The 57,671-nt window shown below is 41.1% G+C and carries 59 protein-coding genes and 1 tRNA gene (2 of these 60 cut by a window edge); 40 read left to right on the plus strand and 20 right to left on the minus strand.

What is annotated here, in order from left to right:
* Positions 1–3,240: the 5' portion of a chemotaxis protein CheB gene (locus tag CK503_RS04750; protein WP_095605656.1), read on the minus strand. It extends 12 nt beyond the left edge of the window; the window shows 3,240 of its 3,252 coding nt (coding positions 1–3,240); its start codon is at positions 3,238–3,240; its stop codon lies off the left edge, out of view.
* Positions 3,241–3,665: 425 nt separating this feature from the next.
* Here CK503_RS04750 and CK503_RS04755 point away from each other — a divergent pair, with 425 nt between their 5' ends.
* The 8 genes from CK503_RS04755 (at position 3,666) to CK503_RS04790 (ending at position 10,444) form a co-directional block, all read left to right on the plus strand.
* Positions 3,666–4,301, plus strand: a complete 636-nt coding sequence (locus CK503_RS04755; protein WP_095605657.1) for a response regulator — start codon at positions 3,666–3,668, stop codon at positions 4,299–4,301.
* A 537-nt stretch (positions 4,302–4,838) separates the two neighbouring features.
* Positions 4,839–5,840 (plus strand): sigma-54 interaction domain-containing protein, encoded by a 1,002-nt coding sequence (locus CK503_RS04760; RefSeq protein ID WP_095605658.1) that lies wholly within the window; start codon positions 4,839–4,841, stop codon positions 5,838–5,840.
* 375 nt (positions 5,841–6,215) lie between these two features.
* A complete protein-coding gene (locus CK503_RS04765; RefSeq protein ID WP_095605659.1) occupies positions 6,216–6,776 on the plus strand; it encodes a helix-turn-helix domain-containing protein in 561 nt (186 codons plus the stop codon).
* 117 nt (positions 6,777–6,893) lie between these two features.
* Positions 6,894–7,331, plus strand: a complete 438-nt coding sequence (locus CK503_RS04770; RefSeq protein WP_095605660.1) for a hypothetical protein — start codon at positions 6,894–6,896, stop codon at positions 7,329–7,331.
* Between the two features lie 81 nt (positions 7,332–7,412).
* The gene (locus tag CK503_RS04775; protein ID WP_095605661.1) at positions 7,413–8,486 is read left to right on the plus strand and encodes a hypothetical protein; all 1,074 of its coding nucleotides are present in this window, start codon (positions 7,413–7,415) and stop codon (positions 8,484–8,486) included.
* 174 nt (positions 8,487–8,660) lie between these two features.
* Positions 8,661–9,011, plus strand: a complete 351-nt coding sequence (locus CK503_RS04780) for a cupin domain-containing protein (protein WP_095605662.1) — start codon at positions 8,661–8,663, stop codon at positions 9,009–9,011.
* A gap of 108 nt (positions 9,012–9,119) precedes the next feature.
* Positions 9,120–9,689: a helix-turn-helix domain-containing protein gene (locus tag CK503_RS04785; RefSeq protein ID WP_217988335.1), complete on the plus strand. Its 570-nt coding sequence runs from the start codon at positions 9,120–9,122 to the stop codon at positions 9,687–9,689.
* A gap of 281 nt (positions 9,690–9,970) precedes the next feature.
* On the plus strand, positions 9,971–10,444 hold the full coding sequence (locus CK503_RS04790; RefSeq protein ID WP_217988336.1) for a mechanosensitive ion channel: 474 nt from the start codon (positions 9,971–9,973) through the stop codon (positions 10,442–10,444).
* Positions 10,445–10,741: 297 nt separating this feature from the next.
* Here the strand turns inward: CK503_RS04790 and CK503_RS16245 are convergent, their stop codons facing one another.
* The gene (locus CK503_RS16245; RefSeq protein ID WP_350354261.1) at positions 10,742–11,149 is read right to left on the minus strand and encodes a sodium:calcium antiporter; all 408 of its coding nucleotides are present in this window, start codon (positions 11,147–11,149) and stop codon (positions 10,742–10,744) included.
* Complete coding sequence (locus CK503_RS16250; RefSeq protein ID WP_217988338.1) at positions 11,146–11,517, minus strand: sodium:calcium antiporter; 372 nt, start codon at positions 11,515–11,517, stop codon at positions 11,146–11,148. Before CK503_RS16250 ends, CK503_RS16245 begins: the two co-directional genes overlap by 4 nt.
* A gap of 119 nt (positions 11,518–11,636) precedes the next feature.
* Here CK503_RS16250 and CK503_RS04800 point away from each other — a divergent pair, with 119 nt between their 5' ends.
* Together CK503_RS04800 and CK503_RS04805 are read left to right on the plus strand one after the other, a co-directional pair.
* The gene (locus tag CK503_RS04800) at positions 11,637–12,176 is read left to right on the plus strand and encodes a YceI family protein (RefSeq protein WP_095605664.1); all 540 of its coding nucleotides are present in this window, start codon (positions 11,637–11,639) and stop codon (positions 12,174–12,176) included.
* A 153-nt stretch (positions 12,177–12,329) separates the two neighbouring features.
* The gene (locus CK503_RS04805; protein ID WP_095605665.1) at positions 12,330–12,905 is read left to right on the plus strand and encodes a Crp/Fnr family transcriptional regulator; all 576 of its coding nucleotides are present in this window, start codon (positions 12,330–12,332) and stop codon (positions 12,903–12,905) included.
* 11 nt (positions 12,906–12,916) lie between these two features.
* On the opposite strand, the gene CK503_RS04810 is transcribed toward CK503_RS04805, so the two are convergent.
* Positions 12,917–13,198, minus strand: coding sequence for a GNAT family N-acetyltransferase (locus CK503_RS04810; protein WP_095605666.1), 282 nt, complete (start codon positions 13,196–13,198; stop codon positions 12,917–12,919).
* A gap of 192 nt (positions 13,199–13,390) precedes the next feature.
* On the opposite strand from CK503_RS04810, the gene CK503_RS04815 reads away from it, so the two are divergent.
* The 4 genes from CK503_RS04815 (at position 13,391) to CK503_RS04830 (ending at position 16,214) form a co-directional block, all read left to right on the plus strand.
* Entirely contained in the window at positions 13,391–14,113 is a 723-nt protein-coding gene (locus CK503_RS04815; protein WP_095605667.1) for an NADPH-dependent F420 reductase, read from the plus strand.
* 36 nt (positions 14,114–14,149) lie between these two features.
* Positions 14,150–15,007, plus strand: a complete 858-nt coding sequence (locus CK503_RS04820; RefSeq protein ID WP_095605668.1) for an SDR family oxidoreductase — start codon at positions 14,150–14,152, stop codon at positions 15,005–15,007.
* A gap of 57 nt (positions 15,008–15,064) precedes the next feature.
* Complete coding sequence (locus CK503_RS04825) at positions 15,065–15,643, plus strand: YceI family protein (RefSeq protein ID WP_095605669.1); 579 nt, start codon at positions 15,065–15,067, stop codon at positions 15,641–15,643.
* A gap of 79 nt (positions 15,644–15,722) precedes the next feature.
* Positions 15,723–16,214 (plus strand): VOC family protein, encoded by a 492-nt coding sequence (locus CK503_RS04830; protein ID WP_095605670.1) that lies wholly within the window; start codon positions 15,723–15,725, stop codon positions 16,212–16,214.
* 154 nt (positions 16,215–16,368) lie between these two features.
* Here the strand turns inward: CK503_RS04830 and CK503_RS04835 are convergent, their stop codons facing one another.
* Positions 16,369–16,668: a hypothetical protein gene (locus tag CK503_RS04835; protein ID WP_095605671.1), complete on the minus strand. Its 300-nt coding sequence runs from the start codon at positions 16,666–16,668 to the stop codon at positions 16,369–16,371.
* A gap of 268 nt (positions 16,669–16,936) precedes the next feature.
* Between CK503_RS04835 and CK503_RS16060 the strand changes: the two genes are divergently transcribed.
* The 6 genes from CK503_RS16060 (at position 16,937) to CK503_RS04855 (ending at position 22,714) form a co-directional block, all read left to right on the plus strand.
* The gene (locus tag CK503_RS16060; RefSeq protein ID WP_176466212.1) at positions 16,937–17,089 is read left to right on the plus strand and encodes a hypothetical protein; all 153 of its coding nucleotides are present in this window, start codon (positions 16,937–16,939) and stop codon (positions 17,087–17,089) included.
* Positions 17,090–17,253: 164 nt separating this feature from the next.
* Positions 17,254–18,711 (plus strand): SLC13 family permease, encoded by a 1,458-nt coding sequence (locus CK503_RS04840; RefSeq protein WP_095605672.1) that lies wholly within the window; start codon positions 17,254–17,256, stop codon positions 18,709–18,711.
* Positions 18,712–18,743: 32 nt separating this feature from the next.
* Positions 18,744–20,372 (plus strand): Na/Pi cotransporter family protein, encoded by a 1,629-nt coding sequence (locus CK503_RS04845; RefSeq protein ID WP_095605673.1) that lies wholly within the window; start codon positions 18,744–18,746, stop codon positions 20,370–20,372.
* Positions 20,373–20,482: 110 nt separating this feature from the next.
* Positions 20,483–20,752, plus strand: coding sequence for a hypothetical protein (locus CK503_RS16400; RefSeq protein ID WP_350354262.1), 270 nt, complete (start codon positions 20,483–20,485; stop codon positions 20,750–20,752).
* On the plus strand, positions 20,749–20,943 hold the full coding sequence (locus tag CK503_RS16255; protein WP_217988339.1) for a hypothetical protein: 195 nt from the start codon (positions 20,749–20,751) through the stop codon (positions 20,941–20,943). Before CK503_RS16400 ends, CK503_RS16255 begins: the two co-directional genes overlap by 4 nt.
* Positions 20,944–21,256: 313 nt before the next feature.
* Positions 21,257–22,714, plus strand: coding sequence for a M20 family peptidase (locus CK503_RS04855; RefSeq protein ID WP_176466213.1), 1,458 nt, complete (start codon positions 21,257–21,259; stop codon positions 22,712–22,714).
* A gap of 201 nt (positions 22,715–22,915) precedes the next feature.
* Here CK503_RS04855 and CK503_RS04860 read toward each other — a convergent pair whose 3' ends face one another.
* Entirely contained in the window at positions 22,916–24,883 is a 1,968-nt protein-coding gene (locus tag CK503_RS04860) for a CASTOR/POLLUX-related putative ion channel (protein ID WP_095605675.1), read from the minus strand.
* 346 nt (positions 24,884–25,229) lie between these two features.
* Between CK503_RS04860 and CK503_RS04865 the strand changes: the two genes are divergently transcribed.
* The gene (locus tag CK503_RS04865; RefSeq protein ID WP_095605676.1) at positions 25,230–26,012 is read left to right on the plus strand and encodes a DUF481 domain-containing protein; all 783 of its coding nucleotides are present in this window, start codon (positions 25,230–25,232) and stop codon (positions 26,010–26,012) included.
* Between the two features lie 325 nt (positions 26,013–26,337).
* Here CK503_RS04865 and CK503_RS04870 read toward each other — a convergent pair whose 3' ends face one another.
* The 3 genes from CK503_RS04870 to CK503_RS04880 form a co-directional block, all read right to left on the minus strand.
* Positions 26,338–27,207, minus strand: a complete 870-nt coding sequence (locus tag CK503_RS04870) for a mechanosensitive ion channel family protein (protein WP_095605677.1) — start codon at positions 27,205–27,207, stop codon at positions 26,338–26,340.
* Between the two features lie 122 nt (positions 27,208–27,329).
* The gene (locus tag CK503_RS04875; protein ID WP_095605678.1) at positions 27,330–28,745 is read right to left on the minus strand and encodes a COG3014 family protein; all 1,416 of its coding nucleotides are present in this window, start codon (positions 28,743–28,745) and stop codon (positions 27,330–27,332) included.
* Positions 28,746–28,760: 15 nt separating this feature from the next.
* Positions 28,761–29,342 carry a penicillin-binding protein activator LpoB gene (locus CK503_RS04880; protein WP_095605870.1) on the minus strand — a complete coding sequence of 194 codons (582 nt, stop codon included), beginning with the start codon at positions 29,340–29,342 and terminating at the stop codon, positions 28,761–28,763.
* A gap of 424 nt (positions 29,343–29,766) precedes the next feature.
* Between CK503_RS04880 and CK503_RS04885 the strand changes: the two genes are divergently transcribed.
* Entirely contained in the window at positions 29,767–29,964 is a 198-nt protein-coding gene (locus CK503_RS04885) for a hypothetical protein (RefSeq protein WP_095605679.1), read from the plus strand.
* A 278-nt stretch (positions 29,965–30,242) separates the two neighbouring features.
* Here the strand turns inward: CK503_RS04885 and CK503_RS04890 are convergent.
* Positions 30,243–30,316: transfer RNA gene (locus tag CK503_RS04890), tRNA-Arg, on the minus strand.
* A 244-nt stretch (positions 30,317–30,560) separates the two neighbouring features.
* Between CK503_RS04890 and CK503_RS04895 the strand changes: the two genes are divergently transcribed.
* Positions 30,561–31,724 (plus strand): PQQ-dependent sugar dehydrogenase, encoded by a 1,164-nt coding sequence (locus tag CK503_RS04895; protein ID WP_255233333.1) that lies wholly within the window; start codon positions 30,561–30,563, stop codon positions 31,722–31,724.
* An 87-nt stretch (positions 31,725–31,811) separates the two neighbouring features.
* On the opposite strand, the gene CK503_RS04900 is transcribed toward CK503_RS04895, so the two are convergent.
* Positions 31,812–32,804 (minus strand): hypothetical protein, encoded by a 993-nt coding sequence (locus tag CK503_RS04900; RefSeq protein ID WP_095605681.1) that lies wholly within the window; start codon positions 32,802–32,804, stop codon positions 31,812–31,814.
* Between the two features lie 252 nt (positions 32,805–33,056).
* Here CK503_RS04900 and CK503_RS04905 point away from each other — a divergent pair, with 252 nt between their 5' ends.
* Positions 33,057–33,905, plus strand: coding sequence for a dienelactone hydrolase family protein (locus CK503_RS04905; protein WP_095605682.1), 849 nt, complete (start codon positions 33,057–33,059; stop codon positions 33,903–33,905).
* Between the two features lie 57 nt (positions 33,906–33,962).
* Here the strand turns inward: CK503_RS04905 and CK503_RS04910 are convergent, their stop codons facing one another.
* Entirely contained in the window at positions 33,963–34,568 is a 606-nt protein-coding gene (locus tag CK503_RS04910) for a nitroreductase family protein (RefSeq protein WP_095605683.1), read from the minus strand.
* Positions 34,569–34,706: 138 nt separating this feature from the next.
* Between CK503_RS04910 and CK503_RS04915 the strand changes: the two genes are divergently transcribed.
* Together CK503_RS04915 and CK503_RS04920 are read left to right on the plus strand one after the other, a co-directional pair.
* Entirely contained in the window at positions 34,707–35,378 is a 672-nt protein-coding gene (locus CK503_RS04915) for an FAD-binding oxidoreductase (protein ID WP_095605684.1), read from the plus strand.
* Between the two features lie 99 nt (positions 35,379–35,477).
* Positions 35,478–35,876, plus strand: a complete 399-nt coding sequence (locus CK503_RS04920; protein WP_095605685.1) for a hypothetical protein — start codon at positions 35,478–35,480, stop codon at positions 35,874–35,876.
* A 58-nt stretch (positions 35,877–35,934) separates the two neighbouring features.
* Here the strand turns inward: CK503_RS04920 and queA are convergent, their stop codons facing one another.
* Both queA and dinB read right to left on the minus strand, forming a co-directional pair.
* The gene (queA, locus tag CK503_RS04925) at positions 35,935–36,936 is read right to left on the minus strand and encodes a tRNA preQ1(34) S-adenosylmethionine ribosyltransferase-isomerase QueA (protein ID WP_095605686.1); all 1,002 of its coding nucleotides are present in this window, start codon (positions 36,934–36,936) and stop codon (positions 35,935–35,937) included.
* Positions 36,937–37,075: 139 nt separating this feature from the next.
* Complete coding sequence (gene dinB / locus CK503_RS04930) at positions 37,076–38,161, minus strand: DNA polymerase IV (protein WP_095605687.1); 1,086 nt, start codon at positions 38,159–38,161, stop codon at positions 37,076–37,078.
* 133 nt (positions 38,162–38,294) lie between these two features.
* On the opposite strand from dinB, the gene CK503_RS04935 reads away from it, so the two are divergent.
* The 13 genes from CK503_RS04935 (at position 38,295) to rho (ending at position 53,709) form a co-directional block, all read left to right on the plus strand.
* Positions 38,295–38,558, plus strand: coding sequence for a hypothetical protein (locus tag CK503_RS04935; RefSeq protein ID WP_095605688.1), 264 nt, complete (start codon positions 38,295–38,297; stop codon positions 38,556–38,558).
* Positions 38,559–38,778: 220 nt separating this feature from the next.
* Complete coding sequence (locus tag CK503_RS04940) at positions 38,779–39,513, plus strand: hypothetical protein (protein ID WP_095605689.1); 735 nt, start codon at positions 38,779–38,781, stop codon at positions 39,511–39,513.
* 101 nt (positions 39,514–39,614) lie between these two features.
* The gene (locus CK503_RS04945) at positions 39,615–40,142 is read left to right on the plus strand and encodes a 2'-5' RNA ligase family protein (RefSeq protein WP_095605690.1); all 528 of its coding nucleotides are present in this window, start codon (positions 39,615–39,617) and stop codon (positions 40,140–40,142) included.
* A 96-nt stretch (positions 40,143–40,238) separates the two neighbouring features.
* A complete protein-coding gene (locus tag CK503_RS04950) occupies positions 40,239–41,642 on the plus strand; it encodes a Glu/Leu/Phe/Val family dehydrogenase (RefSeq protein WP_095605691.1) in 1,404 nt (467 codons plus the stop codon).
* A 128-nt stretch (positions 41,643–41,770) separates the two neighbouring features.
* Positions 41,771–43,261, plus strand: coding sequence for a sodium/proline symporter (locus tag CK503_RS04955; protein WP_095605692.1), 1,491 nt, complete (start codon positions 41,771–41,773; stop codon positions 43,259–43,261).
* A 504-nt stretch (positions 43,262–43,765) separates the two neighbouring features.
* Entirely contained in the window at positions 43,766–44,356 is a 591-nt protein-coding gene (locus CK503_RS04960; protein WP_095605693.1) for an LPP20 family lipoprotein, read from the plus strand.
* 338 nt (positions 44,357–44,694) lie between these two features.
* Positions 44,695–46,560, plus strand: a complete 1,866-nt coding sequence (gene glgB, locus CK503_RS04965) for a 1,4-alpha-glucan branching protein GlgB (RefSeq protein ID WP_176466214.1) — start codon at positions 44,695–44,697, stop codon at positions 46,558–46,560.
* A gap of 131 nt (positions 46,561–46,691) precedes the next feature.
* A complete protein-coding gene (locus CK503_RS04970) occupies positions 46,692–47,510 on the plus strand; it encodes a phosphosulfolactate synthase (protein WP_095605695.1) in 819 nt (272 codons plus the stop codon).
* Positions 47,511–47,546: 36 nt separating this feature from the next.
* Positions 47,547–48,365 (plus strand): glycogen/starch synthase, encoded by an 819-nt coding sequence (locus tag CK503_RS04975; RefSeq protein ID WP_095605696.1) that lies wholly within the window; start codon positions 47,547–47,549, stop codon positions 48,363–48,365.
* Between the two features lie 90 nt (positions 48,366–48,455).
* Entirely contained in the window at positions 48,456–49,646 is a 1,191-nt protein-coding gene (locus CK503_RS04980) for a hypothetical protein (RefSeq protein WP_141239886.1), read from the plus strand.
* Positions 49,647–49,648: 2 nt separating this feature from the next.
* The gene (bamG, locus tag CK503_RS04985; protein ID WP_095605698.1) at positions 49,649–50,932 is read left to right on the plus strand and encodes a BamG family beta-barrel-assembly machinery protein; all 1,284 of its coding nucleotides are present in this window, start codon (positions 49,649–49,651) and stop codon (positions 50,930–50,932) included.
* Between the two features lie 58 nt (positions 50,933–50,990).
* Positions 50,991–52,328 carry a tetratricopeptide repeat protein gene (locus tag CK503_RS04990; RefSeq protein WP_141239887.1) on the plus strand — a complete coding sequence of 446 codons (1,338 nt, stop codon included), beginning with the start codon at positions 50,991–50,993 and terminating at the stop codon, positions 52,326–52,328.
* Between the two features lie 184 nt (positions 52,329–52,512).
* Entirely contained in the window at positions 52,513–53,709 is a 1,197-nt protein-coding gene (gene rho / locus CK503_RS04995; RefSeq protein ID WP_095605871.1) for a transcription termination factor Rho, read from the plus strand.
* 248 nt (positions 53,710–53,957) lie between these two features.
* On the opposite strand, the gene CK503_RS05000 is transcribed toward rho, so the two are convergent.
* From CK503_RS05000 to miaA, 6 genes are read right to left on the minus strand one after another with little or no spacing between them, the layout of a single operon-like run.
* Positions 53,958–54,404 carry a rhodanese-like domain-containing protein gene (locus CK503_RS05000; RefSeq protein WP_255233334.1) on the minus strand — a complete coding sequence of 149 codons (447 nt, stop codon included), beginning with the start codon at positions 54,402–54,404 and terminating at the stop codon, positions 53,958–53,960.
* Positions 54,331–55,098: an LPS export ABC transporter ATP-binding protein gene (gene lptB, locus CK503_RS05005; RefSeq protein WP_095605701.1), complete on the minus strand. Its 768-nt coding sequence runs from the start codon at positions 55,096–55,098 to the stop codon at positions 54,331–54,333. The genes CK503_RS05000 and lptB overlap by 74 nt, the downstream gene beginning before the upstream one ends.
* 17 nt (positions 55,099–55,115) lie before the next feature.
* Positions 55,116–55,817: a phosphoribosylformylglycinamidine synthase subunit PurQ gene (gene purQ, locus CK503_RS05010; protein WP_095605702.1), complete on the minus strand. Its 702-nt coding sequence runs from the start codon at positions 55,815–55,817 to the stop codon at positions 55,116–55,118.
* Positions 55,818–55,820: 3 nt separating this feature from the next.
* A complete protein-coding gene (locus CK503_RS05015; RefSeq protein ID WP_095605703.1) occupies positions 55,821–56,159 on the minus strand; it encodes an ATP-dependent Clp protease adaptor ClpS in 339 nt (112 codons plus the stop codon).
* 12 nt (positions 56,160–56,171) lie between these two features.
* The gene (purS, locus tag CK503_RS05020) at positions 56,172–56,420 is read right to left on the minus strand and encodes a phosphoribosylformylglycinamidine synthase subunit PurS (RefSeq protein ID WP_095605704.1); all 249 of its coding nucleotides are present in this window, start codon (positions 56,418–56,420) and stop codon (positions 56,172–56,174) included.
* A gap of 36 nt (positions 56,421–56,456) precedes the next feature.
* On the minus strand, positions 56,457–57,386 hold the full coding sequence (miaA, locus tag CK503_RS05025) for a tRNA (adenosine(37)-N6)-dimethylallyltransferase MiaA (RefSeq protein ID WP_095605705.1): 930 nt from the start codon (positions 57,384–57,386) through the stop codon (positions 56,457–56,459).
* A gap of 243 nt (positions 57,387–57,629) precedes the next feature.
* Here miaA and dnaN point away from each other — a divergent pair, with 243 nt between their 5' ends.
* Positions 57,630–57,671 carry the start of a DNA polymerase III subunit beta gene (gene dnaN / locus CK503_RS05030; protein WP_095605706.1) on the plus strand. Its footprint extends 1,074 nt past the window's final position, so the window shows 42 of its 1,116 coding nt (coding positions 1–42); its start codon is at positions 57,630–57,632; the stop codon falls past the right edge of the window.

Consider the following 57,671-nt stretch of genomic DNA (forward strand, 5'->3'; position numbering starts at 1 on the left):
AGATTTTATCGGGAAGGTACATTTCACACGGGTTGTAAACTCCTCCGACTCGGGCAGTCTGTCAATAGTCAAAGCGCCTCCCAGTAAATCTACGCGATGATTCATTATTTGTAATCCCATGCCCTCGCTGGTTGTTTCTTCGGGGGAAAACCCTTCACCATCGTCCCTAATCTGTAAATGGAGCTGCTCATCTTCTTTTTTGATATTTACAAGAATTCGTTCTGCTTTGCCGTGAATAGCAGCGTTTTTAATAGATTCCTGTGTAATGTGGTATAAGTTGGTAGACAATTCCCTGTTGGTAATCTGATCTAAAATTCCATCAGACTCGAGGGTACATTTCAGATCATGAACGTTTTGCGAGCGGCGCATAAGAAGGGTGAATGCATGCGAGACGCCCTCCTGCTCTACATCAATAGGTATAATATCGTGGCTCAGGTCTCGAATATTATCAATTTCGAGATCTATAAGATCTTTTATTTCATTAATAATCTCACTGAGGGGCTGAGATATGTTATCTTCCCCGTTGTCGGTGAGTTCATTTTTGAGTTCATGAATCATGATTTTTATAGTGGCAAGAATTTGCCCCAGGTTGTCATGCAGGTATTCCCCGAGTTCCCAGCGTTCGGCCAGGCTATTGCTTAATATCTGCTTTTGTAGCGTTTCACTCCGTTCAATTTCTTTCCTGAGCTGCTTTTCAGCTTTTTTGAGGGGAGTAATATCCACAAAAGTAAGTACTACACCGTCAATTTTGTCATTAACAGTGCGGTAAGGTCGCAGCCGCATAATGTGTTGGTGGCCTTCGTCATCGGCTACAATCTTTTTTGTCGTTTCAAGGTTTTCATTTACCTGCTCAATATCAGATTTTATGGAATTATAATGGAGCTGGTGGGTGATGTGTTCAAAAGGTCGTCCTGTATCGGAGGGGATTAGATTAAAAAGATCGGTTGCCGCAGAAGTAAAAAATTGTACGCAGTTATTACCATCGATAAACAGCGTTGCAATATCGGTGGATTCCATCAGGTTTTTGAGATTACTGTTCGCCTCATTGAGCTTTTCTATTTTGCTCTCAAGCTCAGTATTTACGCTCTTCAGTTCCTCATTAACCGACTGCAGTTCCTCTTTGCTGGTTTCGAGCTGTTCGGTTGTCGATCGCAGCTCTTCGTTCATCGACTGTAGCTCCTCGTTAGAAGCCTGGAGCTCTTCATTGGAGGTTTCGTACTCCTCAATGGTGATATGGAGCTGCTCCTTGGTGTATTCCAGTTCTTTTTCCAAGGCTGCAATAATATCGGCATCTTCTGCTGATACATCATCAACCTCCTCCAGGGTTTTGGGCGTTTGGCTGTTGAAGGTATCGGGATCTTTCATGAAGGTAACATGCAGTAAATCTTCCGGAGCATTGGGCTCCATTATTTTTCGGACGATGATTTTATAGTAACTCGTGGAATCCTCAATATTGAGTTTTATTTGTTTTGATGTCAGCGGGACTTCCCCCTGCTTGGCCTGGAATAGAAGACGACTGAGTACTTTTCGAAATTCGGGTACGATCATGTCCATAATATTCTGGCTCGGCTCTCCGCCAGAATATTTTAGAAACCGATCGATGTCAGAAGTTGAGTGGAGTACCTCGTTATTCTTATTAATAATGACGCTGGCAGGCTTGTACTGCTTGAATAGCAGCTTATGGTGGAGGTTTTCAATATTGGTTTTTTCCCTGTGGTTCTCTTGTCGGCTGCGTAATGCTTTGGGATTGGTACTTTCATTGGAAAGCGGATAACGCGGCAAGCGAATCTTGGATTTGGTTAATGTATTTTGCCGGTAAATCTGGTATTTCTTGTTTACGGAATTAAACAGATCGGTGGCTTCTAACGTTGAATCCGACAAGCCCAGGAACAACCATTTCTCCTGTTTTAGAGCGTAATGGAAAAGGTTAAACACCTCCGATTGTATATCGCGATTCAGGTAGATCAACAGGTTTCGACAACTGATAAGATCCAGCTTCGAGAAGGGAGGATCTTTTAAAAGGTCATGATCGGCAAACAGTAACAGGCTGCCTATATTTTGTTTTACCTGGTATTGTATTCCCTCTTTGGTAAAATATCGGGCAAGACGTTTGGTAGATATATCTGTAGCAATAGATTCCGGGTATTTGCCTCTGCGTGCCATGTCCAGTGCATCATGATCAATATCGGTGGCAAAAATCTGGATGCTTGGCGGCTTTTGAATTTTTTGGGCATATTCGTACAACAGGATGGCCAGCGAGTAGGCCTCTTCTCCCGTTGCGCAACCGGGTACCCATACGCGAATACTGTCCTCGGAATCTTTATCTTCAAAAATCTCGGGAATAACGGTTTTTCTGAGTTCTTCAAATGCCTCCGGATCACGAAAGAAGTTAGTTACGCTGATAAGTAGATCTTTGAATAGATCGTTAATCTTAGAAGGGGTATTGGTTATATAATCGAGATAGTCTTGTAGTGTATTTATATGCGTGATACGCATTCTGCGCTCAATCCGGCGAAGAATAGATGAGCGTTTGTACTGGGAAAAATCATGACCCATTTTAGTATTTAGTTTCCCAAATATTTTGTTGAGCACTTTGGAATCATCTTCCGGCAGCTTTTTGGAATCCGGAATTTTTATCTTTTTAAGGCTCTCCCGGTATTCAATTAGTTTGGCTGGAATTTCTTTGGCCGCGAGGACCAGATCTACAAGCCCTGTTTGTATAGCACTGCGAGGCATACCGTCATAGGAGGCCTCTTCAGGGTCCTGGCTGATTACGATTCCGCCGTATTCTTTTATATTCTTAAGCCCGATGCTCCCATCACTTCCGGTTCCGGATAAGATAACGCAGGCAGAATAGCTGCTGAGAGCCGTGCTCAGCGATCGAAAAAATAGGTCTATAGTCGTAAGCTTTTTATCTTTTTTGTCAGCCTCAGATAAAATAAGATCCTTATTTTCTACGGTAAGCAGTTGTCCGGGGGGGATAATATAAATGTGGTTGGCTTCCATTCGCGTTTTTCTGGAAACTTGTGTCACGGGCATGGAGGTATGCTCCTGCAGCAGATCGGCCATGCTGCTTTCATGGTCGGGTGACAGGTGAATAATGACGACAAAAGCCATTCCGGGATTCTCGGGCATGGCGTCGAAGAAAGATTCGAGGGCTTCCAACCCCCCCGCCGATGCCCCGAGCCCTACTACCATTAGATCATTATCTTGTTTTTTATTTTGGGGATGTTTAATCATTGAATGGTGCTGCTCTAAATTATTACTACGTGAGATAAAGAAGTTTATACCTTAGCACAAAGTGCTATAAGGTACAATTTTTTACTTTTCTAAGGATATAAAAAATCAATTTTGCGAGAGTTGGGAACCGTTGAAATAGCAAAGTGAATACAATAGTAAAATTGAATGTATTTGATGTAGTATGAGATATTAAATTTTTGAAATAAATGTATTTAAACGGGTGTAGAAATGCCTCTTATACAGTATGAGAGGTTTATTAAATAGAATGTGTGTTTAAAAATTAAAGAATTGTATTAAATTATTTTATCTTAATCGCAGGACAGCAAGGGAAGAAGCAGCCTCATAAAATTATAAAGGGGAAGGGAATAGGGATAAGTTGTTCTTTTCATGATGCATAATCACATTAAAAAAGTATGGTGAATTAGATGATAAAAGTAGTAATTGCAGATGATCATCCCTTTATTCGGGAGGGAGTCAAGAAGGTAGTTGATGGGAAGATAGATTTGGAAATAATCGGAGAGGCAGAGAACGGAAATGAGTTGTTAGCCATCCTCGAAGAAAAAACACCGGATATTATAGTGTTGGATATCACAATGCCGGGGAAAAGTGGACTCGAACTGTTAAAAGAGCTTCGTGATCGTTACCCCAACCTGCCAGTTCTTATTTTGAGTATTCATTCTGAAGAGCGATTTGCCATTCGTGCCCTAAAAGCCGGGGCTTTTGGCTATTTGACCAAGGCAAGTATTTCGGATGACCTGTTAAAAGCTATTCGCAAGATTGTGACCGAAAATCGAAAATATATCACGCCGGAAGTAGCCGAACAGTTGGCCTCCCAGGTAGATAGTAGCAAAGAGGGAGCCCTCCATGAGGCCCTGTCGGATCGGGAGTTTGAAGTATTGTGCATGATTGCATCGGGTAAGGATGTAAATGATATTGCCGAGGAGCTTTCGCTGAGTCCGCAGACCATCCATACTTACCGGACGCGCATAAAAGAGAAGATGAATATAAGTTCGAATGTAGAAATGACCCGCTATGCTATTGAAAATAATTTAATTGAATAGGGTTGTTTGATATTTAGAATTATATCTAATGTTTTTGTTTGGTACAGCTTTTTTGGTACAGCTTTAAAAGCTGTATCAAACAGATATATTTGGTCTTTTGCCCACCTCATTAATAGTGGTTAACAACCCTTTTAAATAGCTTAAAATACGATTGGCTGCCTTCCTCTTGGCATAATTGCTGGCTGTATATGTGCATTTAATGTGGGTAATCCAGGTAAATAACTTGATGGATGGGTACAACTTGTAACGGATGGTTCTGTAGGAATAATTAGTACAAAAAAGTAGCATTAAATTTTAGCTCATTTATTTGCTGTTATCAATAGATTTGTAACGCAGAAAGAGTTTCAAGCTAAAGCAGTTATAGAGAGAGGATGTTCGGGTTAACCGAACATATTATAAAAAGATGCGGGGTTTATCAGACCCCGCATTTTTTTTCTCGTTTTTTGAAAACTTGCAATAAAAAATAGGCCTGTCCAAAAAATATCAGGCAGCAGATAGGGTAAGACGTAGTGGTTTTTCTAATTAACAATCAAGAAAATGAAACAGAAAAAAGTTAATCAAAAGCCCGTATTCTTGACGCAAAATGATGTGATGATAGATTTAGTCAAGAAAGTTAAACAGGTGGCTCAAAGAGGCTGTACTGAGCTATTGGTTACAGGAGAGAATGGCACGGGTAAAGAAGTTATTGCTCAGCTATATCATTATTTCAGTAGCCGCCAGGATAAACCCATGGTAGCTGTTAACTGTGGAGCTATTCCCGAAGATCTTGTTGAAAGCGAACTATTTGGACACGAAAAAGGGGCGTTTACGGGGGCCCATGAACAAAAGAAAGGATGTTTTGAACTGGCTGACGGAGGCACATTATTTTTAGATGAAATTGGGGAAATGCCTCAACCCATGCAGGTAAAATTACTGCGGGTTGTTGAGCTCGGTTCATTTCGCAGGGTGGGAGGAACCGAAGAAATACAGGTGGATATTTCATTGGTTTCAGCGACAAATAAGGTGCTTATCGACCAGGTAAAATCAGGGAGTTTCAGGGAAGATCTGTTTTACCGGATAAATGTTATTGAATTATTTATCCCTCCGCTGCGGCATCGCAAAGAGGATATCCCGTTATTGGTGAATTATTATAAGGAGTGCTATAAGGAGTTGTATAGTCTTCATGAGATGGAATTTTCTGAAGAATGTATGGAAACTTTTATGGGACACGACTGGCCGGGAAATGTCCGTGAGTTAAAGAATGTAGTAGAGCGATGCATGGTTTTGTGTGAGGGGGGTAAAATAGAGTTAGAGCAACTGCCGCCCAGAATTCGGAATGAAAATGAGATTTTGCCGGTAAACGGGAACCATTATTCAAATGAAGTGATACAAATACCTATTGGAACCAGCCTGGAAAAAATTGAACAACATGTTATTGGGCGTACTTTGAACTCTGTGGATAATAATAAAACCGAAGCGGCTAAAATACTTGGCTTTACCCGAAAAACGCTTCATAACAAACTGGACAAATATAAGGATATGTCATCCAATGAAGCCTGATTCCCTACTTTCACTTAACACCGGGTCGCCCTTCTGTGGTGGATTGAATAGCATGTTTTTCAATGATCTGGTAAGATTATCAGGTGATATTGGTATCGTTAGGATTATACAAAAATGACCAAGTTTCCCCCAATATGGACTATGTTTGTGTTGGGTTAATGACTTCTAACCTCAAATAAAAATGTACAAAGCCGAGTAACGAAAATGGTACTACAAGATTTGATATCAAGAAATTGCATGATGTTATATGATTGTGATAAATAAAGTAGGGACATATTGATTCATAAAATGATCGCCAGGTTATGAGGTGAAGTAACGTAATGTATATAGGCTGGTTTCTAATTGTTTTTGCTCAAGGTTTTAAAATGGCACAGTATGAAACTGTACATTAAATATATGGTAAGCCTGCGTTGCAAGATGCTGGTTAAGGACGAGCTAAAAAAGCTGGGTATAGACTGTGTATCGGTTGACCTTGGCATGGTAGAAATACAAGATGATATTACCGACGAGCAGCTGGAAACATTTGCGAAGAACCTCAAAAAGTCTGGTTTGGAACTTCTTGATGACAAGAAGAATATCCTGGTAGAAAAAATTAAAAGTGTGATTGTGGAGATGATCCACTACGAGGATGAAGTTCCCAAAGTAAATGATTCCGATTACATCAGCGAAAAACTGGGATACGATTATACCTACCTGTCCAATACGTTCTCGGAAGTGAAGGGGATGACCATCCAGCAATACATTATCATGCACAAGATTGAACGGGTTAAAGAACTGCTTTTGTATGATGAGCTGACCCTGACCGAAATTGCTCATCAACTACACTACAGCAGCGTTGCTCATCTGTCAAACCAATTCAAAAAAATTACCGGTCTTACGCCCACCTATTTTAAAGAGCTGAAAGATAAACGAGAGAAGACTCTCGAGGAACTGTGATTTATGTAACATTCTTTCAAAAAGATATAATGGTTGTCTGTTGCAATATATCAATAATACTATTATCCACTTTTAATTATAGATGAATAGCTGCAATTATATAATGAAATCCATTTCATGATGAAAAAACTTATCACTACTATCTGTCTCGTCTTTGCCTTCCAGTCTGTTGCTTTTGCACAGTCGTTTGATCTTACAGAAAAATTTAAAAAGAGCTTTAACGAAACTGTTCAGGAAGTCCAAAGCACTGAGAATGCAGGCGAAAAACGAATGCTGTTAAATGATTCGTTTAGCAATATGATTACGGTTATAAAACGTATAGAATCAAAAGCGAATCTTTCGGAGGATGAAATTGCTCAGCTCAAAGCTTATAAGAGAGATATTCAAGAAAAGAAAGCCGAGCTAAATGGGAGAAATGATTTTGATAAGGTCCAGGATAAAGCCCTTAACGACTTCTCAGATTATTCGCAGCAGTATTTTGAGCAAGCCGACCGAACGATAACCATTGGTTTGACAGCAGCTCTTTTAATCGTTCTGATCTTAATACTCCTGTAGTAGCTACAAAAAAATACGAAGATTTGATTTAATCTCTTTCAGCGAGACGAAGATTGTTATATGTATTTATTATTCTGAACTATGATAGTGATTAGAAATCTAATCTTTTGCTTAATTATTGCAGGGATATTTTTTGCGGGATGCAGCTCTACCAATGAATTAGTGAAAAATGATGTATCCGATCAGCCTGTTAAATATTCAGTGATTTATTACATCCACGCTGATGCCGGATACCTTTATCATGATCCCGATGGGCAGCCGATCCGGGCTAATTCCCAAGTACTTGAAACGGCCCTCGAAGTTGCCGAAAATGCAGCCTCGGGCGAAGTTTTTATTTTTTACCAACGTCCTGAGAAGAAGTTTTTGGGATTGTTCCCCCGAAAGAGTAATCAGTTTTATCACTACACGAACGGACAGAAAACCACACAGGTTAAATATCGTCATTCCAACAAAAAGGAGCCTTTTCTCACTACCGAAGCTCAGCTTTATAATAAATATAAAAATGATATCACTGGTAATGATCAGGAACAGTACTTTCTTTATTTCGGCCATGAGATTCCAAGTGATAATGGAGAAGGCTACCACCGAACTCTGCCGGATATTGAAGTAAATACTGCTTCTTTTGCAGGTGGGGTACAGCAATTTTTAATGGAAGATGATCAAATCCTTGACCTGGTGGTGCTTTCTACCTGTAATAATGGAACTCCGGCCATGGCATCCCACCTCATGCCATTCGTTGATCACCTGCTTGCCTCTCCTCAAAACCTGCACTTATCGCATATCGATACCGAACAACTGGGACTGCTGGAGAGCAATCCCGGAGTTTCGCCCGATGAGGTAGCACATTCGCTGGCGAATGACACCTTTCAACGTCTTGAGGATCAAATACAAACCACCATAACACTTGCCGAGTATGATTTTGAATCTATGCGGGGATATATTGATGAACTTGATGACCGTACTGCATCCTATAAAGATACGGCTCGCATAGATCCTTACCATCAAAATACAGACTGTGGACAGTTTTCTTTTTTTGATGCTGAAAAGTACACGCAGGGAATTGAGACATGGTTTAAGCCGGCCAAGTTTGGAAGACGTGCTACTGCATCAGACACCCATTCAGGCTGGGGATGTAGGCCATTGCTGGAGGATTGAAAAGATTCTCCGCCAATCTGTGATTTATGTAAGGATTCTTTTGTAAGTGTGTAACGCATCCTCCCCATAATTTACTGATTATTGTTTGAGAGATACGAAGTGAATGGTAATAAGATGAGTGATCAGTAACCGGATGTTTTACCATTCAGAAATCCTTTAAGCAATCGTAATCAAATGAAAGAACCATTAGATCTTGAAAAATCAAAATCGATGATCATTGTCGAAATTATCGAATATGTCCCAGATTCGGTGGTGATTAAAACGATTATTAAGAAGGCGACCGGTAATATCAATGTGGTCTCTTTTGATACCGGTGAAAAACTGGATGAGAAAACGTCTCCTTTCGACAAGTTTATACAGATTATTGATGGGAAAGCGGAGATTATAATCGATGGGAAATCGAAACTCCTTGATACAGGGCAGTCAATAATCATACCGGCTCACGCACGTAATTCATATAAGGCAAACGACCGGTTTAAAATGATATCCACGGTAATAAAGAGTGGATATGAAGAGGTGAGCTGATGGATTTGGGTACACATGGGAAGACGGGTGGAAAGAGAGAGCGCCGGTCTTCCCATTTTAATTTTGAGTGTAAATGAACTAAAAACTAATGATGATCAATTGTTAAGTATGGGATCTACAAAGCGGTATGTGAAATACATGGTGAGTCTTAGGTGTAAAATGACAGTAAAAGAGGAACTTGAAAAAGCGGGCCTAAAATATGCTGTTTCGCCACACGGTGCCATAGAGTTTCTTGGAGAAACTACACCGACTCAGTTTGAGGAGCTGGATGAAGTGTTGTTGGCGTTGGGCTTAGAACTGCTTGATGAAAATGACAGTATGCTTATCGACCGCATCATAAACACTGTGATTGAAGTGGTGCATGATTCCGATGAATTGCCCAACCTGAGTTTTGATGATATTATTGACAGAAGCCTTGGATCGGGAAGTGAATCGATATTAAAGATCTTTTCAGACGTAAAGGGGATCTCAATTATGCAATTCATCATCCTCCAGAAAGTAGATCGTGTAAAGGAGCTTCTGTTGTATGATAATCTGTCCCTGTCGGAAATCTCCAAAAAACTTCGTTATAAAAATGAACATTACTTAATTGCTCAGTTCAAAAAGCATACCGGATTATCGCCCACCTACTTCAAGAAGTTGAGAAATGAGCGCATGAGTGTTTTGCAGGAAGTATAACTGCATAACTTATTCCGCGTTGTGGAGTTGAAATAATGTACCCCCTGAAAGAAGGTGTAGTGTTTCTTATCAGTGTGCAAGTACTGGCTTTATAGCATTTAAGCTTAGCTCTATACCCATTTTCAATTTTCTAACGGTAACTATTTGCAAGAAATGTTAATTATATATTAATCGGATATATTCAGTATCAAGAGAGACACATTGTAAATGGATTTGCAGTGAGCACTGCAAGAGTATATTATATGCATGAATATCAATTTTTGTTAAAGAATTAAAGATTCATGCTCGAAAATATCTCCAAGTGGCTGGAAGATTTTGCCGTATCAGGTTCGTTGCCGAATATGTTTATCAGTACGGCCATTCTTATTCTTGTAACTATAATTTTGCGGTGGCTCTTTTCGAGATATATCCGCCGGAGCGTATCTTCCACGGAGCTTTGGCGTCGGTGGCTGGTTCAGTCGCGTAATGGATTACTTCTGTTACTCTTGTTGGGACTGCTCTTTATCTGGGGTGAAGAGCTTCGAACTCTCGCATTGTCTATCGTTGCAATTGTGGTGGCTTTTGTTGTAGCTACCAAGGAGCTGATTCTTTGCGTCACCGGATCTATATTCAAAGCCGGCGCGGGCTCATTTAATATTGGCGACCGGATACAGATCAAGGATTTTCGGGGCGACGTAATCGATCAAAAACCTGCTTGCCACAACGATCCTGGAGGTAGAACCTCGGGTTACCATCCAGGTTCCGGCCGCCGGTGAGATCCATCTGATCATACGAATTCCCGTGAAGTCGGGGCAACGCAGCTTTATTGAGCAATCTATTATCTCGGAAGTATTAAGTAATAATGATTTCGCCGCAAAGAAAGAGTCTGAAGAAACCACCGATCAGACTAACCGATAGATTGTAGATTAGACAATGTTGCAAAAAGAAGTGAATGTCATTCTATAGGGGTTTTACCTTTGTTTTGATATTCCTGTACTGCAATTATAATGATGGTGATTACAGTGATGGGTATTATGAAATAGAGCATCACCGTACTAAATAATGGCAAGGTCTCATGTTCGGTTGCGGCTAAGACAAGATACAGCGTATAGGCTGCATAGTAACAGATCAACAGCCCCCCCTTCCCACCTGTTAATGGTGCCGCCGGTAAAAAATATGGGCAGACAGTCAAATGCTACGGCAATCATAATGGGAATGTCGAAATGATAAATAGCTTCAGAGACTTCGATACCCGCCGGGGCAATTACTCCGGCAATTCCAAGTACGCCCATAATATTGAAAATATTGCTCCCTACGACATTGCCTACGGCTATATCCTGCTCACCCCGAATGGCTGCAATGATAGTCAAGCCAATAATCAGCTCGCTGACGCCCAGATATTGCACAAAAGAAACCGCTCCGTCGACGAGCCAGCGCGAGCTGATAACTAATAATACAAGTCCCCCGGCAATGAACCCTATATTTTAAAGCCGATTGTTCTTGCCGGTATCTTTTTTTGGTTGAGGCTACGTTTTTCATCGGATGGGCCGTTGTGAGTACCGGTGTTTTTGCGTCCTTCGTAAATCAAAAATCCGAGGTATGCGGCAAGGCCCGCAAGCAGGATATAACCATCATACCGGCTGATATTTTGGTCCATCGCAAACAACAGGACGCCAACAGAAAGACCTATCATCAGAGGGACATCAAGCCGAATCAATTGTTTTGAGACGCGCAGTGGCACAATCAATGCCGAAATACCGAGGATAAACAATACATTAAAAATATTACTCCCCACTACATTACCCAGTGCAATATTAGCCTGATCCGAAAGCGCAGACTTTACACTCACCGCAAGTTCTGGATTGATATATGTCAAGAGTATTTCCTGTTATATATCAATGGTGTTACTGTGAGGGTTCGCTATGTTATGCATGAACAAAATAGTTTAACATCAAAATAATTTTTGCTATGACTACTACAGCGAAAACTTTATGGAAAATTGATCCGGCGCACTCGGAAGTACAGTTCAAGGTGAAGCACCTGGTAATTTCGACGGTAACCGGAAGTTTCAGTTCTTACGATGGACAAATTGAAGCCGACGGTGATAATTTTGAAAATGCTAAAGCGACATTTACTGCCGATATTGACAGTATTTCAACGAATAATGAAGATCGCGATCAGCACTTGAAGTCCGAGGATTTCTTTAATACTGAAGAATATCCAAAACTTAAGTTTGAGTCTACAAACTTTGAAAAAGTCGGAGACGGGGAATACAAAGTTACCGGAGATTTGACAATCCGTGACGTAACCAAGGAAATTAAATTAGATGTTGTGCATGGTGGAACGGTCGGTGATCAATATGGTCAGACCAAAGCAGGATTTGAAGTCGAGGGCACCATAAACCGGAAAGAGTTTGGCCTAACATGGAGTGCCGTAACAGAAGCTGGAAACGTGGTTGTGGGAGATGAAATTAAACTGCAGCTGAATGTTCAATTTATTCAGAGCTAAAGCACCGACTAACGTCCCCTACACATACCAAGCGGGTATTCTCTTCTGGAGGATATCCGCTTTTTTATTTCCTGATAATTCCCTGTACATTTTCAAATATTCTTGATGGTTCATTGTGCATAAACGACCTGACAATCCCAAAGTTGATAACGAATGTATCAGCAACTAAAAGAAAGTCTTCAGGAGCATGTCTCACTAACTGATGAGCAGTGGGAACTCTGCAAGAATAATTTTCGTCCGAAGCGAATGCTTAAACGGCAATTCCTGCTTCAAGAGGGAGACGTTTGCCGGCAATTGACCTTTGTGGAGAAAGGAGCCTTATATTCATACTCTGTGGATTCAAAGGGTAACCAGCATGTTTTGCGCTTTGCCTTTGACGGCTGGTGGATTGCAGATCTGCAAAGCTTTTTTACTGATAATCCATCTACGCTAAACATCGAGGTGCTGGAAGATAGCGAGCTGCTGGTTCTGGATAGAAAGAATCATGAAAAACTACTCGAGGAAATTCCCGCCTACGAGCGCTACCATCGTATCATCGTCGAAAATGCGTATGTAGCTCTGCAGAAGCGCGTTGAAAATGCATTGGGACTTACGGCCGAAGAAAAATATGCCCGCCTGATTAAAGACAATCCCGAATTTATGAATCGCGTGCCTCTGAACCTGGTGGCTTCCTACCTTGGGATGAGTCCCGAAACACTGAGCCGCGTTCGCGGGAATTTCAGTGGTTAGACAAAAAACGACTATTTTAATACATCTTGGAGCGACTCGTCTCTTTCTATAATTGACTTGGCAAACGGGCAGAGTGGAATTACTCTCAATTCATTTTCGCGAGCATAGTTCACCGCATGTTTAACTAACGCCTTTCCAATACTTTTGCCCCGCAGCTCATCGGAAACCTCGGTGTGATCAATGATAATCTTTGATTGTCCGGCTTCCGAGTAGGTTATTTTGGCTTTTATTTTACCGTCCTCTTCGATAAAAAAGGATCCTTTGCTTTCTCCTGTCTTGTGTTGAATATCCATAATAGTAAACCTGTAGTGTTATTATCACGATCTTAATATGGTAGGCAAAACATGTGGCAATTAACAGTCATAATCTAATGCCCATATTATTGATATATATCAAGAGTGTTTCCTACCACATATCAATGACAAGGGAGCGCCAGAGCGCTATGTTTGCAGTAACAAAATGAAACTGTAAACAGAGCAATCACTATGCCCATCACAAAACAAACAATCGCTATTATTGGAGCTGGTGGAAATATGGGCTCTGCCATTGCAAAAGGTATTGCGGGAGGAAACTATCGTCTTCTTCTTTTTGACAGAGATCCTGACCAATTGGAGTCATTAATAGAGAAGATTCAACAGGATCATCCAAACGCTGATGTAGTACCTATAGATTGTGCCCACGAGTGCAGTTGGGAGGCCGATATTATTATTCTGGCCGTTCCACACCAGGCCGAAAAAGAAATAGCTGACAAGATACGGGATGTAGCTACCCAGAAGATTGTGATTAGTATAGCCAATCCCGTGGAAGAGGATTTTAGCAAATTGACAACAACCTCGGACACAAGTGCAGCAGAAGAGCTGCAAGAATGGTTGCCACACTCCAAAGTCATCAAAGCGTTCAACACCACGTTTGCAGCTGATTTTCAGCAGCCGATCATCGATGGTAAGCAGGCCGATGCCTTTATTGCGGGCAATGAGAAGGAAGCATTACAATCCGTCATTGAACTTGTAGAAACAGTGGGATTCAACCCGATTATTGCCGGAGATTTGTCAGTAAGCGGCACGCTGGAACGTATGCAGTTGTTACTTATACAGCTTATGATCAGAAACAATGACGACTGGCTGGCCCCGTGGAATGTCACAGAGTGGGCACCCGAACTTTCGGGTGATTCCACAGGGCTGGCCGGATGGAAGATTCTACGAAACTAAATCACACTTTTAAATGAACAACAAACAATTGACACTATGATACTTGTCACTGGAGCAAACGGAAATTTAGGATCACAAACGATCGATTTTTTACTGGATAAAAATATTAATGAGGATATCGCCGGACTCGTCCGAAATGAAGAAAAGGGAGCGGAGTTAAAAGAAAAAGGCGTGGAAATAAGAATTGGCGATTATACGGATTATCCCTCTATCGAAGAGGCCGTTCAGGGAGTTAATACTCTGCTTTTGATTTCCTCGAGCACGCTGGAGGGACGAGCCCAACAGCACAATAACGTTATTGAAGCTGCGAAGAAAGGGGGTGTGCAGCAGATTTTTTATACCAGTATAGTGAAAGCGGAGGAAGAGTTGAGTCCGCTTTCACCGGATCATGCCAAAACCGAAAAGCTTATAAAGGAGTCCGGCATTCCCTATACAATTTATCGCAATGCATTCTATATGGAGTTTCTGCCTCTATTCTTGGGAGAAGCTATGGATACGGGCCAGTGGGCTTTCCCATCGGATGGGAACCCCATCAATTTGGCGCTTCGCTCAGAGATGGCCGAAGCCCTCGCTAACGGATTGGCTGATACCGAAAAACATGCAAACAGCATCTATGAAATTACATCAAATCAGGCTTACACTCTTGATGAAATTGCCAGTATGCTGAGTAAAGCGTCCGGCAAGGAAATCAACCATACCGATATCTCTGCTTCAGAATTTGAGCAAGGGTTGAACGAAGCAGGATTGCCTGAAGAGCAGGTTGCCATGAGCGTAATGACGGCGCAAACATTTGTTAACGGTGGCCTTGATTTTACTTTTGATGACATGGAAAAGCTGCTCGGGCGCAAACCGACCGGACTCAAGACCTTTATAAAGCAATTTGTCGAACAATAGTTTATACAACAATTGTACCTAAATAATCATAAATCAATACACTAATACTTAACCATCATGAAAAAGTTAACTTTCATTTTTTTCCTCTTAATTCTACCAATCAGCGTTTTTGCCCAGGATACTTGGGTAGAGGATCCTGCGCACTCAAAGCTCGGCTTTACGGTAACCCACTTGGGTATTGCTGATGTTCCCGGGTATTTTGGAGATTACGATGTTACCATTGAAGCCTCTGAAGAAGATTTCAGTGATGCCAAGGTAGAACTCACTGTGCAAACGGCTTCTATCGATACCCGCGTGAAAAAGCGCAATAATCACCTGAAAAGTCCTGACTTCTTTAACGTGGAAAAATATCCGACGATGACATTTAAGAGTACGGGTATTAAGGAAATTGCTGATGACAAATACGAGCTAACCGGCGATCTGACTCTGCTTGGGATAACCAAGCCGGTAACTGTAACCATGTTGTATCGCGGAAATATCCAAAATGATATGACGAATGGTGCTCTTAAATCAGGTATTCAAATCACCGGTACCATCGATCGGTCGGAGTTTGATCTCGGAGGAGATTTCCCGCCGCCCATGATCAGTAATCAGGTACGCATCAAAGCCGACGGTGAGTTTACGCTAAAAAAATAAGACCCCTTTTAAGGGCGATGTATAAGGCCCCGATTATTGTCGGGGTCTTGTAGATCTCCATCAAAGAAAACTGATGATTATGAACAAGGATTACAAAACACCAGCCAATACACGTATTGGACATATTCATCTTCAGGTATCAAATTTGGACCGGGCCTTGGAGTTTTACCGCGATCTGCTTGGTTTTGAACTGACGACCATGTACGGCAAAAATGCGGCTTTTCTGTCGGCCGGCGGATACCATCACCATATTGGTCTCAATACGTGGCATAGCAAAGGCGGACCGCCCGCGCCGCGCAATAGCGCCGGCTTGTATCATACCGCTTTTTTGTATCCCACGCGGAAAGACTTGGCCGAAGTTCTTCAGCGCCTCATCGATGAAGGATATCCCATCAGCGGCGCCAGTGATCACGGCGTTTCTGAAGCCATCTACCTGGAAGACCCGGATGGCAATGGAGTAGAACTATATTGCGATCGTCCCCGTGAGGAATGGGAATACACCGAAGATGGCTCAGTCAAGATGGTCAGCAAGCCGCTTGAGGTGCAGGATCTGCTCAGTGAGTTTGATTAAAACCACTTTTTAATCATAAACCCCATCCTCCTAACCTCCCAGCCTTCGCCGAAGCTCTTGTATCTATGGTAGCCTTATTTTCTAAAGGCTCTGCGCAGGCAGGCTTCTCCAAGGAAGAATTCATTTAGGGGCTAAACTGATGATAAGGCCGAAACTATTCCGAATTGTTTAATAACCGGTCAATGATAGTTGCCTTTCCCGGTTCCACATACATGCCGTAGGAAATGACCAAGAATCCCTTGTCCCCTGATTCAGTTGTGATGGCGTGTACGCTTGATTCACTCCCGGGGTCTGTTCCCTGATCAAAAGGGTGAGACTCGACGATGGTCAGTTCATCGGGGTTGAATTCTTTTTGTAATGACTTGCAAGTAATACAGTCATCTTCTAATTCAAAAATATTGGTATACCCTTGTTCCTTCAACGATTCAACGGCGTCGGCAAGATCCTTGTACATAGTGACCACCTCTCAATATTTAATCACAATCTTATTTAAGGTGTAAGTATTTACATTTAAAACAAAATGTTAGAATTAGACGTATTTTTTTGAACGGGGTTAAAGATTACAGAGCTGCCTGTTGTACACTTTTGATATTACCCCCCCCCTTTCTTACCTATCATTTAGGATGTTTAAAAGCAACAAACATACCGTCAAAATTACTACCGGACTGCTGATCTAACAGTCCCTTCTAAAACCGTAACCGGTTGGTGAGCTTTGGCTATATGTGGCTTTTGTACACCTTTTCCAGCTGATCAACTATCGGAATCTTATTAAAACGATGTGGAACTGGACGACCGCTTATTTTACGGAGGATCAGTCACCGGGCATGATTGTACGTCCCACGGTAAGAGTTTATCCCAAAATAAAGCTACAGTAAAGAGCTCCTCGAGGAATTACGCCATTGAAAAGTCCTGCCCAAAGTAAGTTGCCAAGTCGTTTAAAAAAGTAGAAGACGGTTACCATGCTAACTCTTACTTCTTTACATTGGGACTACTAAATAAGCCCTATTATATCACTTGATTGGCCAAATTCATCTAAACCATGCTGAAGCTACGTATTTTAAGTAGGTTAAAGCGGTTTTCGTTTGCGGATTCACGAACAGCTGCTAACAGATATATCAAAAAAATAAAGTGGCCGGTAACTCGTAATCTCACACTGCTTGTCTTAACAATATTAGGCAGTATTGGCATTGTTTATTTTTTAGCTCCTGCTGATCTTACTCCTTCTGCCAGACATGCTCTGTTCATTTTATTAGTTGCCTCAGCTTTGTGGATATCAGAAGCCATTCCCCCCTTTGCGGTCAGTTTTTTAATTATCGGTCTGGCCGTATTTTTTCTTGAAAGCCCGGCCCCGCTTCATATAACTGAAGACTGGGAAAAGTATGTCAATACCTGGTCAAGTCCAGTTATTTGGATATTACTCGGTGGTTTTATTCTTGCCATGGGAGCACAAATCACGAAGTTTGATAGAAAGTTTTCGACTTTTATTCTTGAGAAATTTGGGGGACAACCCAACCGGCTTTTACTGGGAATTATGCTCACTACAGGTGTCTTGAGCATGTTTATTTCGAACACCGCCACTACGGCCATGATGCTTACCATTGTTATGCCGTTTTCGAAACGATATGGCAAACAGGAGCCTATTATCAAAGCAATGATGTTGGGGATAGCTGCAGCAGCCACCACCGGTGGAATCGGTACGGTAATCGGAAGTTCGCCCAATGCCATAGCGCTTGGTATCCTTCAATCAGCAGGCTATCAATTCACTTTTATTGATTGGATGATTCCGGGTATTCCTACGGCACTTATTCTTATTGTATTTTCTTGGTATGTTCTCACAAAAATTTATAGCACTGATCTAAAGCAGATCGATGTAATTATTGAAGAGGAATCCACACCCCGTGAACTGGCTGATCGCAATACCACTGAAAACCGGGTAATTGTAGTTTGTACATTTATTTTAACTGTTGGATTGTGGATGACATCCACTGTTCATATGATCCCGGTAGCAGTCGTTTCGCTTATTCCGATTGTAATTTTTACGGCAACTGGCATCATACAATCCGAAGAAATTAAGTGGATCCCCTGGGATACCCTGATACTGGTGGCAGGCGGACTTACGCTTGGCATTGCAATTAACGACTCCGGTCTGGCAAGCTGGCTTGTAGAAAAGATACCGGTATTTACCAATCCCATTATTTCTATTTTAATGATGGTTTTTATAACAAGCCTGGTATCCAACATAATGAGCAATACAGCGGCGGCCAGCATTTTGATTCCCCTGGGTGCCATTCTGGTATCTCCGCCTTATGTGTTGGTGATGGTTGTGGCATTAGGTTTTGCGGCCTCAACTGCTTTGTTGCTGCCCATATCCACACCGCCCAATGCGCTAGTCTTTTCTACACAGTACCTTAAACAAGCCGATTTTCGATTTCTCGGTCTTTCAATCACCGCCATTAGTCCGTTTTTGATCACACTGATACTATGGCTGACAATTTAGCAATAAAATTCTGAGTTAAGTCTTATACAACAATGGAAACATTTAACTTATGGAAATTGCTGGCGGGACTGGGGATCTTTTTGTTTGGCATTTTTCTGATGGAGGAATCCATCAAGGAACTTGCCGGCAAAGCGTTCAAAACCTTAATACGCCGCTATACTGAGACCAAAATATCTTCAGTACTATCCGGTGCTCTGAGTACTTCGATATTACAGAGTAGCTCTGCTGTAAACCTCATGGTGTTAGCTTTTGTTGGGGCTGGAATTATGAGTTTAAATAATGCCATTGGTGTGATTCTTGGTGCAAATATTGGAACTACAATTACGGCATGGATTGTAGCATTTTTCGGATTTAAAATAAGCATCGAAAGCTTTGCACTTCCCTTAATAGCTATTGGTGGACTTGGATTTATAATCTTTTCCAGTGCTCCCCGCTATTTATATACCAGTAAGCTTTTAATTGGGTTTGGGTTACTGTTCCACGGGCTCGATTATATGAAAACAAGTGTAGATCAAATCACCCAAATTTTTGATATAACAATGTTGTCGGGATACAGTTTACTAATTTTCCTTTTAGTAGGAATTGTATTTACAGCTGTTATGCAGTCGAGTTCAGCAACCATTGCTCTTATCCTTTCCGGTATTTACAGTGGGCTGATAGAATTTGAAGCTGGTGCCGCCATGGTTATAGGCGCTAATGTAGGTACAACGGTCACGGTTATGCTTGGGGCTTTGGGTGGTATCCCAATAAAAAAGAGAGTTGCTATAGGTCATCTTGTTTTCAATATAGTTACTGGAATAGTGGTATTTTTATTGTTACCCGTATTGGTATGGGCTATACAAAATGGATTGGGGTGGAATCAAAATGCTATTATGGGAATCGCTATGTTCCATACTCTGTTTAATTTAATTGGGATTATTCTTTTCCTACCGTTCATTACAATATTTACGGATAAGCTGAATACACTCTTTCAGGAACCACGACAAATACTTACTCACTATATCCAAAATACATCACCAGAAGTATCAGATGCGGCCCTGGAAGCGTTTAAAAAAGAAATTCTACATCAATATGTTGAATCCCGATACTACTTAATCCGTTTATATAATTTGTCGCTGTCACTAAACCTAACCTATGTCGAGCAACCTCCATTAAAATCCTTGATTCCTGGTTCAGTAGACAAAGTGTACGAACGTTTAAAAGAACTGCATGGAAATATTTTTGAATACTATTCCATGATTGATGGGAAACAGCTTGACGATACGGAGGCCGTAAGAATAGATCAGTATCTTAGAGCCAGCAGGAACATTATGAATGCGACTAAAAACTTAAAAGAAGTGCGTGATGAGCTCGAACAGTTCGAGCTTTCGAGTAATACCTATTTGACTGAACAACTCTCCATTTTCCAACAAAGATTGGAGGAGTTATTTAATGATTTGGATCCCATTGTTGAACAAAGAAGGGGTGATATTACGGATTTTAATCATGCTATTGATAGCGTAGATGATTATGATGTTAAATGTATTAATGAAAGTTCTCAGGCTATAAAGAACCGAAAATTGAAGGATCTGGAAGCTACTTCTATGGTGATGACTAATAGACTTTTTACACAATCATGCCGCATGTTTGTGTTTGGTATCAAGGGATTATTGAGTGAGTAAAAAGCAATAAGGAGCTGATTCTTTGTGTTACCGGATCTATTCTGAAGACCGGTGCCGGCTCATTTAATATTGGAGACCGTATTCAGACTAAGGATTTCGGGGGTGATGTCATTGATCAAAACCTGCTTGCCACGACCATTCTGGAGATAGGACCGGGAAAGAAGATTACTCACCAGCGAATGGGGCGGATGATAGTTATTCCGAATTCATTATTTGTTTCAGAACCTGTTATCAATGAGAGTTGTACTAACGATTATATACTTCATGTGTTCACTATACCGCTAAAACGTGAAAATGATCGGCGTGGGGCGCAAGAGATATTTCTTGAATCCGCCAACCGTCATTGCAAGCCGTATCCTGAGGAGCGCGCAAGCATATGAAATGTCTTAGTGAGGAACGAGGGGTTGATATGCCAACGGTAGAGCCACGGGCAACGATTCAGGTTCTTGTGGCTGGTGAAGTTTATCTGATCATACGAATTCCGGGAAAGTCAGGCCAGCGTAGTTATATTGAGCAATGCATTTTATCCGATGTTTTGAGCGACAATGATTTTGCAGCCGAGAGTAACTAAAAAGAATCAGAAAATCAGAGTGGCCAATAGGAATCCGAAGTAAACTCAACGCAGGCAGGGTCCCCTATATTTTCTGATAGGCAATCGAATGTTGAGTAAGTGGCTGCCACGGCCTTTACCGGGAGAAATGCAGCGGTACTCGAACTTCTCCTGGCGACGTATGAATGTTATGGCCTATAGGCTTTCCAAAGCGTGCCTCTTTTAAAGTAGATTAATGCTTGGATAGTAGTACCACATTTGTCGTTATCTCATGCATTTGTTAAGTATATATATCGAATATTATTTCAATTTTACTACCTTACATTTATTACATATGAAATATTCCCATTGTGTTTGGTTTATAGTAGTCAGTATTCTGGTTAGTTCATGTGCTTCAACAAAAAAGCCCAGCCAAAAACATGCTGGATCAATTCATTCGTATGATCTTAGTGAAGAGGGGGTAATTAAGCGATTAAGTAAAAGTATCCGACATGAAACGGTCTCGCTGGAAGATACTTCAGAGATTAATTATAAGGCTTACGAAGATTTTATTGATTTCTTGGAGGTAGAATATCCAAGTATTCACGATAATATCGAACGTGAACGTATTGGTCAGTATAGTTTACTTTACAAATGGGAGGGAAGTAACAGCGGACTAAAGCCGGCGATGATGATAGGGCATTATGATGTAGTGCCGGTAAAATATGGTGATGATACATTATGGCAATACCCTCCATTTTCCGGTGAAGTTGAAGACGGTTTTGTATGGGGGCGTGGTGCCCTCGATGATAAGAGTGGGGTAATGTCAACAATGGAGGCGCTGGAATATTTGACAGAGCAGGGGTTCCAGCCGGAGCGTACCTTTTACATTGCGCTACATCATGATGAAGAGGTAGGCGGAGTTCGTGGAGCGCAACAAATAGCAGAACATTTAAAAGAACAGGATATAGAATTGGCGTATTTGGTTGATGAGGGGTTGCCCATTGCTGAAGAAATTCTCGAGAATGTAGAGGTTCCCCTGGCAATGATCGGAGTGGCTTCCAAAGGATCCATCAACATTGAGCTTAGATATACGCAGGATGGGGGACATTCATCGATGCCGACGCGTTCTTCGGTAATTGGAACGCTTAGCAGGGCTGTCAATCGCATTGAACGTAAGCCGATGAAAGCAAGCTATCGCGGATTAATTGTTGATACCTTTGAACCGCTTATTCCCTATATGACATATACGCAGCGGTTGGCGTTTAACAATACCTGGTTATTCAGGGGAATTATCAAAAGTAAACTGAGTAAAAATCCCGCCACGAATGCAGCGTTGCGTACTACTGCAGCCAAAACGATCTTTGAGGCGGGCTTCAAGGAAAATGTATTGCCCGTAGAGGGAAGGGTAATTATCAACTTTAGGATACATCCGAATGATAATGTTGAAGATGTGGTAGCATACGTACGTGATAGAATTAATAATGATAATATAGAGGTCCGCGTATTAGATCGGGCACGTAACCCATCTCCGGTTTCCAGTACAGGGGCGGCCCCCTACCAAATGCTGAAAAAGACCATTGAAGAATCATTCAGCCAGGTACTGGTTTCCCCATCCCTTTTTATTGCCGCCAGCGATGCCCGCCATTTCCATGATTTAACGTCTAATATTTATCGCTTTCGTCCCATTCGCGCCCGCCACGAAGACCGTTCCAGGGTCCATGGCATTGATGAACGAATAAGTGTAGATAATTATATGGAGATGATAGAGTTTCAAATACGTCTGATTAAAAATGGGGCATCAGAGCTGTAGATAGGTTTTTTGGGGAAGGGTAAGATAAAGTCACCGCACCTTACAGATAAACCCGTTGTGGGCTTTGATGTATCCGGTGCCACTATCTCAAATAAATAAGGTTTCGTTCTTTGATTTGTGAAACTGATATGAAAATGTGAGATGACTTTAATATTCCATTACCATCATTTAAACATCAGCTAAGAAGAAAAGCTATCCCCGTTAATAAGTGGTCATAACAACCAGTTTGCCATTTTTGGGGCTGAGATCTATCTTTTGATTAAGAGAGGGATTCAATTGAAGTGACGTTTGGCCGGTATGTGAATCATTTTGGAAATATACTCCAAGAGCTGTTTCACCATATTCGGCGGCAATTTTTCTAAGCTCAGAGAATTTTAGGCTTTCTTGATCTAACTCATAATCCTCGGGATCCCGGAAGATAATTTCAGCACCACCTACCGTGAATAGTTCATTATAGATGGTGTGGAGTTCTCGACGAAGGGCAACCTGTGCAAGAAGGTGACTTAAGATCATAGGACTGATGATCACTTCATTGTCATAACCGGACATAAGAACTTCATTATCGGGATCAGAAAGCTCAAGTAAAATCTGGGGATTGCTTTCTTCCTGTTTCAGAATTTCTTCCAGAAGGATATACCCTACAATCGATCGGGCATCAGCCTCTTCATTTTCCAGACGTTCACTGTTTGCTAAAATAATATTATCATATCCAGCAGGGTTAATCCACTGTAATTCTGTTTCTGTTACAAAATCGCTTTCAATTTGTGTATAAGTAACATTGGATGAAGAAAGACCAAACAATTCCATTGCTTTGTTACGTTTATCCGCAGGGGTGACCGAAACAATATCAACTTCATATTTTTCTTTTTTGTAGGTGCTAAACTCGTTAATCAAAGCAGGAATTCGGTGGTTCCATCCCAAAATAAGTACGTTTTTGTCGACTGATACCTCCCGATGTTTGAGCGGTTCTTTTTTTGAGGTTCGATGCTCAATTTGCAAATGGGAAGCAGAAATTATTTCCTTGCAGTCAGTGTCCTCAAAGGAGCGAGCCATAAATACCAGTCGGTCGTTGTTTTTAACTTCAAAATCACCAGGCATGTTTAAATAAGGAACAAGATCATTATTTTCCCGTCTGACAACTCCGATTATGATGGTATTGGGAAACGAGGGAGCCAGTTCGGCCAGTGTTTTTCCTATCGTTTCTGGATGTTCTCTTACAAAAATATTATTGCTTTTGCTGCGTGAAAGAAGCTGGTTATATACATCAGATAATTGTGGATGACGTACATTCTGGGCAATCAGACGACTGATAATAGAGTCACTGGCAATTGCTTCGAGGGGTCCAGCATAGGCGCGGTGAGCAGCTCTTCGCTTTCGTTCGTCCTGTATTTCAGCAACAACAAATGGCAGTGACGATTTTTGTTTTGTCTTTGGATGTTCATTGAGCGACAACAATGTCTTAATTGTTTCCACATCGGAATTAATTAAGTCCTGCGGCCCGGTAGAATGACTCGGTATAATGATCGCAGATGCCCGTGAGCTATCCACCCGTTCAAGATGTTCGTTGTCCAGTGGCGTGCCTGATCGAAGAATAATATCATGTGCGCGTTTGCCAATTAGCTCATCATCCTTAAGTTCTTGCAATCGATCCGGAGTGACATCGTCAGCTAAAATGATCAGTTGCAAGTTTCTGGAACCCACCCTCTTTAAGAAACGTTTGAGCCGAACAACAGACTGGAACAATTCACCGGCTATCGGAATGGTGCGATTTGTCCAGCCCAGAATCAGGATGTGATTTTCAGCTGCAATAGGTGTTAAACCTTGTTCCAGGTTTCGCATTTTACTGTGGAGCCATGTTGTTATAATTGCAACTAAGGCACCGAGAAAAACGACATATCCGGCAACGGTAATTATGGTTGATATGATGCGCCTCCATGCGCCCTCATCATCTCCCAGGTACCCGGGATCCGAAAGTCGAAGAAATGCCCACCAAATAGACTCTCCGAGATCATCAAGTGGTTCTCCGGTTGGCAGTACCAGTATGCCGCCGATTATAGATATAAGTCCTATAAGTGCAGCTACAAATAGTAGTTGGTAATGAGCTCCCTTTACAAACTGGCGCTCCAAAAAATATTTAAAGCGTTCAGTCAGGCGGAATCCTTTCTTCATTAAAACAGGTCATTTTGTTAATTATTACCTTTTGAGAATAACGTTCAACGCCCGCAACTTACTAAATAAGAATCTAACATATTTATTTACCTTGCTTTTCGTGAGTTCTATGGTATCGAATTATAAACAAATCGTAAAACACCGCTGCGTAACATTAATCACTTGAACTGGCTTGCACTCTAAAAAGTATATGATAATTTATCTCAGGCAAGAGATTTTTAAAGAATGCTGACGAGCATCATACATAGCTCTGATGAAACTAGATGCTGAATCTAATTAAGAAGATATACGAACTCAAAATATACTACCAATAAATTTTTACACCGAAGACGAAAAGTACTCCATTATGGGAAAAATTATTAACGGTATCCTGCTCTTTACGGCAATTCTACTATTGCAAACCCCCAAAGCCCAATCCCAGACTATTGTAAACGTTGAAAAGTTACAGGCTCAGGCCAAACCCGGTTGGTTCGCCGGCTTGTCGGCTGATTTTGACCTTGAGAAAGGGAATTCGGAGGTATTGGAGATTGAAGGGCAATCTATTATCGGATACGAGCAGCGCAGGCATGCCATCAAGCTTTTTACAGGGCTTAGGTTTTTAAGTGAGGATCAAAACACCATTACCTCAAGAAGTTTTTTGCAGCTTCGATATAACTATATATTCAACAACAGATATAGAACGTTTTCTTTTTATCAATATCAGCAAAATAAAGATTTGATTTTGAAAAGTCGCCAGCTTATCGGAGCGGGTCTCCGAAGAAAATTCGGTACTGCTGAAACCCTTGATCTTCACCTCGGAGCGGGGTTAATGTATGAGGACGAAAAATTGGACGAAGAGCAATTATTTCCGGATGAAGCTTCGAATACAAATGTACTCCGTTTAAATGCCATAGCATTTTTTTCTCATCAAATAGGAACGAACAGCACTCTTTTAAACTCAACCTATTATCAGCCGGCAGTCTCTGATTTCAGTGATTTCCGATTGCTGAATGAAATGAGTCTGGAAGTAGCGATAAAGGAATATTTAGATCTGACTTTTTCCTTTGTTTGGCGTTATGATAATAATCCTCCCCAAATTTTAAAGAAGTCTGATATTAATATTACCTCCGGTTTAACCATACATTTGTAAAAGGATTACCTGTATTTCTCACAAAGAGAAATTTTTAAAAGATCTACATGCTGATTTATCAATGCGTTAGTTTAATGGATAAGAAAATCTAATCTGGGTTATATCTTCTGAACTTTACCGGCAATTTCCTGTTCCAGCATAGTGTCAGATGGAATTCGATAATCATCAGTTCAAAATAACCGGAATGCTTTCCAAGCTATGAAAACTGTGAAAGATGGTTTCTCCTTTTTCGGACTGCTAGAAAATTATGTGGAATGATCATATGATAAGCCATTCCATATTAATATATAATCCAAGTCCAGATTGGCCCTGAATTATACCTTTCTTATAACCCTCCGTTTTTTTGTAGTTGTATATCCAACGGGCTCATTGTAAGTGCTGTCGATACCTCTGAACTTAATGTAAATCCTTCTTCAATAAGCTGTACCCGGCAATTGTTCATGGTTGATGTCCGTATTTTTGCCAGTCCCTTTTCTTGGTCTTTTGTATTGATCCAGAAAAATGCCTGAAGTTCTACATAGTTGTCCGTAAAGTTTTTTATGGACGCACTTGTTCCCGGAGATTGGAGCACACCGGACGTTTTCTGTACAACCTCTCGTAAAATGTTTAACGCTTTATCCACATCATCAGCGTAATCTATTCCTACCGTAAGACCGCCCCGCCGTAACCCGTCGAGAGTATAATTGGAGAGTGGTTTGGTAAAGAGTTGCGCACTTGGAACAAAAACGTCGCATCCTTCGGAGGTCCGGATATGCGTATGCCGCAGATGAATACTTTTGACCCTCCCTGTTATGCCTCCGGTTTCGATAAGATCATTCGTGTTGAAGGGCCGGCTGAATGCCATGAGGAATCCTGCCAAGAAATTCTCTCCAATATCCTTGAAGGCAAATCCCAGCATTACCGCAGTAAGACCGCCACCGGCAAGAAGGCTTGCCGAAAGCACGCTATAGCCAACCATATTTAAAAATACAATGATACAGATGAAAATGGTGATTCCTTTGATCAACGTTTTGAAATAGTGGTGGTACGCTTCCTGCATGGAACTGCGTTTTAGAATTTTGACAATTCCGGATGCAACGCCCAATCCGACAAGGTAGATAACTCCTACGACCACAAGTGCTATTGTTAGTCGTGGCAAAAATTCTACAAATGCTACGTATTCTGACATAAATCCTTCGGCAAGAGTATCGATCATATGAGGAGGGTATGGCTTAAAATTAATAATAGGCTACAATGTTGCAGTTAATAAAAATAAACTAATCCGTGTTAATGGTGGGCATTTCTTGGATCGTTAATGTAAACGTATTCCACTAATCATCAGTTTAGGCTGACAGGAATGCTTTCCAAGCTATGAAAACTGTGAAAAATTGTCTCTCCTTTTTCAGCCTGAAACTCAAAAACTTTTTCAGTATTCACATTCTTTCTGGGCGTGCGAGTATTTAATTTTATGCTATTTATTCCTTCATCCAAAGGCACACGTGCATAAGAAATAGTATGCGGTATAGTCTGCCAGTTTCTGGTGTCCGCTTTTTCAGATACGGCATTTACAACAGAGAGTAGAGCTCCAAGATTCTGGTTCAGTTTGCGAGTTTGTCTTTCTGCGGTTTGTTTTAAGGCAAGTCGCAGCAGTGAATTGGAAAACTCTCGTATCATGCGGTCTTCGAGTGTGCTAAGGGCTATTTGATTGATATTTTGGGCCATTTCCAACTTGTAGGTATTATTTCCAGAAACTAATTCTGCGCTTTGGTTATATGGTTTCCGTTCTACATACTTTGGAAATGCTACCCTTATAAATTTTAGGTCGCCGAGTCCCCCGGATCCTTCCCCCATGGCAGGCAACGGGAAAGGGAAACTTAGTCCTAATTCTTCGTTAACAAATAGGACAAAGCCCCCTTGTCCTTTAACAATGAAAAAATTAAGACTCCATTCATCTTTAATTGGCCCGAGGCCATTATGCCAGAAAAATACTAATTCTCCCCCTTTCTTTTCCTGATACTCATATTCCCTTGAGAATTTTTTCTCATATCGCTCCAGCTCTTCGGTAAAACCATTTAAATAGGCTGTTCGCAGAAGATCTTCTTTCAGTTGTGATGGAACGTCGGTATTAAAATGTTTCTTGTAGTTCTCCGTATAGGCTTCGTAGGCATTTCTGTAGGCAATAAAAGCGTTATTCACATCTCCTGATGCCTCATAAACGATGCCCATTAGGTTCATGGCAAAGGCGTCCCGCTTATACCGATTTTTTCGATTTTCGTACCGGTCGTTCAGCTGGTTGAGCCTGTTGTTAATTCTCCGACACTCTACCAAGGCTTCCTCATATTGGTTCATCCGAAGATAGTTTAAGGCCTTATAATAGTGAATCAAGACTAATTCATGGTCTTCTCCGGTATATGGTTTTGTCGTTGGGTTGGTAATGAGGCTGGCAGCTTTGTTTAGATTGCTTTGCCGATAGTCTTGCGTAAAGATATAGGCTTCTTCAAGAAACTTGTTGCTTTCCTCATGCCGACCAAGCATCTGCAGGACGACGCCTTTTTTCAGATTGTACAGCAGCTTATTCTTATCCTTGGTCGCTGCTTTTTTATTTTTATCCAGGACCTTATTGGCTTCTTCAATTTCTCCTTTGACGAAGTTTTCCTGAAAGTCCAGTGTTGTTTGATAGTATGTGGCACATCCAGCAATTGATACTATAGCGAGCAGTACAAAGCCGTAAAATAGTCTGTTATACTTCTTCATTTTAAGAGTTTCTGACTATTTCACGACTTTTCTAATCTTCTTGGTTCCTATCCAGACTTTTTCATTGTTTTCAAGATCAGTAAGCTCTAAGTCGACCTGATAAGAAATCAGTTTTTGTTTTTTGTTGGAATCCGTAATAGAATTGATGGTTCCCTGCAGGATGAAGTCAGCGCCCCTTTCCAGCCCCCATTTTTTCATTGTTGAAAGGGAAGCATAATCCTGTTGATCATCCCGTTCTTTTCTTAATTCTTCTCTGGCTTGTCCAGCCTGCACAATTCTGGCTTTATTTGAGTTCAGCATCTCACGTTCCATGTCCTTAATGAAAGTCTCGGCACTAATGTGCTCACTGGTCTTGTTTTTGACCGTTCCCACAATAATCGTGGGTTTGCGACCGTGTTCTTCGGTGTAATTTGTGAGCCAGTTGCGTGAAAGGGCATCACTTATCATCTCATCGGATACCAGCTGTGAATCAGAGTCATTCCATCGGCCACTTAAATTAATATCTTGATCGGAATCTACCCGAGAAACATTCTTTGTGTTACTACAACCCCAAATACCTATAAGGCAAAGAAGGAATACGATAGCAAATTTCTTCATAGTTTTTATCTGATTTAACATGTTCTGGATTGGCTGTTGAGAAAATGGAATTTTCTTGTTGAAAGTTAATAATAGTAAAAGGTAACGACTTTACTACTTAAATCATATAAACATTGTAATGCAGGCATAATAAGAAATTTGAATATCTGCCAAAAAGGATACGACATTGCATATGATGCTCCCCCCAACTTTAAGCCCATAAATTATTATTAACTAACATTATCACAATGAGCAGGTTATTTAGTTTCCGATGCTTAAATGCGTATAAAGCTTATTAATAATCTATTGCACATTAATTATTTAACCTAATAAACAACCAATACTATGAAAAAGCTTGGATCCTTCTTTGGAAGTTTACTTGTGAGTGTTGTTTCGTTTATTGTTATGAGATTTCTGGCGATTATTTCATTCTACATTATCATGCTTGTGGTATCTGCCCGGATCCGCTTTTGCAGGCATTCAACCCAGTGCCGACTTTTTGGTTCTCTCCGGCTCACTGATTTTGGTTGCTGCTATTATTGCCGGCGGTAATTTTTCTATTGCTTTTTTGAGTAATGTTCATGTCGATCAACGGACCAAAGACGTAAAACAGGAAGATCAACTTCCATCCGATAAATCTTAACCATTCCTTATTAAACCAATATTACGATTATTGGGATAGAACCACCACATACAGAAGATGCTTAAGGTGGGACATATGATCGTATCAAACTTTTTAAATTTGCCAAATCCTTAGGATACCGGTCATTATCAGTCTATAAGACAAACATCACGTATAGCTGACATTCCATGTATCATCATTTCTTACATCAGGATGGAAAAAATGAGTTTTCCCAGTTAGGATAAAATGAAACTAAAATAAAAAGTGCCCGTCATTTTTTGGCGGGCACTTTACTTGAGTACGCCCGGAAGGATTCGAACCCTCAGCCTTCTGATCCGAAGTCAGACGCTCTATCCAGTTGAGCTACGGGCGCATTTCGAAAGGAATCTAAATATCCCGCTTTGGCAGACAAATTACAACCCGGAATTATGACCTCTTAGGGAGTAATGGTGCCGTAATAAAAAGGGGGATTCTCAGAAAAAAGGATTTATTTGCCAGCTCAGCATAAATCTAATATTCATAACTTTTTACGTGCATTAATTGGTAATTATCGAACGAATGGTGTTAATTATTTATTCATAATTATATCACCGAGAATGGGAATAATAGTCATTATTATGAGGATCAAAATGTATAAATATCTGTCAATATTTATAGCTGTAATATTTTTAACGGCTTGTAATGCTACCTCCGAAAATGAACCGGAGGCTGGTGCTGATCAAAATCAGGAAGTTGAAAATCCGGAGCTTGCCATGGAAACTATTACCAATGAGATAGATGTGCCCTGGGGGATGGACTGGCTGCCCGATGGGGATATGCTTATTACTGCTCGCAGCGGAGACTTGTGGTTATACAGTGATGGAAGCTTGGCTGATGAACCCGTAGTCGGTGTCCCGGACGTGTGGGCACGCAGCCAGGGTGGGTTACTTGATGTGAATCTACACCCTGATTATGAAGATAATGGCTGGATTTACATGACCTACTCCAGTCCTGAAGGCGGAGGGGGAGCAAACACAGCATTAATGAGAGCTAAACTTAATGATGATCGTACCGAACTTGTAGATCGTGAGATCCTCTATAAGGCCGAACCCAATACCGAGCGTGGCCAGCATTTTGGCAGCCGTATTGTGTTTGATAATGAAGGCTATGTTTATTTCGGGATTGGGGATCGCGGCAACCGCGATGAAAATCCACAAGACATTACCCGAGATGCCGGTAAAATCTATCGTCTTCATGATGATGGACGTATTCCCGATGATAATCCTTTTGTGGGTGAGTCCGGTGCTAAAGAAGCTATTTTTGCCTATGGTATTCGCAACCCGCAGGGTATGGACCTGCATCCCGAAACCGGACAGCTCTGGGAGCATGAACACGGTCCGCGCGGCGGCGACGAAATAAATATTATTGAAGCCGGGAATAATTATGGGTGGCCTGAAATCAGCTTCGGTATAAATTATGATGGTACAGAGTTTACGGATGATACTGCTAAGGCTGGAATGGAGCAGCCCGAGTGGTATTGGGATCCGTCTATTGCTCCATCTGGAATGACGTTTGTAACCAGTGACAAATTCCCCGAATGGAAGGGCGACATCCTTGTAGGTTCGCTTAAGTTTGGATACGTGATGCATGTTGATATAGAGAACGGGGAAGTTGTTGGTGAGGAAAAGATATTCGAAGACATTGGTCGTGTAAGAGATGTTAAGCAAGGTCCGGACGGTAATATTTATGTAGCAACCGAAACGGACAAAGGTATTATACGGATATCTCCAGAGGATGAATAACAATTCATCGTCATGGACAACTTTATAAATATACTGGCGCAAGTGTTGAGGTTGCGCCAGACTTATTTTAAAAGCTTATTAATTTCTCTAATCCTCTACATTCTGCTCGTCAAGGTTATCCACTTCATCTACTTGTTTTAGTTTTAGGTAGTCAACCAACTCTTCCTGCATGTCTTCTCTGATACGTTCGGGATGAGTGATCTTTGTATAAAAAATAGTGAAATATATTACTTTGACGGAAGTAACGGTGCGCTCGAATAGATTGCTGAATAGTTTTCCTATCCATAGCGCTACAATTACAGGTACCCAGCTAAAGGCGACAGGATCTTCCCCTATGGTTATTGTAGAGGGCGGAAAAGCTGAACTGGCGAAATAACCGATTGCGGCGGAAATGACAAATAATATTACATAAGCCGGGATGGTAACATGGCGGACGACCCTACCCAGAAAGTCGATCCCGAAAATCCCGACTAAGGATTCGGGTACGCGGTCTTTAAGTTTCTTCATCTCTTTAACGGCCGGAGTAATATCCATCTTGTCGACCGCCACTGATGGCAACAGGTAATGATTTGCCAGGTCCCAGACTTCTTCAAGCCCGGCAATAAAAAGTCGAATTAGCATTTTAATAATTCCGCCACCAACAAATTTACTTTTTTTGACGAAGATCATCAGGATATCAATGCATGCAATTTTTCTTATATGCCACTTTAGTTCTTTGCTGGCCATGGTGGCTCCTCTATAGGATGGGTCATTGCCGATGACTGTTTCATAAACGATCCAGCTCAGGCGCATTTCTTGTTTGTTGTTATAAAAGTGCTTGTATAAAAAGAGCAGAAAGCCTAAAAAGAACGATAGCAATCCATATCCTATATGCTCGTATTGCCACAAAAAGAATACCCCAAAACCGAAGGTAACCATTAAGGAATGGTAAATAGCCATCCGTATCCACGGTTTTATGATATCGTCATCTTTGCCAATGATAGTGAACGTACCTTTTACCAAGTGCAAAACCGATTTAATACGCTCCTTGTAGGGAAGCGAATCGAATGATTGGCTTGCTTTACTAAAATCAAAACTCATATATACCCCCTATAATTTTATTATTTTTTTCAGATCTATTGATAAATCGACAGGAAGGAAATAGTTGAACTATTTAGGTCCCACCATTTTTTTACTCGTTTAACAGATCGTGAAACAAATCCTCAAATTCAGCCTTTTTAATGATCTACCGGATGATCCGGTTATTATTAATAGGTAGTACATACGAAACCATGCAACTTTTTGGCTCATATTTTGATTTAAATAAATGAACCTTAATTAAATGGCTAAACTATGATGCGAATTGGGAGTGTTATAACGATTGGATTGATGTTACTTTTGGTCGGATGTGGCGAAAGCCGGGAGAATGAATTTATTGATCGGATGGATAAGGAGCATGAGGGAGATAGTCCGGTTGAAAATGCTGCACAAAATTTGCAGCAGTCCGGTAATACATCAGGCGAAGAAGTAACATATGCTACCGTAAACGGTAATGAAATTACCGGGTATTTAGCTCAACCTTCTGACGGTAATTCGGAGGCACCGGGTATTATCGTAATTCATGAATGGTGGGGATTAAATGATAATATTCGAATGATGACGGATAAGCTGGCCGGTGAAGGATATACGGCCTTGGCTGTAGATTTGTATAATGGAAAAGTAGCCGAATCATCAGATAGTGCAGGAACGTATGCTCGTTCTGTTAATGATGAGGAGGCTTTGGATAACTTGACTCAGGCATACGGCTACCTCAATGAAAAACAGGGAGCAGATAATATCGGTGTAATAGGTTGGTGCTTTGGTGGAGCGTGGTCGCTGCAAACGGCTCTGGCACATCCAGAGAAAATTGATGCCACGGTTATCTACTATGGTCGACTTGTTACGGATACCGATAAATTGGAATCCTTACAGATGCCGGTATTGGGGATTTTTGGTGAAGAAGATGATGGTATTCCACCCCAAAAAGTGAAGGCGTTTGAATCAGCGCTAAATAAAGCAGATGTCGAGAATTCCATTCATATTTATGAAGGGGCGGGCCATGCGTTCGCCAATCCATCGGGTACGCGATATGTTGAAACGGCCGCTGAAGACGCCTGGCAAAAAACGGTCCGCTTTTTAGAGCAGAACTTGAAAGAAGAGTAAAAAAAGAAAAGCTGCTGACCAATGGTTGGTCAGCAGCTATCTATAAAATAGTTATTCTTACTCTTCCCATTCGCCGTCAAAGAGAATCTCGTCCAGATCTTTACGAATACGCGGCGAGGTTTCCTGCTTTTTCATTTTCTCATTTAATGATTCCGGATGTCCTTTATAGCCGATAGTAAACATGGTCATCGGTTTGTAATCCTCGGATATATTGTAGATTTCACGTGCCTTCTGGGGTAAAATTCCGGCCATCTGATGCACGTATAAATCGTGTTGGGTGGCTTCAAAAGTAAGATGGGCAATCGCCTGTCCTAAATCATGTCCGGCATGGGGATTATCTCTTCCGTCTAAATCAAAGGTGGTTTTGGTAAGGGCAAGCACCAATACGGGTGCATTTTTGGCCCAGCTTTGGTTGAAATCATTCATTACAGTAGCCAGTTGTTTATAGGCTTCCTGATCTTGCTTCCGAGCCACAATAAATCGCCATGGCTGTTCATTGTAGGAGGAGGGGGCCCAGCGCGCAGCTTCAAAAAGTTGATTTAAGAGTTCCCTGTCAACGGCCTTTTCATTAAAAGCCCGGGGACTCCATCTTTTCTGCAAAAGTTCGTGAATAGGATATTCGGTGTCTGCCAATTTTATGGGTTGTTCGTCTGTAGCTTGCATATTGTTGATTTATCGTTTCAATTAGTTTAATGTTGAATTAAATAACAAAGAAGATCTTGGGATAATTCCAAAGACTTTTGAATGGTTAATGCTCAAAAAGCATTTTTTTAGTGAATATGAATTAAGAAAATAAGAACGATGAATCACAAGGTTGAGATTTTAAATACTGAAGACATCACCCATGATGTAAGAGCGTATACTTTTGAAAAGCCCGATGGCTATTCCTTTACTCCGGGACAAGCTACAGAGGTGGCTATCGACAAAGAGGGCTGGCGTGATGAAAAGCGACCATTCACATTTACAAACCTGCAAGATGATGATCAGCTGGAGTTTGTGATCAAGAGCTATCCGGATCATAATGGCGTAACCGAACAAATCGGTCAGCTCCAAGAAGGCGATCACTTTATCATTGATGGTGCCTGGGGAACAATTGAGTATACGGGCGAAGGTGTTTTTCTGGCAGGTGGTGCAGGCGTAACGCCTTTTATTGCTATCTTACGCGATCTGTTTGAAAGGGATGAAATTGGATCCAATACGCTCATTTTTTCGAATAAGACGGAAGATGATATCATCCTGAAGGATGAGTTTGAAGAGATCTTGGGCGAACAGTTTATCAATGTGATTACGGATGAACCCACCGATGAGCATATTTATCTGGATGGATTTATTGATAAGGAATTTCTGGCCGATCAGATTAATGATTTTGATCAGCCTTTTTATGTGTGTGGTCCGCCGGCCTTTAAAGATGCGATGATTAAGTACCTTAAAGAGCTGGGTGCTAATCCCGATGCATTGGTCTTTGAGGAATAAATGGTCTGTCATACTTTTTTGAGTTCTGGAAGATAAACGATATCCTGTAAGACTGTGTTTTAAAAATGAAGTAATTCTAAACCAAAGTATTTGTAAATTATGAAGTTAGTCGATGCTGACGGTAATGAAATAACAAGTAAAGAAAATGTAGATGCTAAAGAGCTGGAAAAGCAGATGTCTCAAAAGATTGAGACCCTGCTTGAACCGGTGATGAACAAGATTAAGCTTTCCGGCGCGCAAGTGCCGCAGGAGCAATTAATGCAATTAAGTTCTGCAGCCCAGCAGATGTTGCATAACCGTATGATCTATAACCTGTTGCAAAAGGTTGGTGTTGAAGATCTGGACCAAGTACTTTCGGAAGATGATGTGGAGGAGCTTTCTACATCGCTTAAAAACCAGGTTAAAATGGTTGACGGCGACGAAGGGCAAAATGCCCAGCAACAGATGAAGCAGAAAATGAAGGAGATGCAGCAACAGCAGGATAATCCTGAAGCATAATAGTATTATGCTATCTGTTATTGGCATTTAGCTTCTATCAACAATAGCCAATTAATATTTAAAGTATCAGCATGGCGTCGCCAAAGGAGTAGAACCGATACTCCTCATCGATGGCATGCTGATATATTTTTTTCATCTCTTCGTAACCGGTAAAAGCAGCCACCAGCATCAGTAAGGTACTTTTCGGCAGATGGAAATTCGTAATCAGCGCATCGGTTCCCTTGAATTCAAAGCCTGGGCGGATAAAGATATCCGTATCCATTTTGGTGGATGTAAATTGCTGATGCTTCCTGAGCGCCGATTCTAACACCCGAACGCTGGTCGTTCCGACCGCTGTAAGATGCTCGGCGTTATTTAATTGATCAGCTGTTTTTTCGGTGATTTTAAACCACTCCGAATGCATGGTGTGCTCTTCAATACTGTCGGCTTTAACCGGGGCAAAAGTTCCCAGTCCTACATGCAAGGTGACTTCTGCTTGGTTGACTCCCTCCTCTTTAATTTTGGCAAGAAGTTCATCCGTAAAATGTAGTCCGGCTGTAGGTGCGGCCTTGCTACCTAAATGATCAGCATAAACGGTTTGGTACTTTTCCGAGAGTGATTCGTTTTGTTCGATATATGGTGGAAAAGGGGTGTGTTTGTATTGTTCATATACCTGGTTATCGAGTGAAGGACTCATTTTTAAAGTCCGCAATCCTTCCTCATCAATATCCAATATTTCGGCAGAAATCGTATCCGTCAGATCTACCGTTTTACCCTTTTTGAACTTTTTACCGGGCCGAACCATTGCTTGTACGGTGGTATTGTTGGCCGTATCGAGAATAAAAATCTCTTTTTTACCATCGTCAAAAAGCAGCCGACATTTTTCCACTTTGCTGTTATTGACGACCAGCGTCGTATTTTTTGGCAGATACTTATAGATGTTATAAAAATGATCGTCAGTTATAGTCTCAGACTCACGATCATACACAAGCAGACGGGAATGGTCGCGCGGATCGGCCGGTTTTTGGGCGATAAACTCATCAGGAAGATCATAATCAAAGTCGGAAAGCGTGTAACTCATTTGAAGGTGATTTAGGCCACAGATTTATGCAGGTTGAAATGGATTATTTTCAGCTGCTAAAGATAAGGAAAATTAATGGGTATCAAGAGTTGTGAGATGGTTAAATATCAGCAGGAATTGTAGTGACTGAGAAGAGGAACTATTCAAAAGGGATTTCCAACTGTTTGAAATGGCCTTTTTCATTGAGGTTTAAATTAGAAAGCGTGATACCGAGCAGGCGTACCTTTCGCTCTCCTACTTTGGTTTCTTCAAGCAACGAAATGGCAGTGTGGGCGATATCTTCGGCATCATCAATATAATGACTGAAAGAAGTACTTCGGGTGATAGTCTCAAAGTCGTCGTATCGTACCTTAAGTGTTACGGTTTTTCCTGCTGCATTCTTGTCTTGCATGATTTCAGAAATTTTCTCGGACAATTCGCGCAAAAAATTATTAATCCATCCCAGATCATCCACATCCTCAGAAAACGTCCGTTCTTTCCCTATTGACTTGCGAATACGATGGGTCTTTACTTGCCTATTGTCGATACCTCTAACAATGCGATAGTAATACCGTCCGGTTTTACCAAACTCATTTACCAGATCAATTTCCGACCATTCTTTTAGATCTTGGCCGGTATAAATTCCCAGCGATTTCATTTTAGATTCGGTAGCGTCTCCTATCCCATGGAATTCGCCAATTTCGAGCTTCTCTAAAAAGTCATGGGCATCTTCGGGAAGAATTACCGCGAGTCCGTCCGGTTTATCTAAGTCGGAAGCTACTTTGGCCAAGAACTTATTATGTGCAACGCCTGCTGATGCTGTCAGCCGGGTCTTTTCTTTGATGCGTTTGCGAATCTCCTTTGCGATTAGTGTAGCAGAGGGCAGATTAATATGATTTTCGGTGACATCAAGATAGGCCTCATCCAGCGAAAGCGGCTCAACGAGATCCGTAAATTCGAAAAATATCTCTCTGATTTGGTCTGATACTTTGTGGTAAACTTCAAAGCGGGGTTTTACAAAAATAGCATGCGGACATAAGCGCACCGCTTTGGCTGCGGGCATAGCTGAGTGAACACCATATTTTCTAACTTCATAGCTGGCAGCTGCAACAACCCCGCGGCCTTCGGGTGATCCTCCTACAATTACGGGTTTCCCGCGATATTCGGGAAAGTCGCGCTGCTCAACGGATGCATAAAAGGCATCCATATCAATATGAATAATTTTACGGATGTCTGGTTTAGCCATAGGAACAACAATTGAGAGAAAGCTATGGAATATATGGGATCAGAATGGATCTATTGTAAAAAAATAGGTTCCAAAATCGGTTAAAAAAGTATATTTTTTGTGCAAATCATTTTAAAATAAAATATATGACGGAATGGAAGAATTAAATGGGACCATGATATTCTGGCTAATTTCTGTTGGGTTGATAGCTGGAGCCCTTACCAAGGTAAGTATTTGGAAAAAAGGTGTTGAGCTTGTTCCCAACCTTATTGCCGGTGTTGCCGGAGCTGTAGTAATTGGGAGCTCTGCTGTTATGATTAATATGCCGGGAAGTTTGATGTTTGGTTTTTTAGGGAGCTTAGCGGTGCTTTTTATAATGAATGTCTTTTACTTACAATCTGACAAAGATCATGCTTAAATTTTCTGCTGTACTTTTTAAAGAGGTTCTACTTCAGAATATTATTTATTGAGATGGATTGGATTCTTATCCAAAATTTATTTAATTAGCAGCAGGGATTGTGATGAGTTGTACTGGGGTTCTGGTTTCGGCCAGGACCCTTTTTATTTTTATGATGTGATGTAACTTTTCTTTTGGCCGGTCGTGCAAAAAGATGATCCACAGTTATATCATAGAAAATATGGAAACAGAACAGAGCCCCTCTTTTAATCATCTCAAAGAGTTTAATGATCAGTTCGATCAACAGTTACAAGAGCTTGATAGAGAGCCGTCAGGTGATACCTCATCTTCTTGGAAGAAAGCACTGCTAAAAATTTTACTGGGTATCATCGCTTTAGTCCTGCCTTTTTTCCTGCTTGTCAGAACTTCGGTATTTATGTATAGCAACTATCAAACAAATGGATGGCTGGCACTCTCGATCGGATGTATAGCTACTGTAATATTATTGTTGCTTTATGGAGGTGTTTTTGTCTATAGGTTTGGCATGGCAAATAAAGCTCTTACGTACATCTTCCGAGGGGTTTTAGTATTGGTGGTGGCGTATACTTTTTATGGGATGTTATTTTATTCGAGCCTGAATACCAAGACAGAAGAAATACGTTCCTATTATCGCTCGTTACATCCCATAATGCGAGTAGCCTTGACGACTGTAACACTTGCGGACAGTGAGATAGTAGTAATAGATATACAGCGTCGTCCCGAGGACTATCACCGAATGGGACTTTCTGAGAATGAACAATCACTGCATTATATTCAGCCCAGCGGATATGTGCATGCGGTGGATTTACGCACTAAAGATAAACCAAATTGGAAGAATTCGATGTTTGAATATTCTTTTAAGATTCTTGGATTATCAACTATTCGCCATGTTGGTACCGCTGATCATTTGCATGTTTATTTGCCGTTGAATAAATAAAAAAGGACTTAAGTAACCTGCACTGTTTTAAAATAGTTGGTTTACTGTATATTTAAGAAGACATGAACCGGAATCTTTAAGAGAGATAAAGAGTCATAGTTATGGAAAAGCCAGTAACATATTCGCTTTGGTTAGAACCCACGGGTGATGTGGCCTATAAGTTACAACAGCGTATAAAAGATCTGAGTAAAAAGCACGATACACCGGTATTTTCTCCCCACGTAACATTGCTTGGGGGATTGACGGCATCGAAAACCGAGCTTGTTGCATTAACAAATACGCTGGTCTCATCGGCGCCCCCCTTTGATTTAACACTTACAAAAGCAGGATATCGAAACACCTATTATCAATCATTATTTATTCATGTAGCGCAGAATGAAGGGCTTACAAATTTGCATAGTAATGCTTGCCGCTTATTTGATTGCCCCGATGAATATAAAAATGAATACATGCCGCATCTTAGTTTGCTGTATGGGGATTTGAGTCAACAGCAAAAAGAGAGAATTCTCAACAAAATTGGCCGAGAATTCTATATTCAGTTTGTTGCAAAGAAAGTAGTGTTACTGCAAACCGATGGGAAACCTAAGGAGTGGAAGAAGATACATACAGCAATGTTTAAAGAGAAGTAATAAATGTTGACACTCTGTAATAATATTGCGATTGTCGATCTAATAAGTTGCTACTAAGTTTGCTCACAATATTACATCAGCTAAAAAATCTATTTTATGTCCGACTATAAATTTTTCGCCCAGGTAAATGAGGCGTTCGATAAGGCAGCCAAATACTCTAAATATGACAAGGGGCTGCTTGATCAAATTAAAATCTGTAATAACGTTTATCATGTTACCTTTCCGCTTGAGCGTGATGACGGTTCTATCGAAGTAATTCACGGGTGGCGGGTAGAACACAGTCATCATAAATTGCCCACCAAGGGAGGTATTCGTTTTAGCACTACCGTCAATGAAGATGAAACGATGGCTCTGGCGGCACTTATGACCTATAAGTGTGCTGTTGTTGATGTACCTTTTGGAGGGGCGAAAGGAGGTATCAAGATTGACAAATCCAGATTTTCGGATAGTGAGATAGAACGCATTACTCGGCGCTATGCCTATGAGTTAATTAAAAAGGACTTTTTAGGACCGGGATCTGATGTTCCGGCCCCTGATTACGGTACCGGTGCTCGCGAAATGGGATGGATTTTAGATACTTACCGGCAGTTAAAGTCTGATATTAATGCCGAAGCATGTGTTACGGGCAAGCCCATTCCTCAGGGCGGGGTACGGGGCCGTACCGAAGCAACCGGTCGCGGAGTATATTTTGGGATCCGCGAGGCTTGTAAAAACAAAGAGGACATGGAAGACCTCGGTTTGGAACCCGGATTGGAAGGAAAGACCTTTGTTGTTCAGGGACTTGGTAATGTAGGTTATCATGCGGCACAAAATATGATTCAGGGTGGTGCCATCATGGTTGGCGTGGCAGAAATTGAAGGCTCTATATATGATGCTGAAGGAATAGATCTTGAACGATTGATGGAGTATCGAGAAGATACCGGTTCCATATTGGGCTTTGATGACACCACAGAGCTTGAAAGTAACACTAAAGTGTTGGAAGCCGAATGCGATATTCTGATACCTGCTGCGCTTGAAAATCAGATTAATGAAGGAAATGCAGCTAATATTAAAGCAAAAATTATTGGTGAAGCGGCTAACGGCCCAACAACTGCTAAGGCCCACGATATTCTAAGAGAAAAGGGAGCGCTTATAATACCTGATAGCTATCTGAATGCCGGCGGAGTAACAGTATCATATTTTGAGTGGTTGAAGAATTTATCTCATGTTCGCTTTGGACGTATGGAAAAGCGATTTGAGGAGGGCAGTTATCGTAAAATTCTAAATGTTATTGAAAATATTTCTGACCGTAAATTTTCGGAAGCCGAAATGGGTATACTGGCCCAAGGGGCAGATGAGAGAGATTTGGTAGATTCGGGGCTTGAAGAAACGATGGTCAACTCCTATAACGAGCTGAATGAATTGCGGAAAACTCATGATATTGATCTTCGAACCGCGGCTTTTCTAAATGCGATTAATAAGGTTGGGATCATCTATAACCAGATGGGTATTTTCCCATGATTGATAATTGATTCAGGGAGTGTAACCGCCATTTATTATGACCTCATTTTATCTGATAATGTTTGCTGTGCCACTGCTAATTATTGGGTTGGCAGTGGCTCTTTCTTATCGCATAAAATACCGTGATAATGGATGAAACGCAGGTTATCTCGATTGCGGTAGATGAATATGCAGTTGGAGCATTTATTGGATACCTCTTGATACTTGTTGGTATAGGAATATATTCTTCCCGCTTTTCCTCGGAGGGTATCAGCGAGTTTTTTATTGGAGGACGTCAGATAAATCGCTTTGTGGTAGCTCTGTCGGCAGTGGTATCGGGACGCAGTGCTTGGCTTCTTGTGGGCGTAACCGGTATGGCCTATGCCCAAGGCGCTTCGGCGGTATGGGCTGTGATGGGATATGTTATCGTTGAGCTTTTTCTTTTTCTGTATTATGCCCGGAGGCTCCGTAATTTTTCGGAAACTTACAATTGTATAACCGTTCCCGACTTTTTCGCCGAGCGATTTAATGATAAAAATGGCTATCTGCGCATTGCACTGGTTGTCGTATTCTTGATTTTTATGGTCAGTTATGTATCGGCACAGTTTGTGGCGGGTGGTAAAGCTTTTGCCTCCAGTTTTGGCCTTACACAAACCAACGGCATTATTCTCACTGCTGTTGTCATCATGGGATATACCGTTCTTGGCGGGTTTTTGGCCGTGAGTCTGACCGATATGTTTCAAGCTATCTTTATGGTTTTTGCATTAGTGGTGCTTCCTTTTATTGCTATCTGGGATGCGGGTGGTCTGCCGCAGGTTTTATCGCAATTAAATAATATGGAAGCAGGTTTTGCAGATCCCTTGGCCATTGGTTTCGGCGGACTCCTTGGCTTCTTGGGTATTGGGCTTGGATCACCCGGGAATCCGCATATTCTTTCTCGTTATATGTCGATCGATGATCCTAAGCAGCTGCGGTGGTCGGCTGTTATAGGCACAATTTGGAATGTCTTAATGGGATGGGGTGCCATTTTTATTGGTCTGGCAGGCAGGGTTTATTTCCCCGAGGCAGAACTGCTGCCGGCCGGTGATACGGAAAACCTTTATCCCGCCTTGGCACAAGAGCACTTGCATCCTATAATGTTCGGGGTTGTGGTTGCATCAATATTTGCCGCTATTATGTCTACGGCAGACTCACAGCTTTTGGTAGCGGCCTCATCAGTAGTTCGCGACTTGTATGACAAAATTATCAAAAAAGGTCAGAAGATTACCCAGCGGAAGCTGGTACTTTACAGCCGAATTATCGTAGTAGTTCTTGTAGCTATAGCACTGGTCTTAAGTTTGATTGCTCAAGAGCTGGTGTTTTGGTTGGTACTCTTTGCCTGGGCCGGATTGGGAGCAGCCATTGGCCCAACTTCTATACTTGCTCTTTATTGGAAAGGGACGACCCGCATGGGAATTTTTGCGGGATTAATTACCGGAACAGTAGTAACGATTGGTTGGTACTACAGTCCGGTATTGAAAGATAATCTCTATGAGTTGATTCCGGCCTTTTTACTTAGTTTCTTAGCGACATGGATAGTAAGTGTATTCACTCAAAAGCCGGATAATATTGAAGAGGCTTTTGTAGAATTTAAAAAATAAGTGGGGTCTGATACGCAGTAAGGTTTCCCATCGTACATGATAGGGTTATTAATACGTTCCCACTTGGTTCTTCATCAGAGAAGTGAGTAAATAATAAGGGCTAAATGCCCTTATTATCGCACTACGATATAATCGAGATCGGTAAGTTGATCAAGTAAGTATCCAAGCATAATTGTTCGGTTATCACAATCCGATACCGGATAGTATTTCGTCTCAATGGTTCAGTGCATATATGGCTGAGGGACATAAAGGAAGAATGAATGGAAAAGTATGCGCGTCAAAGAGCAGTTCAGGTTGTACAAGAGAAGTTATCTTCAGAGTTTTGGGGGTTTATAGAAATAAAGAGTTACTATCTGTCGAATAAACGTAATTAGTTAAGCTATTTGTCAAAGAAATGTGATTTGCTGATAATTTTTATAAACTGTTATTCCATTTTATGGGATACACTTAAAAAAGTTCATCAATACAGACTACTTTAATTATCAAATACAAACAGGGATCATTATGAAAATACGTGTACTACTTACTGTTTTAGTAGCCGGGGTTTTAGTTATAGGATGTAGCAGTTCGGAATCGACAACCGATAATTCGGGAAGTGACTTACCAAGTTGGTACACCAATCCGCCCGGCAGTGATAATGAATATATCTATGCTGTTGGAGAGGGTACTGCTACTCGCAGAAGTATGGCCAGAAAGCAGGCGTTGCAGAAGGGAAGGGCAGCACTTACGCTTAAGCTTGAGTCAGAAGTTAGTGCCATACAAAAAAAACTTGCTGAAGAAACAACATCAGGAACAAATAGCAATTACAGTGAAGTATTTTCAGATGTATCTAAATCAGTTGATCAACAAACGTTACGCGGTGTAGATATTGATAGAAGCGAGTTTTATATACGCGATAATAACACTAAGCATGAGGTGCTTTTGCTGGTGCGGTTACCCGTTGGTGAAGCGGCGAATGCTTTGAACAAAGCCCTTGAAAATACATTGTCGAAAGAAGAAGAGATGTATACGAAGTTTAAGGCATCAAAAGGCTTTGAAGAAATAAAAGAGTCTATTGAAGAGATGAAAAATGGCAGTATGCCATCTGAGCAATAATTTAAAAAAGACATGACTGTTTAGGTTTAGAATATTTCGATCCGGATTAACCGGGTTGGGATATTTAATTTTATAAAGGGGAGGGAGATTTGAATTTATTATTCAGATAGATTTTAATCCGATATTGCGAATTGCAATATCTTCTGTTAAATGTCAAACTCTTTCCTTTTCGCTTTACCGGTACTCATATTTCACCGGCCTTTGTTTTTTATACCGCTCCGGTAATGTAAAAAGTATTGATCTGTTATGAATATCGTTGCCGGTGTTGTTATTTGGTCTATTATGCATTAACTATATTATCTAAATTGGATTTTGATAATGTCTTAACTTCCAAGCTATTGAAAACGATTTTAACGGATAAAGAAAAACAGCATTGGCAAGAGGGACACCAATATGAAGCTTATGATTTTATGGGTTCCCGCCTTACGGATGATGGGGTGTATTTTGCTGTTTGGGCACCGCATGCTTACAGTGTGAGTGTAGTTGGTGAGTTTAATAATTGGGACGGCCGAGAACATCCTATGGAGAAGGATGAGGATACGGGTATTTGGACAACCTTTATACCTGATATTGAACACTGGGCTTTGTATAAATATGAGTTGAAAACGGCTGAGAATGCTCCTCCCTTTTTAAAATCAGATCCTTATGCTTATGCCATGGAAGTACGCCCCAAAACAGCTTCGCTGGTGTACGATTTGTCGGATTATGCGTGGGATGATGAAGAGTGGATGGAAAACCGGGAGCAGCGTCAGTCATTTCAGCAACCCATATCTATATACGAAGTGCATCTGGCATCATGGAAGAGAAAGGGAGAAGATAATAATGAATATTTAAGCTATCGGGAGTTAGCACATGATTTAGTTCCCTATGTAAAGGATTGTGGGTTTACACATATCGAACTAATGCCTATTGCTGAACATCCCTATGATCCCTCTTGGGGATATCAAGTTACGGGTTATTTTGCTCCTACCAGTCGCCTGGGAGATCCCAAGGATTTTATGTACTTCGTAGATGAATGCCACAAAAATGGGATTGGGGTGATAATGGATTGGGTGCCCGGCCATTTCCCAAAGGATGAGCAAGGGTTACAAATGTTTGACAGTACTCCTTTGTATGAGTATGAGGACCCTAAAAAAAGAGAGCAGAAAGATTGGGGTACCTATATTTTTGATTATGGGAAAGACGGAGTGCGAAACTTTTTGCTGTCAAACGCACACTACTGGTGCAATAAATATCATATTGATGGGCTGCGCGTTGATGCAGTAGCTTCTATGTTATACCTGGACTATTCTAAGGAGCCGGGCGAATGGTCACCGAACAAGTACGGGGGCAATGAGCATTTAGAAGCTATTCAGTTTTTGAAGGATTTTAATAAGATGATCCATGGTGAGTTTCCGGGAATACTAACCTTTGCCGAGGAATCTACCTCTTGGCCCGGAGTGACAACGCCTGTACATGAGGATGGACTTGGTTTTGATTACAAGTGGAATATGGGATGGATGAATGATACGCTGGCGTATATTCAAAAAAGTCCCAAAGAACGTGAGGATGATCCCAACAAGATTACCTTTCCAATGATGTATAACTATTCGGAAAATTTCATTCTCCCCTTCTCGCATGATGAAGTGGTACACCTTAAAAAACCCCTCGTTTGGAAAAGTACAGGCAATGAGGATGAACAGTTTTCTAACCTGCGCCTGCTATTTACATATCTTTTTGGTCATCCCGGCAAGAAATTGTTGTTCATGGGTGATGAGTTTGCTGAGACAAGTGAATGGGCCGAGGATCGATCACTTCATTGGCATCTGCTGGATCATAAACGGCATCAGGGGATTAAAAAACTGGTAGATGATTTAAATCGTTTGTACAAGCAGGAAGAATCGTTACACCAGCTGGATAAAGATCCTAATGGTTTTGAGTGGATAGCCTTGGGAAAAGAGCAAGTATCGGTGTTTTCATTTTTAAGAAAGGCAAAGGAGCCTTCCAACCATCTTTTATTTATATTGAATTTTTCTGATCGACAGATATCTGATTATTCGGTGGGGCCTTTTAAAGGGGAACAGTATCGTATAATTTTTAATAGTGAGTCGGAATATTACGGGGGGATAGATAAAGGTGGACACTATGGATTAGGAGAAGAACAGCACGTTTGGATGGAGCCGTATTCAGCATTGGTATTAAAGCCTGAGCGAGAACTTGAATAATTTGTTCGGTTTCGTTCATTTGGTGGAGTTGTTGGGTACAGGTTTATAGGAATAAAGGTCGTAAAATATTTTATTAACAGGCTCTATTTTAGTATATTTGTCCGTTTAATTTGTCAAATTTATAATTTCCAATGTCTTTTAAGCTCAATCACCTCCCAAACCGTACTGAGAAACCTCGAGAAAAAGGAATGACGCTTGTTTTAGACAAGGGTCTAAGTGTTCGACAAGTTGAAGATTTTTGCAAATCTTGTTCCAAATATATTGACATTGTAAAGCTTGGCTGGGGAACCAGTTATGTAACACAGAACCTGGAAGAGAAACTGGCTGTATATTCTAATGCGGATATACCGGTTTATTTTGGGGGAACACTTTTTGAAGCGTACGTACTCCGTGACCAGCTTGATGCGTATATGGAGCTGTTAGATCGGTTTAATATCGAACATGCCGAGGTGTCAAATGGTACAATATGGCTTTCCGATCAACGAAAGGTGGAGATTATTCAGAAGATGAGTAAGCACTTCACCATTTTGTCGGAAATAGGGAGTAAAAACCCGAATGATATCATACCGCCATATAAATGGGTAAAAATGATTGAGCGTGAGCTCGAGGCCGGTGCGTGGAAAGTTATCTGTGAAGCTCGAGAAAGTGGAACAGTGGGCGTATTTCGTCCCAATGGTGAGGTACGCTCTGGACTTATTGATGAGATCGCAGACTCAGTACCTGTTGAGAATTTGATTTTTGAGGCACCTCAAAAAGAACAGCAAGTTTGGTTTATTCGTAAGTTTGGAAGTAATGTAAATCTTGGCAATATACAGCCTTCAGAAGTAATTCCTGTCGAAACCCTGCGTCTGGGGCTACGAGGCGATACGCTTTTTGATTTCTATTCACTTGATGACGAAGAGATGAGTCAGCTTTATGCGGATCAGGAGAAAAAAGAGTCCGACGAATAAACAATAAATAAACAACGAATTTATTAGTATTTATCTATGAAAGTATTATATGCTGCCGCTGAAATATCTCCTTTTGCCAGAATGACACATACGGCTGATTTACTCCGGTTTTTGCCGGCATCCTTACAGGATAAAGGATATGAGATTCGTATTTTGTTACCTAAGTATGGAACCATTAATGATCGCAGAAATCGATTGCATGAGGTAATTCGTTTGTCTGGTATTGAGATCGAAGTAGGCGAAAAAATAGAAAATATGCGTATTAAGGTGGCAAGCATACCTAATGCGAAGCTACAGGTATACTTCTTGGATAATGACACCTACTTTAAGCGTAAAGCTATGTTCATGAATCCGGAAACGGATGAACACTATGATGATAATGACGAGCGAATCGTCTTTTATAGCAAAGGTGTTTTGGAAACGGTAGCAAAATTGGGTTGGGAGCCTGATATCATACATTGTCACGATTGGGCGGCAGGGCTAATCCCATTGCTTGCCAAAGAGAAATATAACGATTTGGATCTGTTTAAGGATACGGAAGTCATTTACAATATCCACCACCCCGAAAACAACGGCATATTCAATAAAAAGCTGTTAGATTTGGTTGGTTTGCCTGATTCTGTAGATAAGGACAATCTTATAGAGGGAGAGAACGTTGACTTACGCACCCTCGGTTTAAAATACAGCGATCATGTTGTAACCGGCAATCATATAACAGATGAATTAGACGATCTTTTTGAGCAGTTGGGTGTTTCGGCAAGAAAAATTCAGGGATCGCCTGAAGATGTTTCTGATAAATTTGCCGACTACTATGATGAGATTGCCGGAACCGAAGAAGAAACGGAAGAATCATAAATTTAGAGCAGTATCTCGTTGCAAAATTTTATACAAATCTCTTTTCAACAAGCAAGGTCATTTTATTTAGTATTAATTTTAAGTGTTTTGGTGGGGCTTAGCGCCTGCGAAAACCCGGGTTCGGTAGGAGGTGACCTCACAGACCCAACTTCAGAAGTAGTACAAGACACGTTGATTATTAATGGTCTAACCTCTGTAGATGCCACATCTTATTCTGGTGAGCAGAATTTCTTTTCGGCCGGCAGTTTTGAGGATCCGCTATTTGGCAATATGGGCGCTACGGGCTATTTAAAGCCCAACTTGCCAGCCTCGTCGGATACGATGAAAGCAGATGGGGAGATGCTGTTACAGATTATGTATAACCTTGGACAGGTTTCTGGAGATACCGTTGGTACCCAGCGATTTGACCTATATCAAATCAATCAGTATTGGCGCGATCGTGTACTCAAAGTTGATGATGAGCTTACGTTAGGACAAAAGCTCGGTGAATTTTCGGTTGGATCAGAGGATTCACTGATGATTAATCTATCTGACATCGCTCCACAGTGGGTGGATGAATATCGTACCTATGCCGAAGATTCCAAAGATGATACGACGGGCTCGGTTGATTCGACCTATAAATACGAAGCTCACGGCTTGGCGTTAGTTGCCCAAAACAGTACGAAGATTCTGCCATTGTATCGAGATTCAACTCGTTTTGTTATACAGCATCCCGAGGCGGATACCTTTGATGTATCGCTAAATAGATGGGGGTATAGCTTAAGCAGAGGAAGTGGCAGCACTTTCCCGCAGGGTTCAATTCCTTTGCATAGCACCTACGAGAGCGTACTAAACTTTAAAGAGTTGGGAATTGATCGACTGGATGTACAAGTTTCCGGATTGTCGCGGGCTATATTGGTACTAAGTGAAAATGCTGAGGCCTTGGAACAAAGTTTGAGCGGAGAACCTTCAACTACTAAAAGGGCAAAAGAACAGGTAGCATATTTGCATTTAGCTAACCCGGGAGGGCTGCCCGAGAATATAGACCCTGGTGCACCGTTGAATAGTCCAACCAGATTGCAGGGAGTTTACTCTGCTGAAAGCGAAACTTTCCGGTTTGATGTGACAAGCTTGGTCGAAAATATTATAAGAAATGGATTTCCGGAAGATCGGGAGTTTTTTGTAACGCTCCCAAATAATGGTGTGATAAAATCTACCCTTATAATGACGGATGATGGCCAGGTTCCCGACGGATTGAAGCCAAAAATTATAATTACCTCTTTAAAAAATATTAAGAATTAGCGTTGAAAAAGTTAGCTCTTATAGTAACACTACTGGTTTTTGGAACGTCTGCAGCATTTGCCCAATCAGGTGATGCTAAGGCTGCAAGTGGATCTGTTTATTCCAAGATAGGTATTGGATATCCATTAGCCACAAGTAATTCGGCAGCCCAATCTATGGGATTGCTGGGTGTTTCTTTTAATGATACGTTCGTAGGATCGATTTCAAACCCCGCTCATTGGGGGAATACTGTTTATGGTATTGGGGTAGGTGAGGTTGGCGTTGATTCTTATACTGCCAGTGATGCTACGGGAAGTGTAACAAATTCAAATTTTTCGGTTGGCCAATTTCAGCTTCAGCTTCCCATTATTCGAGGAGAGTTGGGAGTTTCGGGTTCCTTTATTCCTGTAACAGAGGCAAAATTTCGGACTTTTGAGCAAAAGACACTGGGAGTTGGAGGAGAACCTCTTGATTATAGTGTTGAAAATCGTGGTAGTGGTGGATTAAATAGAGCTGAGTTAGGACTTGGTTGGAGGATTAATTCAAACATATCGGTTGGATATGCTACCTCATTATATTTTCTCTCGATGGATGATTCATATGTAGCACAATTTCCGCAATCTCCTTTTCGTGATGCGAACTTTGCTATTGAAACCAGCGGACACAGTTTTGGACATCGGGTGGGAACATCAATTCGGCTGCCCAACATTTTGCGAGAAGATGATCAGCTGGGAATTGGAGCAACGGTTGACCTACCCGTTGAGCTAAATGCAGAGCGGAAACAAACAGGTGTTATAGATAACGGAGCAGTAAACTTGACTAAGGACTTGCAAAATGCGGAAGGTCCCATTAAACTACCGATGAAAATTAGTGGTGGAGTAAGCTACAGACCCAGCAATTTATTAATGGTAGGTCTTGAAGGACTTTATGAGGGTTGGTCAGGATATGAAAATGATTTCAAACCCTCAGAAGATGAGCTTTTTGTAGATCGTTATAAAATGGGTTTGGGAATACAGTATTTTCCTTATGTCACAGGTTCAAATAAATTTTTATCCAGTTTTAAGTATCGGGCGGGAGCTTCTTATGATACCGGGCACTTGGATATTGATGGACAACGAATAAATACACTTAAATTTGCGTTCGGGATTGGAATTCGATCACCGCGATCAAACTCTTCCATTGATTTAAGTTTTGAGTATGGAATAAGAGGTGCACAAACATCAAATTTGGTTAAGGAAAATATTTGGGGAGTACGATTGACGCTTAATTTAGCTGAAGTAATGTTTTTCCGTCCAAAACTTCAATAACAATAAATTGCTTTAGAAACAGTTTTAAATCTGAACCATACAGTTAAATGTCAGCATTATGAAAAAATTAATACTAATAACGGCTTTTATCTTCTTAGGCAGTAGTTGGTCCTTGGCACAGTCCGAACAGTCTTCTGTGCAGCCACCAAGTGGAATGAGTGAAATACAGGCGTATTCCATTTTTTATGAAAACTATAAAAATGATTCTTTTGAAGAGGCTATAAAATTTGGCCGATGGATGTGGCAGGGAATGCCTGAAACAATTGAAGGCTATTCGCGCTTCGATCTAAAAAGAAATATTGGGCGGCTCGTTACGTCTTATAATGAAATGGCACAGAAGCAAGAAGATCCCTCACTTAAAGAAGCCTATGTTGATACTGCTCTTTTGATCTTTGACAGAGCATTTGAGAAATTCTCAGATGATAAGGATGCAAAATATGATTGGTATATAAAGAGAGGCCGTTTGCTACAGACCCATTCCGATAATGTTGATAATGCATCAATGCGTGCGGCAGAAAATTATTATAAAGCTTTTCAGCTGAAGCCGGAGGAGCTTACCAAAAGATCTAAAGGATATTATATACAAAGGATACTCAATGAGTTTTCTTCTGGTGGCAAAAAGGATGAGGCCTTGGCTGTGATGAAAAAAGCAGAGCCGCATGCCTCCCAAGAATTATTAAATTCGTTTAGTAATGTAAGAGAAGAACTTTTTGATTCTCCGGAAGAACAGATTGAATTTTTGGAAAGCGAGCTTGAAAGCAGCCCAGAAGATGAAGAGGCTTTAACGAAGTTGCGTGATGTTTATCAGGAACAGGAGATGGCTGCGGAGGCACGAGAAGTAAGCCAGAAATTGTATGAATTGAATCCGAACTTTGAAAATATAATGGCTGTGGCTGAGGCTGCTAAGAATAACGCCAATTATGATTCGGCCATACAGTATTTCAAGGAAGCAATGGATAAGGCCTCAACGGATAAAGAAAAAGCTGATATAGCTTTAAATATTTCTGAAGCCTATTTAAACCAAGATCAATTGCAGAGTGCTCGTAAGTTTGCTCGTCAGGCTATTAATAATAATAATAGTTGGGGCGATCCCTATATTCAGATTGCTGATATTTACGCTCGAGCAGTAAATCAGTGTACTGGTGACCGAAAGCTTACACCCGAGGATAAAGCTGTTTACTGGTTAGTATTGGACTATCTGGATAAAGCGAAGCAGGTGGATCCAAATACGTCAAATGAAGTAGATCGAAAATATCAGTCGTATAAGCCGGTTACACCTTCAAAGTCTGAGAAGTTTTTCTGGAAACCACCATTAGAAGAAGGGGAAAGTTTTGAAATTAACTCCTCCTTGATGGAATGCTACGTCTGGATCAACGAAACAACAACTGTTCGATAAATTTTAAATAACGATAAAGATTATTATCTTTATCTACTCGATTTGGCAGTACAGCTTTAAAGCTGTACTGCTTCTTCACCTCTCAATTCTTAAATCACAATTGCACTCCTACCTTTCTGTGTGTTAGTAGTTCTATTTTTTATAACAGCAGATATGTAGGTATTAAGCTAAATCATTGGATGTAATGGGACGTTCACGGAATAATAAGAATCGCGGTGGTAATAAAAATAAGAATGTTTTTGTGCCTCGATTTAACGATAATAAAAATGTGGAAGTAGCCGGTCGATATAAAGGCGTAGTCGAAATTAATGAAAAGAACTACGGCTTTGCTCGGGAGAAAGATCATGAATTTAGCTATGAACCCAGCGATCCTTTTCTAAGACCCGACGAAGTTAAAAAACATAACCTCCGGCCTGGTCTGGAAATTGAAGGTGAATATGAAGAAGATGGAAGAGGACATCGTCATATTTATTCTATTGAGAAAATAAATGGACGTGATCCGATGGAGTGGCAACGAGCTACCCGTTTTGAACTTCAGACTCCTATTATGCCTAATGAGCATATTGAGCTGGGTGTTGATCCCGAAGATATTGAGATGAGAGTGATGGATTTGATTGCTCCTGTTGGAAAAGGACAGCGGGGGTTATTGGTTGCACCGCCTCGGACCGGGAAAACGGTGTTGTTGAAAAAAATAGCTGAATCATTAACTAAAAATCATCCGGATATCAGTACCGGAATATTGTTAGTGGATGAACGTCCCGAAGAAGTTACTGATTTTCTCAGATCAACAGATGCAGAGGTATTTGCCTCTTCAAATGATAAAGAAACCAGCAGTCATATAAGAATAACGGAGCTCGCTCTGGGATATGTTAAACGAAAAGCTGAAATGGGTGATGATGCGGTGTTACTTATTGATTCTATTACCCGACTGGGACGAGCTTATAATAATATTCAGGAAAGCAGTGGGCGTACCCTTTCAGGTGGGCTGGACATACGCGCATTGGAAATCCCCAAAAAAATATTTGGCTCGGCACGAAAAATTGAGGGAGGCGGATCGTTAACAATTATAGCAACCTGTCTTATTGAAACCAATTCCCGAATGGATGATCTTATTTTTGAGGAGTTTAAGGGGACCGGTAATATGGAGGTTGTACTTGATCGTGAGTTAGCAAACGATCGCATCTATCCTGCTATAAACATAAGTGCCTCGGGAACTCGGAATGAAGATAAGTTTATTGGCGACTCAATGGAAGAACGGAATATGGTACGTCGCTATTTGCTCAAAAAATCGCCGAAAGAATCCATGCAGAGCTTACTTAAAGTATTAGGAAATACCGACAGTAACGAAGAGCTACTTAATCAAATAGCTGCGATGGTGTAGTCGGTAGAAATATTGATTCAAATTTTGTAACTATGGGACTGTAGGAACAAGCCCCCTTTTATATCTACCAAAGTTAATATGGCTACAAAATTTGAGAGAGGATTATTTAAAACCGTGACCTTTTTAGGTGCAGTAATAGGCAGTTATATAGTAGGTACTGCAATTTATACCATAATTTATGGGAACGGTTTTTGGTATAATTTTGGCTATTCAGTGGGATATTTAACCCAAAAAATGGGTCAGTTGTTTTAGTAAACAGGCAAACTATCATCAATTTCGCGGGCCCATTTATTAATTCCACCTTTGAGATTCTTCACGTTTTCGAATCCTTCTTCCTGTAGTAATTCACATGCCTGGGCACTGCGACCTCCGCTCCGGCAAAGGCAGATGATTTCATTATCTTTGTGATCTTCAAGCTCATCAATTCTGTCTGCCAGTTCGCCAACAGGAATTAATACTGAATTTTCAACATCAATCTTAGACTGATATTGTTCGAAGGGTTCACGTACATCTAAAAGAAGGAAGCCCTTTTGGTTATCAATTTTTTCTTTTAACGACTGTACAGTAATTTCATCCATTATCCTAAATATCGTGCTATTTTGGGTTAAAAATTCATTTGTATTACTCTTCTTGCTGTCGACCATAGCGGTCCAGTCTAAATTGATCACCGAGGTATAGACGTTTAGCTTCTTCATCTTCAGCCAATTCATCAGCGGACCCTTCTTTTAAAATATTGCCCTGAAACAATAAATAAGCGCGGTCAGTGATTGCAAGGGTTTCGTGCACGTTATGATCCGTAATAAAAATACCAATATTCCTGAATTTCAGATCAGCTACAATTTCTTGAATATCTTCTACCGCAATGGGATCCACTCCGGCAAAAGGCTCGTCTAAGAGGATGAATTTGGGATCCGTAACAAGGGCCCGGGCAATCTCTGTTCGGCGGCGTTCGCCCCCCGAAAGGCTGTAGCCTTTGCTGTCTACTACACGTTCCAGGCCAAACTCTTCAATGAGCTGATCAACACGTTGATTAATTTCTTTGTCGGTGAAATCAAAAAACTGGAGAATTGATTCGAGATTTTCTCGTACGGTTAAATTACGGAATATGCTTGCTTCCTGGGATAGGTAGCCCACTCCAAGACGAGCTCGTTTATACATCGGCATACCGGTAAGATTTTTGTCATCCAGATAAATCTCACCACTGTCGGGTGTTACCAATCCCACAAACATATAAAAGGTGGTGGTTTTTCCTGCACCATTTGGCCCCAGCAGTCCTACAATTTCTCCCTGGGTTACATCAATAGATACATCCGAAACAACGGTACGCTTTTTATAGCTTTTGGTAAGACCGCGACTGTAAAGCGTTTTGTTGGATGATTGTTTTGACATAAATAGTTGTTGCTGGTTTATGCAACAGCGAGTTCATCAAGAACTGATTCAAAAATTAGCTTGCCGTCATCAGAGCCGATAAGTTCTTCAACAGCACGTTCGGGATGAGGCATCATGCCAAGAATGTTACGTTGGGGATTACAGATTCCGGCGATATTATCGACAGATCCGTTAAAGTTAGCTTCTTCAGTGACCTTACCTTGTGAGTCACAATAGCGAAAGACAATTTGATCGTTATCCTGGAGTTTTTTCAATTGATCTTCGTCTGTAAAATAATTCCCTTCACCGTGTGCTACGGGAATCTGCAGCACTCTTCCTTCTTCAATATTTCGGGTGAAGAGCGTATCGGATGTTTCGCAGCGCAGATGAGTTTGCTTACAGACGAAGCGCAATTGCTGGTTATGCATCATGGCTCCGGGAAGAAGACCAGCTTCGAGCAGGATCTGAAATCCGTTACAGATACCTAATACGGGGCCGCCCTTTTCAGCAAATTCGATAACTGATTGCATGATGGGAGAAAAGCGGGCAATAGCACCGGAACGGAGATAATCACCGTATGAAAATCCACCGGGAATCAACAGAAAGTCGATATCCGATAGGTCGGTATCTTTATGCCATAGAAATTTCGTTTTAGCGTTCATGACATGAGCCATGGCATGGTACGCATCATGATCACAGTTAGAGCCGGGAAATACAATTACGCCAAATGTAGCAGACACAGTTTATCCTTTTATTTCGGTGACAAGTTGAATTTCTTTGAGCACGCCGTTGACTTCGAAGCAATCTTCAAAGCTGCCTTTATAAACTTCGGCTTTACCCTCATTATGTACTTTGTAAGTTAGCTCTTCGGCGTGGTCTTGAGTACATCCGAGGGCTTTAATAAGTTGTCCGATAACTTCGTCGAAAGTATGTATATCATCGTCGAAGAGAATGACTCTCCACGGAGATTTTTCTTCATCGTCTTCCTGTTCCTTCTCGAGAACGTCAACATCAATGTCGGGAGCTTCTTGTTCTTGGCCGCCCGATTCAGATCCTAATAAGCTAAAAGGCAGATAGTTCATAGCTATAGCTAATTAGTTTTCATGAATCTCAATTTCAAAATCTTCCATAACTTCGTTGGCAAGTAATTTCGAACACGCTGTTTCGGCGACTTTGTGCGCCTCTTCTTTGTTATCAGCGTCAATATCGAGTTCAATTAGTTTACCAATGCGAACTTGATCGACCTCCTTTAAGCCAAGATTTTTTAACGCATTATGGGCTGCTTTGCCTTGCGGGTCAAGAATTGATTTACGAAGTGTTATGTTTACGGTAGCCTTATACATGCTGTGTAAAATTATGCGGTTTTAATGAGGGTAAAGTTAATCTTTATTTGCCTTAGCTGCTAACTGTGACTGGATAAAATTACGAGCCTCAGATTGTTTTGTTTGATCCAGATCAATCCAGTTAATAAAATCCCAACGTCGGAACCATGAAAGTTGTCGCTTGGCATAGCGACGTGTTTGGGTTTTCATGTCCTTAATCATCTGCTCACGGGAAATTTCGTCATTCAAATAAGCAATTGCTTCTTTATATCCAACCGTATTCAAGCCGGGACTTTCCAACGTGTATCCCATATCAAGAATTGTACGTACTTCATCGAGGAAACCTTCTTCAAACATTTGATCTACCCTGCGGTTGATGCGGTCGTAAAGCTTCTGTCGGTCGCGATGTAATCCGAAAACCACCATATTCTCGGGGACGGAAATTGTATTGTTATCGGAATGAAAAGAGCTAAACGGGCGTCCGGTTTGCATCCACACATCGAGGGCACGAACAATGCGCTGGGTATTCATTCCGTCCATTTTTTGTGCGTAATCGGGGTCTACCTCTTGTAATTTTTGGTACAGCTTTTCGATGCCTTTGCTCTCAATTTGCTTTTCGAGTTTGGCAATGTTGTCTTCGTTGGCTTCAGGAACGTCATCCAAAGGTTGAATTACACATTGCACGTGCAGGGTGCTTCCCCCAACATATAATACGTTCTTGTCACTCGACCGAATCTCTTTTTTCCACTCCATCGCCCGCTCATAGAAATTGACGACACTGTCTTTTGTGGCGGGATCAATGATAGATAAATTGTAGTGGGATATTCCGGATTGCTCTTTTTCGGTAGGGGTAGCGGTGCCAATATTCATATATTCATAACATTGGCGGGAATCAGTAGAGATAATTTCGCCATCGAGAGCTTGGGCCAACTCTATTGAGAGATCGGTTTTACCTACGGCAGTAGGTCCCAATAAAAGTATCTGCACGTTAATAGAGAATCACTTATCTGAAATTTTTACGAGACTGAATATAAGGAAATTTCTATCCATTTTTGGAGTATGTGTAGATCCAAAAATGTAGAATTCAGAGGGGGTAAGTATCCTAAAATTAGTTGTAGAAAGCATGGGTTATATGGTTGCTAAGAGAGCAAGTATTTATTAGTATAAGGTACTTATTATTCAGACTAATAATTGAGGTCTGTTGAACGCTTAGCCTAAAAATATTTATCTATGAAATTCAACGTATCAAGCAGTGAACTGGTAAAAGCACTA

The sequence above is a fragment of the Fodinibius salipaludis genome, assembly GCF_002287075.1.
GTDB lineage: Bacteria > Bacteroidota > Rhodothermia > Balneolales > Balneolaceae > Fodinibius > Fodinibius salipaludis.

Coding starts and splice junctions, on each gene's coding strand:
- CK503_RS04810 (WP_095605666.1), bottom strand. CDS start 13,198: ATGGATATTCAACACAAGACAGGAGAAAGCAAAGGATCCTTTTTTATC.
- CK503_RS04955 (WP_095605692.1), top strand. CDS start 41,771: ATGGATGAAACGCAGGTTATCTCGATTGCGGTAGATGAATATGCAGTT.
- CK503_RS04845 (WP_095605673.1), top strand. CDS start 18,744: ATGGAAACATTTAACTTATGGAAATTGCTGGCGGGACTGGGGATCTTT.
- CK503_RS04950 (WP_095605691.1), top strand. CDS start 40,239: ATGTCCGACTATAAATTTTTCGCCCAGGTAAATGAGGCGTTCGATAAG.
- CK503_RS04905 (WP_095605682.1), top strand. CDS start 33,057: ATGATGCGAATTGGGAGTGTTATAACGATTGGATTGATGTTACTTTTG.
- CK503_RS04755 (WP_095605657.1), top strand. CDS start 3,666: ATGATAAAAGTAGTAATTGCAGATGATCATCCCTTTATTCGGGAGGGA.
- CK503_RS04940 (WP_095605689.1), top strand. CDS start 38,779: ATGGAAACAGAACAGAGCCCCTCTTTTAATCATCTCAAAGAGTTTAAT.
- CK503_RS04880 (WP_095605870.1), bottom strand. CDS start 29,342: ATGAAGAAATTTGCTATCGTATTCCTTCTTTGCCTTATAGGTATTTGG.
- CK503_RS04790 (WP_217988336.1), top strand. CDS start 9,971: ATGCTCGAAAATATCTCCAAGTGGCTGGAAGATTTTGCCGTATCAGGT.
- CK503_RS16255 (WP_217988339.1), top strand. CDS start 20,749: ATGAAATGTCTTAGTGAGGAACGAGGGGTTGATATGCCAACGGTAGAG.
- CK503_RS04900 (WP_095605681.1), bottom strand. CDS start 32,804: ATGAGTTTTGATTTTAGTAAAGCAAGCCAATCATTCGATTCGCTTCCC.
- CK503_RS04870 (WP_095605677.1), bottom strand. CDS start 27,207: ATGATCGATACTCTTGCCGAAGGATTTATGTCAGAATACGTAGCATTT.
- CK503_RS04825 (WP_095605669.1), top strand. CDS start 15,065: ATGAAAAAGTTAACTTTCATTTTTTTCCTCTTAATTCTACCAATCAGC.
- CK503_RS04815 (WP_095605667.1), top strand. CDS start 13,391: ATGCCCATCACAAAACAAACAATCGCTATTATTGGAGCTGGTGGAAAT.
- CK503_RS04765 (WP_095605659.1), top strand. CDS start 6,216: ATGAAACTGTACATTAAATATATGGTAAGCCTGCGTTGCAAGATGCTG.
- CK503_RS05000 (WP_255233334.1), bottom strand. CDS start 54,404: ATGAAGAAGCTAAACGTCTATACCTCGGTGATCAATTTAGACTGGACC.
- CK503_RS04805 (WP_095605665.1), top strand. CDS start 12,330: ATGTATCAGCAACTAAAAGAAAGTCTTCAGGAGCATGTCTCACTAACT.
- CK503_RS04760 (WP_095605658.1), top strand. CDS start 4,839: ATGAAACAGAAAAAAGTTAATCAAAAGCCCGTATTCTTGACGCAAAAT.
- CK503_RS04960 (WP_095605693.1), top strand. CDS start 43,766: ATGAAAATACGTGTACTACTTACTGTTTTAGTAGCCGGGGTTTTAGTT.
- purS (WP_095605704.1), bottom strand. CDS start 56,420: ATGTATAAGGCTACCGTAAACATAACACTTCGTAAATCAATTCTTGAC.
- lptB (WP_095605701.1), bottom strand. CDS start 55,098: ATGTCAAAACAATCATCCAACAAAACGCTTTACAGTCGCGGTCTTACC.
- CK503_RS04840 (WP_095605672.1), top strand. CDS start 17,254: ATGCTGAAGCTACGTATTTTAAGTAGGTTAAAGCGGTTTTCGTTTGCG.
- dinB (WP_095605687.1), bottom strand. CDS start 38,161: ATGGCTAAACCAGACATCCGTAAAATTATTCATATTGATATGGATGCC.
- CK503_RS04775 (WP_095605661.1), top strand. CDS start 7,413: ATGATAGTGATTAGAAATCTAATCTTTTGCTTAATTATTGCAGGGATA.
- rho (WP_095605871.1), top strand. CDS start 52,513: ATGGGACGTTCACGGAATAATAAGAATCGCGGTGGTAATAAAAATAAG.
- CK503_RS04915 (WP_095605684.1), top strand. CDS start 34,707: ATGAATCACAAGGTTGAGATTTTAAATACTGAAGACATCACCCATGAT.
- CK503_RS04770 (WP_095605660.1), top strand. CDS start 6,894: ATGATGAAAAAACTTATCACTACTATCTGTCTCGTCTTTGCCTTCCAG.
- CK503_RS04935 (WP_095605688.1), top strand. CDS start 38,295: ATGGAAGAATTAAATGGGACCATGATATTCTGGCTAATTTCTGTTGGG.
- queA (WP_095605686.1), bottom strand. CDS start 36,936: ATGAGTTACACGCTTTCCGACTTTGATTATGATCTTCCTGATGAGTTT.
- CK503_RS04820 (WP_095605668.1), top strand. CDS start 14,150: ATGATACTTGTCACTGGAGCAAACGGAAATTTAGGATCACAAACGATC.
- CK503_RS04975 (WP_095605696.1), top strand. CDS start 47,547: ATGAAAGTATTATATGCTGCCGCTGAAATATCTCCTTTTGCCAGAATG.
- CK503_RS04800 (WP_095605664.1), top strand. CDS start 11,637: ATGACTACTACAGCGAAAACTTTATGGAAAATTGATCCGGCGCACTCG.
- CK503_RS04875 (WP_095605678.1), bottom strand. CDS start 28,745: ATGAAGAAGTATAACAGACTATTTTACGGCTTTGTACTGCTCGCTATA.
- CK503_RS04835 (WP_095605671.1), bottom strand. CDS start 16,668: ATGTACAAGGATCTTGCCGACGCCGTTGAATCGTTGAAGGAACAAGGG.
- CK503_RS04895 (WP_255233333.1), top strand. CDS start 30,561: ATGAGGATCAAAATGTATAAATATCTGTCAATATTTATAGCTGTAATA.
- CK503_RS04920 (WP_095605685.1), top strand. CDS start 35,478: ATGAAGTTAGTCGATGCTGACGGTAATGAAATAACAAGTAAAGAAAAT.
- CK503_RS04945 (WP_095605690.1), top strand. CDS start 39,615: ATGGAAAAGCCAGTAACATATTCGCTTTGGTTAGAACCCACGGGTGAT.
- CK503_RS04910 (WP_095605683.1), bottom strand. CDS start 34,568: ATGCAAGCTACAGACGAACAACCCATAAAATTGGCAGACACCGAATAT.
- CK503_RS05015 (WP_095605703.1), bottom strand. CDS start 56,159: ATGAACTATCTGCCTTTTAGCTTATTAGGATCTGAATCGGGCGGCCAA.
- CK503_RS04830 (WP_095605670.1), top strand. CDS start 15,723: ATGAACAAGGATTACAAAACACCAGCCAATACACGTATTGGACATATT.
- CK503_RS04865 (WP_095605676.1), top strand. CDS start 25,230: ATGGGAAAAATTATTAACGGTATCCTGCTCTTTACGGCAATTCTACTA.
- CK503_RS04855 (WP_176466213.1), top strand. CDS start 21,257: ATGAAATATTCCCATTGTGTTTGGTTTATAGTAGTCAGTATTCTGGTT.
- CK503_RS04785 (WP_217988335.1), top strand. CDS start 9,120: ATGGGATCTACAAAGCGGTATGTGAAATACATGGTGAGTCTTAGGTGT.
- CK503_RS04970 (WP_095605695.1), top strand. CDS start 46,692: ATGTCTTTTAAGCTCAATCACCTCCCAAACCGTACTGAGAAACCTCGA.
- CK503_RS04860 (WP_095605675.1), bottom strand. CDS start 24,883: ATGAAGAAAGGATTCCGCCTGACTGAACGCTTTAAATATTTTTTGGAG.
- CK503_RS04990 (WP_141239887.1), top strand. CDS start 50,991: ATGAAAAAATTAATACTAATAACGGCTTTTATCTTCTTAGGCAGTAGT.
- CK503_RS04780 (WP_095605662.1), top strand. CDS start 8,661: ATGAAAGAACCATTAGATCTTGAAAAATCAAAATCGATGATCATTGTC.